Source organism: Proteus sp. MB838 (assembly GCF_054767435.1).
The window spans coordinates 1-46,845 of record NZ_BAABMO010000033.1 but is presented as its reverse complement, the minus strand read 5'-3'; the positions used below and the strand labels follow the sequence as shown (position 1 = coordinate 46,845).

Annotated in this window: 39 protein-coding genes and 1 tRNA gene; 17 read left to right on the top strand and 23 right to left on the bottom strand. The window is 38.5% G+C overall.

What is annotated here, in order from left to right; translation table 11 throughout:
• Window positions 1-582: 582 nt before the first annotated feature.
• From ruvB to aspS, 6 genes are all read right to left on the bottom strand, one after another.
• Window positions 583-1,593 (bottom strand): Holliday junction branch migration DNA helicase RuvB, encoded by a 1,011-nt coding sequence (gene ruvB, locus ACYUCW_RS13975; RefSeq protein ID WP_004242732.1) that lies wholly within the window; start codon window positions 1,591-1,593, stop codon window positions 583-585.
• 12 nt (window positions 1,594-1,605) lie between these two features.
• Window positions 1,606-2,229 (bottom strand): Holliday junction branch migration protein RuvA, encoded by a 624-nt coding sequence (gene ruvA, locus ACYUCW_RS13970; RefSeq protein ID WP_163748534.1) that lies wholly within the window; start codon window positions 2,227-2,229, stop codon window positions 1,606-1,608.
• 102 nt (window positions 2,230-2,331) lie between these two features.
• The gene (gene ruvC, locus ACYUCW_RS13965) at window positions 2,332-2,853 is read right to left on the bottom strand and encodes a crossover junction endodeoxyribonuclease RuvC (RefSeq protein ID WP_004242730.1); all 522 of its coding nucleotides are present in this window, start codon (window positions 2,851-2,853) and stop codon (window positions 2,332-2,334) included.
• A gap of 124 nt (window positions 2,854-2,977) precedes the next feature.
• Window positions 2,978-3,733, bottom strand: a complete 756-nt coding sequence (locus ACYUCW_RS13960; protein ID WP_004242729.1) for a YebC/PmpR family DNA-binding transcriptional regulator — start codon at window positions 3,731-3,733, stop codon at window positions 2,978-2,980.
• Window positions 3,734-3,761: 28 nt separating this feature from the next.
• The gene (gene nudB, locus ACYUCW_RS13955; protein ID WP_004247981.1) at window positions 3,762-4,196 is read right to left on the bottom strand and encodes a dihydroneopterin triphosphate diphosphatase; all 435 of its coding nucleotides are present in this window, start codon (window positions 4,194-4,196) and stop codon (window positions 3,762-3,764) included.
• Window positions 4,197-4,199: 3 nt separating this feature from the next.
• On the bottom strand, window positions 4,200-5,984 hold the full coding sequence (gene aspS / locus ACYUCW_RS13950; RefSeq protein WP_004251370.1) for an aspartate--tRNA ligase: 1,785 nt from the start codon (window positions 5,982-5,984) through the stop codon (window positions 4,200-4,202).
• Between the two features lie 267 nt (window positions 5,985-6,251).
• Between aspS and ACYUCW_RS13945 the strand changes: the two genes are divergently transcribed.
• From ACYUCW_RS13945 to ACYUCW_RS13925, 5 genes are all read left to right on the top strand, one after another.
• Window positions 6,252-6,650 carry an MAPEG family protein gene (locus ACYUCW_RS13945; protein ID WP_004242719.1) on the top strand — a complete coding sequence of 133 codons (399 nt, stop codon included), beginning with the start codon at window positions 6,252-6,254 and terminating at the stop codon, window positions 6,648-6,650.
• A 184-nt stretch (window positions 6,651-6,834) separates the two neighbouring features.
• The gene (cmoA, locus tag ACYUCW_RS13940; protein WP_004242718.1) at window positions 6,835-7,584 is read left to right on the top strand and encodes a carboxy-S-adenosyl-L-methionine synthase CmoA; all 750 of its coding nucleotides are present in this window, start codon (window positions 6,835-6,837) and stop codon (window positions 7,582-7,584) included.
• Between the two features lie 2 nt (window positions 7,585-7,586).
• Window positions 7,587-8,561, top strand: coding sequence for a tRNA 5-methoxyuridine(34)/uridine 5-oxyacetic acid(34) synthase CmoB (gene cmoB / locus ACYUCW_RS13935; RefSeq protein ID WP_004242717.1), 975 nt, complete (start codon window positions 7,587-7,589; stop codon window positions 8,559-8,561).
• A 336-nt stretch (window positions 8,562-8,897) separates the two neighbouring features.
• Window positions 8,898-10,460 carry an ATP-binding cassette domain-containing protein gene (locus tag ACYUCW_RS13930; protein ID WP_161742512.1) on the top strand — a complete coding sequence of 521 codons (1,563 nt, stop codon included), beginning with the start codon at window positions 8,898-8,900 and terminating at the stop codon, window positions 10,458-10,460.
• A 353-nt stretch (window positions 10,461-10,813) separates the two neighbouring features.
• Window positions 10,814-12,403, top strand: coding sequence for a phosphodiester glycosidase family protein (locus ACYUCW_RS13925; RefSeq protein WP_004242712.1), 1,590 nt, complete (start codon window positions 10,814-10,816; stop codon window positions 12,401-12,403).
• Window positions 12,404-12,458: 55 nt separating this feature from the next.
• Here the strand turns inward: ACYUCW_RS13925 and cutC are convergent, their stop codons facing one another.
• Both cutC and ACYUCW_RS13915 read right to left on the bottom strand, forming a co-directional pair.
• Entirely contained in the window at window positions 12,459-13,211 is a 753-nt protein-coding gene (gene cutC / locus ACYUCW_RS13920) for a copper homeostasis protein CutC (protein WP_004242710.1), read from the bottom strand.
• Window positions 13,212-13,377: 166 nt separating this feature from the next.
• Window positions 13,378-13,932: a VOC family protein gene (locus ACYUCW_RS13915; protein ID WP_063215633.1), complete on the bottom strand. Its 555-nt coding sequence runs from the start codon at window positions 13,930-13,932 to the stop codon at window positions 13,378-13,380.
• A gap of 172 nt (window positions 13,933-14,104) precedes the next feature.
• Here ACYUCW_RS13915 and argS point away from each other — a divergent pair, with 172 nt between their 5' ends.
• On the top strand, window positions 14,105-15,835 hold the full coding sequence (gene argS / locus ACYUCW_RS13910) for an arginine--tRNA ligase (RefSeq protein ID WP_460408820.1): 1,731 nt from the start codon (window positions 14,105-14,107) through the stop codon (window positions 15,833-15,835).
• A gap of 148 nt (window positions 15,836-15,983) precedes the next feature.
• Here the strand turns inward: argS and ACYUCW_RS13905 are convergent, their stop codons facing one another.
• From ACYUCW_RS13905 to rimJ, 3 genes are all read right to left on the bottom strand, one after another.
• A complete protein-coding gene (locus ACYUCW_RS13905; RefSeq protein WP_004247976.1) occupies window positions 15,984-16,256 on the bottom strand; it encodes a hypothetical protein in 273 nt (90 codons plus the stop codon).
• 1,039 nt (window positions 16,257-17,295) lie between these two features.
• Entirely contained in the window at window positions 17,296-18,831 is a 1,536-nt protein-coding gene (gene murJ, locus ACYUCW_RS13900) for a murein biosynthesis integral membrane protein MurJ (protein ID WP_049203849.1), read from the bottom strand.
• 170 nt (window positions 18,832-19,001) lie between these two features.
• Window positions 19,002-19,583: a ribosomal protein S5-alanine N-acetyltransferase gene (gene rimJ, locus ACYUCW_RS13895; RefSeq protein ID WP_460408818.1), complete on the bottom strand. Its 582-nt coding sequence runs from the start codon at window positions 19,581-19,583 to the stop codon at window positions 19,002-19,004.
• Window positions 19,584-19,777: 194 nt separating this feature from the next.
• On the opposite strand from rimJ, the gene mdtH reads away from it, so the two are divergent.
• Both mdtH and ACYUCW_RS13885 read left to right on the top strand, forming a co-directional pair.
• Complete coding sequence (mdtH, locus tag ACYUCW_RS13890) at window positions 19,778-20,980, top strand: multidrug efflux MFS transporter MdtH (protein WP_163748535.1); 1,203 nt, start codon at window positions 19,778-19,780, stop codon at window positions 20,978-20,980.
• Between the two features lie 41 nt (window positions 20,981-21,021).
• Window positions 21,022-21,576, top strand: a complete 555-nt coding sequence (locus ACYUCW_RS13885) for a lipoprotein (RefSeq protein WP_063215634.1) — start codon at window positions 21,022-21,024, stop codon at window positions 21,574-21,576.
• 237 nt (window positions 21,577-21,813) lie between these two features.
• Here the strand turns inward: ACYUCW_RS13885 and ACYUCW_RS13880 are convergent, their stop codons facing one another.
• From ACYUCW_RS13880 to ghrA, 4 genes are all read right to left on the bottom strand, one after another.
• Entirely contained in the window at window positions 21,814-22,371 is a 558-nt protein-coding gene (locus ACYUCW_RS13880; protein ID WP_004247971.1) for a TorD/DmsD family molecular chaperone, read from the bottom strand.
• 223 nt (window positions 22,372-22,594) lie between these two features.
• On the bottom strand, window positions 22,595-23,203 hold the full coding sequence (locus ACYUCW_RS13875; RefSeq protein ID WP_036918240.1) for a 2OG-Fe(II) oxygenase: 609 nt from the start codon (window positions 23,201-23,203) through the stop codon (window positions 22,595-22,597).
• A 244-nt stretch (window positions 23,204-23,447) separates the two neighbouring features.
• On the bottom strand, window positions 23,448-26,309 hold the full coding sequence (locus ACYUCW_RS13870; RefSeq protein ID WP_036918238.1) for a hypothetical protein: 2,862 nt from the start codon (window positions 26,307-26,309) through the stop codon (window positions 23,448-23,450).
• A 190-nt stretch (window positions 26,310-26,499) separates the two neighbouring features.
• Window positions 26,500-27,441, bottom strand: a complete 942-nt coding sequence (gene ghrA / locus ACYUCW_RS13865; protein ID WP_036971640.1) for a glyoxylate/hydroxypyruvate reductase GhrA — start codon at window positions 27,439-27,441, stop codon at window positions 26,500-26,502.
• A gap of 303 nt (window positions 27,442-27,744) precedes the next feature.
• On the opposite strand from ghrA, the gene ACYUCW_RS13860 reads away from it, so the two are divergent.
• Window positions 27,745-27,832, top strand: a tRNA-Ser gene (locus tag ACYUCW_RS13860).
• A gap of 571 nt (window positions 27,833-28,403) precedes the next feature.
• The gene (gene dauA, locus ACYUCW_RS13855) at window positions 28,404-30,104 is read left to right on the top strand and encodes a C4-dicarboxylic acid transporter DauA (RefSeq protein WP_004242694.1); all 1,701 of its coding nucleotides are present in this window, start codon (window positions 28,404-28,406) and stop codon (window positions 30,102-30,104) included.
• A gap of 167 nt (window positions 30,105-30,271) precedes the next feature.
• On the opposite strand, the gene ACYUCW_RS13850 is transcribed toward dauA, so the two are convergent.
• From ACYUCW_RS13850 to hemA, 7 genes are all read right to left on the bottom strand, one after another.
• A complete protein-coding gene (locus tag ACYUCW_RS13850; protein WP_004242693.1) occupies window positions 30,272-30,550 on the bottom strand; it encodes a type II toxin-antitoxin system TacA family antitoxin in 279 nt (92 codons plus the stop codon).
• A gap of 78 nt (window positions 30,551-30,628) precedes the next feature.
• The gene (mnmL, locus tag ACYUCW_RS13845; RefSeq protein WP_017628160.1) at window positions 30,629-31,558 is read right to left on the bottom strand and encodes a tRNA modification radical SAM protein MnmL/YtqA; all 930 of its coding nucleotides are present in this window, start codon (window positions 31,556-31,558) and stop codon (window positions 30,629-30,631) included.
• A gap of 7 nt (window positions 31,559-31,565) precedes the next feature.
• Entirely contained in the window at window positions 31,566-32,420 is an 855-nt protein-coding gene (kdsA, locus tag ACYUCW_RS13840) for a 3-deoxy-8-phosphooctulonate synthase (protein ID WP_004242689.1), read from the bottom strand.
• Between the two features lie 57 nt (window positions 32,421-32,477).
• Complete coding sequence (gene sirB1 / locus ACYUCW_RS13835) at window positions 32,478-33,293, bottom strand: invasion regulator SirB1 (RefSeq protein ID WP_004242688.1); 816 nt, start codon at window positions 33,291-33,293, stop codon at window positions 32,478-32,480.
• Entirely contained in the window at window positions 33,271-34,119 is an 849-nt protein-coding gene (gene prmC, locus ACYUCW_RS13830) for a peptide chain release factor N(5)-glutamine methyltransferase (protein ID WP_004247962.1), read from the bottom strand. The genes sirB1 and prmC overlap by 23 nt, the downstream gene beginning before the upstream one ends.
• Entirely contained in the window at window positions 34,119-35,201 is a 1,083-nt protein-coding gene (gene prfA / locus ACYUCW_RS13825) for a peptide chain release factor 1 (protein WP_004242680.1), read from the bottom strand. The genes prmC and prfA overlap by 1 nt, the downstream gene beginning before the upstream one ends.
• Before the next feature lie 28 nt (window positions 35,202-35,229).
• The gene (hemA, locus tag ACYUCW_RS13820; RefSeq protein ID WP_004242677.1) at window positions 35,230-36,492 is read right to left on the bottom strand and encodes a glutamyl-tRNA reductase; all 1,263 of its coding nucleotides are present in this window, start codon (window positions 36,490-36,492) and stop codon (window positions 35,230-35,232) included.
• A 239-nt stretch (window positions 36,493-36,731) separates the two neighbouring features.
• Between hemA and lolB the strand changes: the two genes are divergently transcribed.
• From lolB to prs, 3 genes are all read left to right on the top strand, one after another.
• Window positions 36,732-37,370, top strand: coding sequence for a lipoprotein insertase outer membrane protein LolB (gene lolB, locus ACYUCW_RS13815; protein WP_004242669.1), 639 nt, complete (start codon window positions 36,732-36,734; stop codon window positions 37,368-37,370).
• Window positions 37,367-38,242, top strand: a complete 876-nt coding sequence (gene ispE, locus ACYUCW_RS13810; RefSeq protein ID WP_004247961.1) for a 4-(cytidine 5'-diphospho)-2-C-methyl-D-erythritol kinase — start codon at window positions 37,367-37,369, stop codon at window positions 38,240-38,242. The genes lolB and ispE overlap by 4 nt, the downstream gene beginning before the upstream one ends.
• 88 nt (window positions 38,243-38,330) lie before the next feature.
• Complete coding sequence (gene prs, locus ACYUCW_RS13805; protein ID WP_004242665.1) at window positions 38,331-39,278, top strand: ribose-phosphate diphosphokinase; 948 nt, start codon at window positions 38,331-38,333, stop codon at window positions 39,276-39,278.
• A gap of 237 nt (window positions 39,279-39,515) precedes the next feature.
• On the opposite strand, the gene ychH is transcribed toward prs, so the two are convergent.
• Window positions 39,516-39,794 (bottom strand): stress-induced protein YchH, encoded by a 279-nt coding sequence (gene ychH, locus ACYUCW_RS13800; protein WP_004242663.1) that lies wholly within the window; start codon window positions 39,792-39,794, stop codon window positions 39,516-39,518.
• A 344-nt stretch (window positions 39,795-40,138) separates the two neighbouring features.
• Between ychH and pth the strand changes: the two genes are divergently transcribed.
• The 4 genes from pth to ACYUCW_RS13780 form a co-directional block, all read left to right on the top strand.
• Window positions 40,139-40,723 carry an aminoacyl-tRNA hydrolase gene (gene pth, locus ACYUCW_RS13795; protein WP_004242660.1) on the top strand — a complete coding sequence of 195 codons (585 nt, stop codon included), beginning with the start codon at window positions 40,139-40,141 and terminating at the stop codon, window positions 40,721-40,723.
• Between the two features lie 191 nt (window positions 40,724-40,914).
• The gene (ychF, locus tag ACYUCW_RS13790; protein WP_004242658.1) at window positions 40,915-42,006 is read left to right on the top strand and encodes a redox-regulated ATPase YchF; all 1,092 of its coding nucleotides are present in this window, start codon (window positions 40,915-40,917) and stop codon (window positions 42,004-42,006) included.
• 515 nt (window positions 42,007-42,521) lie between these two features.
• A complete protein-coding gene (locus tag ACYUCW_RS13785; protein WP_017628162.1) occupies window positions 42,522-42,953 on the top strand; it encodes a DcrB-related protein in 432 nt (143 codons plus the stop codon).
• A partial coding sequence (locus tag ACYUCW_RS13780; protein WP_460408809.1) for an RHS repeat-associated core domain-containing protein occupies window positions 42,905-46,845 on the top strand: 3,941 nt, incomplete at its 3' end. The genes ACYUCW_RS13785 and ACYUCW_RS13780, both read left to right, overlap by 49 nt.

The following is a 46,845-nucleotide window of genomic DNA, read 5'->3' as shown; positions in this document are numbered from 1 at the left end:
AAAGTGTTTATCAGCATAAAATATGATGAATAAATAGACAAATTGCTCGCAACCCAAGAAACACTATGTACATAAAAATATATTTTGTAACGGAAATGTTAAATCAAAAATAGCGCATATAATCCATTGATTTTAAAGTATTAAAAATCAATCACATTGAATTATACTGTCCTTTTTCCATGAGTAGTCCAAATTGGTCAATATATTTAGCTGCTAAGCTTAATTTAATTAAAATATCATGCTAATTAAGCCACTATTTTTATTTAACACACTCAATATGCGTATATTTCGGTCTTATTTTTACGTACCAATACTCATTTTATGGGCGTTAATAATAAATAAATTCAATGAACGAGTAGGAAAAATAACGATTGATAGATAGCGAAGTTTTAATTTAATCGTCTGAGTTTCTATTGTTATTATGTTAACGATAGTTATAAATTAAAAAATTATTTTTATATAATAAGGTGTAAATATAGAGATGAGATATATTGAGAATGAGAATAGAGGAAGGCAAAATAATTGAATGATTGGGCGAAATTAAACACCATCGCCCAATGATATCCAAAGCACTTTATCAGATCACGGTGCTTCCATAATGCGATTAAAGTGACGATAAGCATGATTTGTGGCTACCCGACCACGGGGGGTGCGTTGAATAAAACCTTGCTGAATTAAATAAGGCTCTAATACATCTTCGATAGTTTCACGCTCTTCACCAATAGCTGCCGCAAGATTATCAAGCCCTACGGGGCCACCCATAAATTTATCAATAATGGCAAAGAGTAGTTTTCGGTCAAGATAGTCAAAACCGGCAGCATCAACATTAAGCATATCGAGTGCTTTAGACGCGATATCTTCATCAATTTCACCATTACCTTTGACTTGAGCAAAGTCTCTTACTCGGCGTAATAAGCGGTTAGTAATACGCGGTGTACCTCGTGAACGCATAGCAATTTGTCGCGCTCCTTCTGCGGTTATTTCTAACCCCATAAAGCTGGCACTACGTGCAACAATATGCTGTAAGTCATCGACATTATAGAATTCAAGGCGTTGTACAATACCAAAACGATCACGTAATGGAGAGGTTAACGATCCCGCTCGGGTCGTCGCCCCAACTAAAGTAAATGGCGGTAAGTCGATTTTAATGGAGCGTGCTGCCGGCCCTTCACCAATCATAATATCAAGTTGATAATCTTCCATTGCCGGATAGAGTATTTCTTCAACAACGGGCGAGAGTCGATGAATTTCATCAATAAACAGTACATCATGAGGCTCAAGATTGGTTAGCATAGCGGCAAGATCGCCGGCTTTCTCTAATACAGGCCCTGAGGTTGTACGTAAATTAACACCCATCTCATTGGCAATAATATTAGCCAGCGTGGTTTTACCAAGCCCCGGCGGACCAAAGATAAGTAAGTGATCTAAGGCATCATGACGTAGTTTAGCCGCCTGAATAAAGATTTCCATCTGTTCACGAACTTGTGGTTGTCCCACATATTCAGCAAGCAGCTTAGGACGAATAGCCCTATCGATAATTTCTTCTTCAGGTTGTTGTATATCTGCTGAAATCAGGCGATCTGCTTCAATCACAATCAATTACTCCTAAATCGCTGCGCGTAATGCTTCTTTGATAAGTGTTTCACTATCAGCACCCGCCGTTGCTACCCGACTAATCATCTTGGCAGCTTCTTGTGGTTTATAACCTAAGGCAATTAAGGCAGCGGAAGCTTCTGCTTCAATATCTGCAGCAGATGGCGCTTTCGATGATGCACTGGCTGGTAGCTCAATATCGCCGTTTTGTTCAAATAGATCGCCATTAAGCCCTTTGAAGCGATCTTTCATTTCAACCACTAATCGTTCTGCGGTTTTTTTACCGACTCCCGGTAATTTAACTAATGAGGAGATGGATTCATTTTCAATTACGGTGACAAATTGGCGTGCAGACATTCCTGATAAAATAGCCAGTGCTAGCTTAGGCCCTACACCATTGACTTTTATCAATTCACGAAACAGTGCCCGTTCTTGTTTTTGATTAAAACCATACAGTAATTGAGCATCTTCACGAACAATAAATTGTGTGTAGATAATCGCCTCTTGACCAATATCAGGTAACTCATAAAAACAGGTCATAGGCATATTTATTTCATAACCCACCCCATTACCCGCTTCGATCAGCACCACTGGTGGCTGTTTTTCAAGAATAACGCCTCTAATACGTCCTATCACCCTAACGCCTCCGCAAAAATATTGACGCCAAATTTATAACATAAAAAAAGCTGGACGTATATCCAGCCTGCGAAAAACTCATCTGTTTTACCAACAGATAGCCTATCTTAACCTTCCTCGCGTTAAAACAAGACGCGGATCACCTACACGCAATAAGTTTTGATTAAAGTGGCAGTGTGTAATCGCAATCGCTAGCGCATCGGCAGCATCTGCCTGTGGCGCTGCAGATAGTTTTAAGATTGAGCGTACCATATGTTGTACTTGGCTTTTATCGGCTCCCCCTGTCCCTACCACACTCTGTTTTACTTGACGTGCCGCATATTCAAATACGGGAAGATCATTATTGACTGCCGCTAAAATCGCCACACCTCTTGCTTGGCCTAATTTTAATGCCGAGTCTGCATTTTTTGCCATAAAGACTTGTTCAACAGAAAATACATCGGGTGAAAATTGAGTGATGATTTCACTGACTCCCGCATAAATGCGTTTCAGTCGGCTTGGTAGATCAGGAACCTGTGTACGAATACATCCGCTTCCTAAATAGATAAGTTGTCGCCCTTGTTGGCGAATTACGCCATATCCCGTGACACGAGAGCCAGGGTCAATACCTAAAATAATAGCCATAACAATTCCTATGGCGGATAAGGTCGATGGCGAGAGAAAAGAGCAAATACGCTTGCTCTGCTCTTCTCTTCGCACTATTCAACGCAGTGTAAAACACCACTATTGGCCGTTATCGTGATACCAATTACAGAATATCTTCCAGTTGTTTTGCAACTTCATCAGAGATATCACCGTTGTGATACACTTCTTGCACATCGTCGCTATCTTCTAGCATATCGATAAGGCGCATTAATTTTGGTGCGGTATCAATATCAAGCTCTGCTTTTGTTGATGGGATCATGGAAACTTCCGCTGATTCAGCGACAAAACCCGCAGCATCCATGGCATCTTTTACTTCACCGAAAGCTTCAGGGGTTGTGTAAACGTCAATAGCACCATCATCATAAGTTTCAACGTCTTCTGCACCCGCTTCTAGTGCGGCTTCCATGACGGCATCTTCATCAACACCCGGTGCATAAGAGATAACACCTTTTTTGGTAAAGAGATAAGATACCGAACCGTCCGTTCCTAAGTTACCACCTGTTTTGGTGAAGGCATGGCGAACATCGGAAACAGTACGGTTACGATTATCACTTAAACATTCAACCATAACAGCAGTACCACCAGGGCCGTAGCCTTCATAAATGATGGTTTCCATATTATCGTTTTCATCATTTCCCGCACCGCGAGCAATTGCGCGGTTTAGTGTGTCACGAGTCATGTTGTTAGATAATGCTTTATCAACTGCCGCACGTAGACGTGGGTTAGTTGCAGGATCACCACCACCTAAACGTGCTGCTGTAACTAATTCACGAATAATTTTAGTGAAAATCTTACCGCGTTTCGCATCTTGCGCTGCTTTACGGTGTTTAGTATTGGCCCATTTACTATGACCTGCCATGAAAATATCTCCAAACGTGGTCTAATAATTAAATAACAAATTCTTCAATCGCTTGCTGATTGCTGGCTGACTTAGTTAATTTTGCCGCCAGTGGCGCATCTAACCATTGGTATTGCGTATGCTCAGTCAGTTCAATTTCCCGTTCAGAGGGAAGTGCTAACATAAACCAATGTTCCTGACAATGTGTCACATTAGGCGCATAACGATGGCGAAAGTGTGCGAATATCTCAAAAATAATTGAACGGTGGCAATCCACCAGCTCAAGATTTTCTTTTATGATATCAATTCCTACTTCTTCCTGCACTTCTCGTAATGCGGCCTGATAAGGTGTTTCGCCCTCTTCAAGGCTCCCTGTCACAGATTGCCAGAAATCAGGATCATCTCGACGCTTCAGCATAAGCACCCGCTTAGTCTGTTTGGCATAGATAACAACTAAAACACATACTGGGTGCTTATATTTCATCATTTACTCGTTATCTGTGCTAACTTCTTTTTCTGTCACTTGAATAGCCAGCTCTTTTAACGCGTCTTCATTTGCAAAACTTGGTGCATTGGTCATTAAGCAAGCCGCTGCCGTGGTTTTCGGGAACGCGATAACATCACGGATATTATCTGTTCCTGTTAATAACATCACTAAGCGGTCTAAACCAAATGCTAACCCGGCATGCGGTGGTGTACCAAATTTTAGCGCATCTAATAAGAAACCGAATTTCTCACGTTGCTCATCCGGAGTAATACCTAAAATGCTAAATACCGCTTGTTGCATTTCATTACGATGGATACGCACTGAGCCACCACCAACTTCATAACCGTTAATGACCATATCATAGGCATTAGCTACAGCGCCTACAGGATGTGCGGTTAGCTCTGCCGGTGTGAGATCTTTTGGTGAAGTAAATGGATGGTGCATTGCACTTAGGCTGCCGGTATCTTCATCTTCTTCAAACATTGGGAAATCAATAACCCACAGTGGTTTCCATGCGTTAAGATCAGTTAGTTCCAGATCACGACCGACTTTCAGGCGCAACGCTCCCATAGCATCACTCATGGTACCTTGACGACCCGCACCAAAGAAAATTAAGTCGCCATCTGTTGCATTTGTTGTCGCTAAGATGCTGTTAACCACATCATTAGTCAGGAATTTAGCAATGGGGCTTTGTACCCCTTCGATACCTTTTGCCTTTTCGTTGACTTTCATCCACGCTAGGCCTTTGGCACCATAAATACTGACAAATTGAGTATATTCGTCGATATTTTTACGAGTTAACGATGCACCACCCGGTACACGTAACGCGATAACACGACATTTTTCATCATTAGCAGCTTGTGCAAAGACGCTAAACTCAACATTTTTCACTAAATCAGCAATATCGATGAGTTCCATTGGGTTACGTAGGTCTGGTTTATCAGAGCCGTAACGACGCATAGCCTCAGCAAAGGTCATGACAGGGAATGCCCCTAAATCAACATTCAGGATATCTAACCACAATGCGTGGATCATGCGCTCCATCACTTCACGCACTTGTTCTGCGGTCATGAAAGAGGTTTCAACATCGATTTGGGTAAATTCAGGTTGGCGATCAGCACGTAAATCTTCATCACGGAAACATTTTACGATTTGATAATAGCGATCAAAACCAGACATCATTAACAGCTGTTTGAAAAGCTGTGGTGATTGAGGTAATGCGTAGAATTTACCTTTATGAACACGACTTGGTACTAAATAGTCACGCGCACCTTCTGGCGTTGCTTTAGTTAGCATTGGCGTTTCTACATCAAGGAACCCTTCACCATCCATAAAGCGACGAACAAAACTTGTGATTTTCGCACGAGTTTTTAGGCGTTGTGACATTTCAGGGCGACGTAAATCTAAATAACGATAAGTTAAACGACGCTCTTCTGTATTCGTTTGGTTGCTATCTAAAGGTAGCGCTTCAGAACGGTTAAAAATAGACAGCGATTCTGCCGCTAGTTCAATTTCACCTGTTGCCATATTTTTATTAACTTGGCTATCAGGGCGAGCACGTACTGTTCCTGTGACTTGAATACAAAATTCATTACGCAGTTCTGAAGCCTGTGAAAATGCCTCTTTCTGCTCTGGGTCAAAAAAGACCTGAACGATACCTTCACGATCTCGCATATCAATAAAGATAAGTCCACCTAAGTCACGGCGGCGGTTAACCCAACCACAAAGAGTCACTTTTTGGCCCACATGGGCGCTATTCAACTGCCCACAATAATTAGTACGCATACAATATCCTTTTACTCAGCTTGTTGTGCTTTCTGCTGCGGAAATTTTGGCAATAGTCTTTTTCGAGTAGTGTCAAAAAAAAGGCAGACATTATAACGAAAATTCTTCCCGACGATAAGAGTATAGACCTAGATTATATGATACATCTTTTCAAGGATTTGCTAATCCCCAAATAATTAATTAATAATAATTATTTATAGCGACATAAATCGCTTTGAGGTTTATCATTAAATTCGCCGTTTTTTTAGTTTTGGCAATGGAGAAAAGATGGTTAGCTCGCTTTATATCGTATTGGGCGCACTATTATTGATTAAATTGTCCCTAAATGTTGTAAAACTTAGAACACAATATCGAGTTGCATACGGTGATGGTGGTTTTTATGAGTTACAAACCGCTATTCGCGTCCATGGTAATGCAGTGGAATACATCCCTATTTCTATGATCTTATTACTTATCATGGAAATGAATGGCGCCTTTGTTTGGATGGTACATATTTGTGGCTCCATTTTAATAGCCGGTCGTCTTCTTCACTCTTACGGGTTGAAACACCGCGAGATACGCTGGCGTCGCTCTGGTATGGCCGCAACCTATTTATCAATGGTCTTAATGATCCTTGCTAATATTTACTTCCTTCCTTGGATACAAATTTTTTCCTTCTACTATTAATACCACAAGGAAAATATGATCATCCATGATCACAATAGACATCCTTGCTGTTGAGTCTAATAACGGCAAGGTATCGAAAAGGTTTACCTGTTTTTCTAATTTATTTCTAAATAATGCAACTTTGTGAGCAACGTCGCTTCTGGTAGAATACCCGCTTCTTTTATTCTTTAAGTCTATTTTAGTTATGTCTAATTCAAAATCAGCACCACAAGACAACTTATTTGCGACACCTATTGCTAATCTTGGTGACTGGCGCTTTGATGAAAAAGTCGCTGAAGTGTTTCCTGATATGATCAAACGCTCAGTGCCCGGTTACTCCAATATTATTTCCATGATAGGCATGTTAGCGGGTCGTTTTGTCACCCCTCACAGCCAAGTTTATGACTTAGGATGTTCGTTAGGTGCTGCTACCCTTTCCATGCGTCGTAATATCGATGTAGCGGGATGTAAAATTATTGGTGTTGATAATTCACCTGCGATGGTTGAGCGTTGTCAACGTCATATTGATGCTTATAAAGCAGCAACACCCGTTGAAATTATTGAAGGCGATATCCTTGATATTGACATTAATAATGCCTCAATGGTTGTCCTTAATTTCACCTTACAATTTTTAGCCCCTGATAATCGCCAAAGATTATTAAATCGAATTTACCAAGGGTTAAATCCTGGTGGGGTTTTAGTGTTATCAGAAAAATTCAGTTTTCAAGATAAACAAATTGGTGAATTACTGTTTAATATGCACCACGACTTTAAACGTGCTAATGGCTACAGTGAATTAGAGATTAGTCAAAAACGTAGTATGTTAGAAAATGTGATGCTCACTGATCCTGTTGAAACACATAAATCACGCTTACATCAAGCAGGCTTTCCTCATGCTGAAGTTTGGTTCCAATGTTTTAATTTTGGCTCTCTGTTAGCCATTAAAGGCGAATAATCATGATAAATTTTAGCTCATTTTATCAACATATTGCGCAAGATGAACGGTTATTTCATTGGCTTGATACGCTGCCGGCACAATTATCAGAATGGCGCGCCCATGCTTTACATGGCCATTTTGCTTCATGGGAAAGAATGCTGGAAAACTTACCTGAGATTACTCCCACTGAACTTAATTTAAAGCAAGGTGTTATCGCCAATAAAACCCCAGCATTAAGTACCGGTGAACAACTTGGTTTAACGAATATTCTAAAAGCGTTAATGCCATGGCGCAAAGGCCCTTTTTCTCTTTATGGTGTCAATATTGATACTGAATGGCGTTCAGATTGGAAATGGGATCGCGTATTGCCCCATCTTTCGCCTCTTAAAGGCCGATTAGTTTTAGATGTTGGTTGTGGCAGTGGTTATCATATGTGGCGGATGCTTGGTGAAGGGGCTGATTTTGTTGTCGGTATCGATCCCACTCAGCTCTTTTTATGCCAATTTGAAGCAGTCAGAAAATTATTAGGTAACGATCAACGTGCCCATTTAATCCCTGTCGGCATTGAACAAATGCCAGAACTAAATGCTTTTGATACGGTATTTTCAATGGGGGTTCTTTACCACCGTCGTTCACCACTTGATCATCTTTGGCAATTGAAAAATCAGCTCGTTTCTGGTGGTGAATTAGTATTAGAGAGTCTTGTGATTGATGGTGATGAGTTCCAATGTTTAATTCCTGGTGAGCGTTATGCACAGATGCGTAATGTGTACTTTATACCGTCAGCCAAAATGCTTAAAGTATGGTTAGAAAAATGCGGTTTTAAAGATGTACGCATTGTTGATGAAAATGTCACATCACTCGAAGAACAACGTAAAACGGATTGGATGGTGACTGATTCATTAGAAGCATTCTTAGATCCTCTCGATCACACCAAAACCGTTGAAGGCTATCCAGCGCCTAAACGGGCAATTTTAATTGCGACTAAACCTTAATTAACCACGAGTCATTTCTATAAAAAGGGTATTTATCAATAATACCCTTTTTATAACCTGTTGGTTTTATTTTCTGTTTATATAAAATCCCCGTGTCTATAAACAATAAATTTTATATGAGTATTGATTAAGGTTTTTTTGTCATTATAATTCTTCATGATTTTATCTTTTTTCTCTCCAAGAGGTACTTCCCTACAATGAACTAAATTCTGCCAGAAAATTCTCTCAATACCGTTTTGGTATCCATTTTCTGTTACTGGCAGACACTCGTTTATTGCTCTATAAACTCAATTAAGATCATTGCTGTCTGCCACCTATTTTTTAGGAGGCTTAATTATGACGATCGCCTGTCAATTTTCTCAGCTTAATATTGAATTCAATCAAGAAGCGCTTTTCCCACCGCTGACTCATTCACTGGCTTGCCAAAGAAATGCTTTAATTGGTCAGAACGGTAAAGGAAAATCGGTGCTGTTAAAATTGTTAGCACAAAAACTATTGCCTTCATCAGGCCATATCATGTGGCGTATGCCTTTTATTCATGTCGATCAGCTTACTCGCCTAACAGGTAACACCATTGCTGATGCTTTAGGTATAGATACTTTTTTTCAAGCATTTAAGCGGGTTGATAACGGCAGTGCTTCATTAGAAGATTTTGAGTTACTTGAAGATAAGTGGCATTTGCCCATGACTTGGCAAAATTTACTTCATTCAGCACAACTGCCGGTTTCACTTGATACACCTATTCCCCACTTAAGTGGTGGTGAGCAAACGCGTTTAGCATTATGTCAGGCTTTTTTACATGACGATCATTTTCTATTATTAGATGAACCAGATAACCATCTCGATCATCAAGGTCAGCAATGGCTCGTTGAACAATTAATGCATCATAAATCAGGTGTATTATTTATTAGCCATAATCGACATTTATTATCTTATGCTGAAAATATATTTGAACTGAGTGAAAAAGGCTTACAAGAATATGGCGGTAATTATTCGCTTTATGAAACACAAAAAAATGCGCAAATAGCCTCAATCGAAGCTGCAAATGAGCGTATCAATAGTCAAATAAAACAGGAAAAACGCCAACAACATGTAACATTACAAAAAGCATTACAGCGACGTAAACAAGGTGAAAAGATAAGAAACAGCGGCTCTCAATCACTGTTACTTCTTGATATGCAAACCAATCGAGCTGAGAAAAAACAGTCATCAATAGCTAAACGACATCAGCGCGTTATGGATGATATGCAGTCACAAAAACAACAGTTAGAACAGGAGTTAACTCATATTCATCAGCAAAAATTAATATTAAACTATCAAGGCGATGGCCATCGGTTAAATGTATTTGCCACAGAGATTGTTTTACCTTTTGGCAAGCAAACTCCCTACTCCTTTTCCGCTTATGGTGGTGAACATTGGCATATACAAGGTAAAAATGGCAGCGGTAAGTCAACCTTATTAAAATGTTTAATGGGCAAGCTATCCCCGTTATCCGGCGAATATCGTCTCAACCCAAATTATTGCTATCTTGATCAACATTTAACTTTATTAGATAAATCATTACCCGTTGCTGAAGCGTTATATCAATACCAGCCATTAATGACCATTGAGCAGTGGCGCACAAAACTGGGCATGTTACGTATTCGAGGTAACAAGTCTTTATTTCCTTTAGAAACACTCAGTGGCGGTGAGCAATTAAAAGCAACACTATTAGCATTAATTTATAGTCCTCAACCCCCTGCCGTTTTATTATTAGATGAACCAGATAATTATTTAGATTTAGACTCTAAACAGTTATTGGAAAATTTATTATTTCAATATCAAGGAACATTATTATTAATCTCTCACGATGAAGATTTTGTTAAACAATGTGGTATAACAAATACATTATTACTCTAATAGCAACATACCAAACTAATTAGCTCCCACGTTAAAACAGTATAGACGCTAGAAACAATAAAAAACTTTAGCGTCTTTATTGCTAATAATCTTTTTGTTTTAATCTTAACGATAAACATTATTAGCAGTTTCTATTGTTTTATTTGATTTTTTGGATATTTATTTTTAACAGTCTGTTAATTATAAAACTTAACTTAATAAACACTATTTCAATAAAATTCTCCACTGTGAGGAATTTTATAATATAAAAAGCAGTAAAACATTTGCTAACTTTAATCTTTAACTTATTCATTATTAATGAAGATCTATTTTAATTTTTATCAAATTATTGTTAGCCAAATGGAGAAAACTTTATGTTAAAACATTATTTATTAGCCATTATTATAGGGTGCAGTATATTTCCTGCCTTCTCTGCCACTGTGCCATCAAAGCAAGATAATAGTCCCGCGCCAGCAGCAAAATGGAATTGCTGGGGAAGAAAAGAAGTGAATATGTCTAATCGAAATATCAATAATAAATCGGTCAGTTTAAAGTTAAGTACTGATATTTGTGATAGAAAAGATCTAAGACCATTATTTATCGATGTTTATCTACACAAGATATCCTTTAAAGGGGCGAAATACGATGGGATAACTATTGATATTATCGCCAATGCCACTCATAAATTAACAGGGAAAACACAAGAAATAAGATCAACAGAAAATATTAATAACATAGATGAACATGTGCAGAGATTGCAGTTTAGCGCAGTGCGTTCGGGAGATTATAACGTAGATATAAAACAGATATGGCTTATTTTTAGGGAGCATGGTAAAGCAGTAGGTTCATTTCAGATAACAGGGGATAATGCTCGTAATGGCGAGGCTTATATCGAATCTCATATCACCTATAATGCAATGCTTTCTCTCATTGAGAACGCAAAATCAGAAACATTAACAACAGGAAAACCAAGTCATATCGTTTTTGGTGGTCATTATGAAATACCAATGAATGCAGGCTCAGGAACCTATACATTAGCCAATAACGGCAATCTACTGATTATTCCTAGGATCCATGAAAAAGAAAAATACCTTATTCCTCATCTATTAGGTGATACTCATCAAGGCGAGGCAGCCCGCTGCGAAGGTAATACAAATGCTAAAACACAGGATGGCACTTCACAGACAGCGGAGCTTTATACCCCAGAACAGGCATGGAACAAACTAGATAAACCGTTAGTGGCTTTAAATGCAAACTATTTTGATGTTCGTCCTCAACTCAATAACACCACTTGGCAGAGTAATCTTTGCTCAGTGCCATTAGGGATATATTACGATAATATCGCGCAAGGGCCCACTCATGGTACTCATAACGAGCCCAATCAGTTTTTTGCAGGGCCTAATTACTTTATCAATAACAATAATGAACAAATCGCATTAGATGCACTGTTTTGGGTGTTAGATCAAACATCTAGGATAGATATCTACTATAGCAAAAAAGTATCTGATCCTGCGATTGAACTGTATGCTAATGAACTCTCTTTATCAGGATATCACTTTATTGCTATATCAGGATCCGGTTTACCTGTTCGCGGATTAACACCGCTTCCTACCCCTGATTCTGGCGATTCAGAGACAACCCGACTCGCAATGGGTGCCGATGATAACAATAGCCTTATTTATATTTTCCAAGGTGGCAGTTATAGAGAGGGAATAAGCCGCAATGATCTGCATCATTTATATTATGGCCTTAGCATTGCGCAATCTATGGAGTTAGATGGCGGTGGCTCAGCTGCGCTGGCTTTAAAGGCAGATGAATTCACAGTAAGAGGTGATACAAGGCCTGATTCATCTTGTAACGAAGCAGGTTTGTGGTGCTCTTTGATAACACAACCTGACGGAAAACATCGCCCCGTTCCATCTTGGATTGGTCTGGCTATTAATAATCTAGCTATTGGTCAATAAATTTAATAAAGGGAGTGAAACACTATCACTCCCTTTCGATTTATAAAAGATTATATTAATTAACAGATGTTGTATAAATACTCATAATATCCTTCATTGCCCCCACCACATCTTCATCCACACAATAATGGGTAAATTCATCCACTTCGCTGTCTGAACTCATGGTGACCCCCGCTTTACGATAATTCATTGTCGAGGGTGCTTGTTTGCCCGCTGAGCTATGGATCTCTTGTAATCCCGAGTCTAAAAATTTCTGAATATTACTTAAACGAACTCCCGCCCCCGCCATGATAATCGGCCCTTGGGTTTTTTCATTCAGTGTTCTTAATAGAGGTAAGCCTAATTCAGCATTAGCTTGCTGACCTGAAGTTAAAATACGAGCAACACCTAATTGAGTCAGCTGATCTAACGCTAGCAATGGATTAATACACATATCAAAAGCGCGATGAAACGTAATGGCTAAAGGCCCTGCTAATTCCATCAAAATCGCCATTTTAGGTAAATCAATGTGACCTTCTTCATTTAATATACCAACCACAGCACCGGAAAAACCCATATCACGGATCATACTGATATCGTTTTTCATCGCAGCAAAATCGGCTTGGCTATAACAAAAATCACCACCACGCGGACGAATAATAGGATGAACGGGGATACGAACGAGATCTATGACTTGTTTTAATATTCCATAACTCGGTGTTACACCCCCTTCTGACGGGCTTGTACACAGCTCAATTCTATCAGCCCCCGAACGTTCTGCGATCAGTGCGCATTCTGCACCAAAGCAGCAAATCTCCAGTTTTGCCATACCACCCCTCTCTATCCTTAATACAGAAAGCAATTAGAAAATAACGATATTTCTCAGCAACTACTATCAGTAATTGTTAATAATAGTTGTCGAATATCGTTACTCATTCAATTCCAATATCAGAATTTTGTGCTGATACAAGCAATTTATTTTCTAAAAATGTTGTTCAACACTCACTTTCTACAATTTTCAGTAAGGAATATGGGTGATACTTTATGGTAACGATACCATCGGTTATGGCAACGGTTGGATTAGGTAAACGTTCTTTTTCAGCTTTAGGTTCACTTATTTTAATTTTAATCCCTTCAGGTAAAGGATGGGGTAATAATGTCATCACCTTTTCAACTAATTTTTCAGGAGCAACATTTATTACCTGTTCAATATGTTCCCAACCTTGATATTGGTATTTTTTATCTGTTGGATAAGGTAACTCAACAATAGATATTTGCTGGCCTAACAGTGTTAAAGGTGAGGCTAGCTTAAAGAGATAAATAGGTCGCCCATTAATCATATTATCTGAAATACACTCGCCACATTGACTTAAGCCATTACGCCACTGTTCTGCTAACGCCAAATCGTGACAACGTAACGATATATGATCGGTTTGATAAGCATCAAGGTCGAGGGATAGTTTATTCGCCAGTAGAGCTAAATTTTTTGCAAATAGAGGAAGCTCTTGCGTTAAGTTATTTAAGAAAGGAATTGCGGAAAAAAGCACCATGATAAGTAACCTAAGAGAAAAAACAGAGAAAAACCCTTAAAGATAAGGCGCAGATAGTAGCATGTTCTAGCTAGAATATGTTATAAATTCAAGGTTAAATTCATATTCTTTATAAAAACCTGTCTGGCTAATGTCGTCAGGTTTTATTTTCTCAATAATTTAAGGTAACCCGGTGAATATTCAGGCTTTTCTTTCAGAAAAAATCAGTATGGCGATGAGCGCTGCTGGCGCCCCTGCTGATAGCGAACCACTTGTCCGTCAGTCAGCTAAAGTGCAATTTGGTGACTATCAGGCGAATGGTGTCATGGGAGCGGCAAAAAAAATGGGTATCCCACCCCGACAACTCGCAGAAAAAATTCTGGAACACCTTGATATCACAGATATTGCAGATAAAGTTGAAATAGCAGGCCCTGGTTTTATCAATATCTTCTTATCACCCATTTGGGTTGCACAACAAGCCGAATTCGCATTAGCGGATGAGCACCTTAATATTACCAAGGTAACCCCTGAAACGATTGTGATTGACTACTCATCACCTAACGTTGCAAAGCAAATGCATGTGGGTCACTTGCGTTCAACCATTATTGGTGATGCCAGCGCACGTACTCTCTCTTTTTTAGGTCATAATGTTATTCGCGCTAATCACCTTGGTGATTGGGGTACGCAATTCGGTATGCTGATTGCTTATTTAGAGAAAAAGCAAAATGAAAATGCCGCAGATATGGCATTAGCGGATCTCGAAGAGTTTTACCGTGAAGCTAAGAAATGTTATGACGAAGATGAAGTATTCGCTGAACGTGCCCGTAATTATGTCGTTAGACTACAAGGTGGTGATGAATACTGCCGTACTATGTGGCGTAAGCTTGTCGATATCACAATGCAACAAAATCAGCTAACTTATCAACGTCTTAATGTCACTTTAACCGAAGATGATATTATGGGTGAAAGTCTTTATAACCCAATGTTGCCGGGTATTGTTGCTGATCTTAAAGCAAAAGGTCTTGCTGTTGAAAGTGAAGGCGCTACTGTTGTTTTCCTTGATGAATATAAAAACAAGGAAGGCGAACCAATGGGAGTCATTATCCAGAAAAAAGATGGTGGTTACCTTTATACAACAACGGATATTGCCTGTGCTAAATATCGCCATGAACAATTACATGCAAACCGCGTATTATATTACATCGACTCACGTCAACATCAGCATTTAATGCAAGCTTGGACTATTGTCCGTAAAGCAGGCTATATTCCTGATAGTATGTCACTCGAACACCATATGTTTGGCATGATGTTAGGTAAAGATGGGCGTCCATTTAAAACGCGCTCGGGTGGCACAGTACGTTTAACTGACTTACTCGATGAGGCTCATGAAAGAGCATTAACATTAATTCGCGAAAAAAATCCTGATATGGATGAAGAGGAATTAAATAATATTGCTCGTGTAGTGGGCATTGGTGCTGTTAAATACGCAGATTTATCAAAAAACAGAACCACCGATTATATTTTCGATTGGGATCTGATGTTAAGTTTTGAAGGTAATACTGCACCTTATATGCAATATGCCTATACTCGTGTTGCCTCTATCTTTAAACGTGCAGAAATAGATGAAAGCGCATTAACCCAGCCTATCTCATTAACACAGCCTCATGAAAAACAACTGGCACTACGTTTAGTACAGTTTGACGAGACTATCACGCAGGTTGCACGTGAAGGTACACCTCATGTGATGTGTGCATACTTATATGATTTAGCGCAGTCCTTCTCAGGTTTTTACGAGAACTGCCCTATTCTATCGGCCGAAGATGACAATGTACGCCAAAGCCGTCTTAAGCTAGCACGTTTAACAGCAAGAACCTTAAAGCAAGGCTTAGAGACTTTAGGTATTGAAACTGTCGATAGAATGTAATTAAGCCATTATATTTATCTAAAAAAACCGATGGTGAAATCACCATCGGTTTTTCATTATAGAAATTTAATAGATAGAAACTTAATAGCGAGTTGATTAACCGTTACTATCTTAACTAACAATAAACCATGCCTTGATGCTAATATCACTAGTCTTCATTAGCCGTGATCACATCCTCACAGAGAAGACCAGAAACATCTTTAACATCAATCCAGCCATCAACACTGTCTATTGGCTTATCTGGGCTGTATAAGCGCTGATCAACATCTTTTGCCGTAAAGCTGACTTGTTCATTAGTTTTATTAAATACGCCGACACAGTTAACGGGTGTCAGTTGAGAGGTTTTGATTTTTCCATCTGCAGTGCAACCAGCAAGAAATAATGTGGCTAATGACACCGAAAGGATAATGGCCTTTTTCATAATCGCTCCTAAAACACACTTTATTTTTTAGTGTGATAAAATACTCGTTAAATGATTATTTAGTAGTTTTTATTCTACATATTCAACGGTTATAACGCTTGATAGCTTAGTTAATTATAATAAATTAGATAGAAAATAATTTGCGTTATAGAGCTATTAATAGAAAAAATAAAGAAAGGTATTCAAGAATAAGAAAAGAGAGGGAAAAACAGAAAACAAAGACGGGAGAAATGAAAAAACCACTATCAGGTTTTAGACCTAAAATGAGTAGTTATAACTACTTACCAATCACAGATCCAAAATAAATTTCATTATTAACACAATCTACTGTTCACTGCTTATCCCTAGCAATCGCATTATCTATCCGAAGCGCAGACAAAATAGATATGATTGCTTTCAGTAGTACTGAACGATAACAAGCAAATAACTTTACAGTCACTGTTAATCTACCTGAATGAAAAAATAATAATATGTCTCAAATCAAAGAATTCAAATGTTTTAAAATATAGCTCAACATTTTGAAATATTCGTAATATCTCATCATTTAGTAAGAAATATTTAACAGATGTGTCAATTTTTAAACCTAAACAACACAAGAGAGTTTATCTAAAAAAAGATAATTTGTCAAAGCGTAAGTTGCTAGAAAATAGCGTCTATTTTTTTACTTTATGTAAAATATTACTTAAAGTACACAATTTGTCTAAACCCATCACCTTTAAAATATGTTAAGTTTTTCTTATTAATTAACGGTTAAATATAGGCTAATATAGGCAAAAAATGGAAAATTTATTTATTTGACAGAAAAAAAATTAATAAAAAAATAAATGTTTATCTCTTGTTTTCCTTCACGACTATTCGCTAGAAAATTTAATCATGTATTTTATTGCGTAAATTACATGGTATAAATGTGATCTAGATAACAATATTTTTTGTCTAAAATAAGAGAAAAACACTAACTATAGGTGATGTTAAATAGTGGTAATAAATAGACAACGCCCCACTTTGTTACACTCAGTGGGGCGCCAGTTTGACAATAAAATTATAATGCTCGTAGAGAAAAATGTTTCGGTCTAAATCCAACAGCATATAAAGTGACAAAATAACTTGCGGCACCTGCCACAACAACAAGTAATAAACGTAAAATACGCATTAGCATATTCCCTTGTTGCCAATCAGGCATCACCCATAGCATGCCGACTAATACAGCACTCATCACAGCTAACGCAATAGCAAGTTTTAATAAAAAGATAGGCCAACCCGCTAATGGTTGATAAATTTCTTGTTTACGGATTTGCCAAAATAGCATTCCTGCATTAAAACAAGCGGCTAATCCAATCGAAAGAGCCAGTCCCACATGCTTTAAACTCCCAACAAAAGCAAGGTTCATTAATTGAGTCAAAATAAGCGTTGCAATGGCAATTTTAACCGGGGTTTTAATATCTTGGCGAGAATAAAAGCCCGGTGCTAATATTTTTATAATAATTAACCCCATTAACCCAATGCAATACGCCACTAATGCTTGTTGAGTCATTAGCGCATCGTGCCCATTAAAATTACCATATTGAAATAACGAAATGGTTAAAGGGCCTGATAATAAAGCTAAACCCAAGGTACAAGGTAAAGCCAATAAAAAACAAAGCCTTAATCCCCAATCCATTAATTTCTGATATTCTTGTGTGTTGCCGCTGGCAAAACTTTTAGATAATGAAGGTAATAGAATTGTTCCTAATGCCACCCCTAACACACCAGTAGGAAGCTCCATTAGGCGATCGGCGTAATACATCCAAGAGACTGAGCCAGACACCAAGAATGAGGCAAAAATAGTATTGATGATCAGCGAAATTTGGCTGACAGAAACCCCTAAAATAGCGGGTCCCATCAATTTAATAACACGCCACACTCCGCTATTTTTAAACGAGATCCGCGGTAATACCAACATCCCTATTTTTTTCAGATGCGGAAGTTGATACCCCAACTGTAAAATTCCTCCTGCTAAAACAGCCCAAGCAAGCGCCATAATAGGTGGATCACAATAAGGAGCAACAACGAGAGCAAAAAAGATCATACTCACGTTTAACAACGTAGGTGCAAAAGCTGGAACAGAAAAGCGATTCCAAGTATTTAAAATAGACCCTGTTAATGATGCTAATGAAATTAATAAAATATAGGGAAAGGTGATTTTCAATAGATCCGTTGTGAGTTGGAATTTATCCGCTGAATCAGCAAAACCGGGTGCCGTAATATAAATAACCCACGGTGCGGCAACTATCCCTATTACTGTGACAATCGCTAAGATCAACGTCAGCATTCCCGATACATAAGCAATAAAAGTACGAGTTGCCTCTTCTCCCTGTTGACTTTTATACTCCGCTAAAATAGGAACAAATGCCTGTGAAAATGCGCCTTCGGCAAAAATGCGTCGCAATAGATTAGGTAGTTTAAATGCAACAAAAAAGGCATCGGTTGCCATACCTGCACCAAAAATACGCGCAATAATCGCATCACGAATAAAGCCCAGTACTCGTGAAAACATCGTCATCGAACTCACTGCAGCCAGTGATTTAAGTAAATTCATAGTTCATTCTAGTGTTTGTTGTGGTAAGGAATAAAAAGAAAGAGACTATACTCCGTCTCTCACACTGAAAAATCAATCATCAACTTGCTAGGAATACACTTAACTGTTTTTTTGATCAAAAAATAGTTCACCTTAGTCAAAAAACTCAATATTTTAATGTATATTCGCCATTATCCTTTGGGAAAAGGACGAGTTGTTAATGCGGTAAGTACATGATCACGCCATTCTTGATTTATCTGCAGATAATTTTTAGCGTAACCTTCTCGTTCAAAGCCATGTTTAGCCAATAAATTACCACTGCGTAAATTATGAGGCATATAATTTGCCATAATACGATGCATTCCTTGTTGACGTTGCATAAAGCGTAATGTTTCATGCAATGCTTCTGACATATAGCCTTGCCCTTGCCACTTCTCACCGACGGAATAACCTAAAAAGCAGGCATTAAAAGCACCACGCATGACATTGCTGTAATTAGCAACCCCTATGACTTCATCTTCTTTTGGCGTCAATAATAGAAAATGAAAAGCACTCTCTTGGCGGTGCAATTCATTTATATAAAGTAAGCGGTGCTCCCACCCTGAAGGTAAATAGTGCGATTTATCTCTTACTGACTCCCAAGGGATCAAGAAATGGCGGTTTAGTGTATAGTAATTAGCTAACTTCTCTGCATCTCTTTCATAAGCTAAGCGAACGATCATTCTTTTCGTTTCAAAACGAACTTTAGGGATCCCACTACGATAACCAAACATATCAGTCCTGTTGTATTTTTGATTAATCTTATTCTGAAGTAATCCTACTATTTCTAGCATTATCATCAATAAAAAAATATCATCTATAATAAGCTATCAATTAATAAAATTAACAGACAGAATAGATAAACAAAGCTCTGTCTTTGCCCTCCCTTTTATTTATTTTAAATCATTTGTTTAACTTATGGTGAATAATGGCACTGGTAACACAAGCTCGCACCTTAGGGAAATACTTTCTCCTCCTTGACAATATGCTGGTTGTTTTAGGATTTTTTGTCGTATTCCCTTTAATATCAATTCGGTTTGTTGAGCAATTAGGCTGGGCGGGTGTGATTGTCGGCTTTGCCCTTGGGTTAAGACAACTTGTACAGCAAGGCTTAGGCATTTTTGGCGGTGCCATCGCCGACCGATTTGGTGCTAAGCCGATGATTATTACCGGTATGCTATTACGTGCTCTTGGCTTTGCATTAATGGCTTTAGCGGATGAACCTTGGATCCTTTGGTTATCTTGTATTTTATCTGCACTCGGTGGCACTTTATTTGATCCGCCAAGAACTGCCCTCGTGATAAAATTAACTCGCCCTTATGAACGGGGTCGGTTTTATTCTTTATTATTAATGCAAGATAGTGCGGGTGCCGTTATTGGGGCTTTAATTGGCAGTTGGTTACTCCTTTATGATTTCCATTTAGTTTGTTGGGTTGGCGCTGGCGTATTCGTTCTTGCGGCTATTTTTAATGCTTGGTTACTACCTGCCTATCGTATATCAACCACGAGAACACCGATAAAAGAAGGGCTAAAACGCGTTATTCTTGATAAACGTTTTGTTCAGTATGTTCTTACTCTTACGGGATACTTTGTACTGTCGGTACAAGTTATGCTGATGTTTCCGATTGTTGTTAATGAAATTGCCGGCACCCCTAGCGCAGTAAAATGGATGTATGCGATTGAAGCTTTATTATCATTAACACTGCTTTACCCTATTGCCCGTTGGAGTGAAAAACATTTTCGCCTAGAACAACGCTTAATGGCAGGATTATTTCTGATGAGTATCAGTATGTTTCCTGTGGGGATCACCCACTCATTACATGCCATATTTCTTATTATCACCCTATTTTACCTAGGCACTATTACCGCAGAGCCTGCTCGAGAAACATTAAGTGCCTCTTTAGCAGATCCTCGTACTCGGGGCAGTTATATGGGTTTTAGTCGATTAGGGTTAGCTTTTGGTGGCGCGATTGGCTATACCGGAGGGGGATGGATGTATGATATTGGCAAACAACTTGAACTGCCTGAACTACCTTGGTTTTTATTAGGCACAATAGGGTTTATCACCCTTTACGCACTACATCGACAATTTAATCGTAAAAAAATTGAAACAGCCATGCTTACCCCATAGAGATCAGGTACACTTAGCGTGTTTACCATCAAGGAGTGTGTATGAAAGCTATTTTTTTGACTGCTTTATTTGTATTAACTAGTTTAGTGACTGGCTGTGATCAAATCAGACAATTTGATGTCAGTGAAAAAGTAATTAATGACTATCTGAGTCAAAAATCGGGATTACAAAAACACATTGGGGAAGACGGTGTTGTTTCTGCCGATATCACATTAAGTGATTTAGCGATCAAAATTGGTCGTACTGAGCCTGGAAAAGTGAGCTTTTCTGGTAGTGCTTCTCTTAAAATTGATTCTTTGTTTGGCAAAACTGGCGCGAATGTGAATTTAACTTTATCAGGCCAGCCCTTTTATCAAGCAGAGCTTGGGGCGATATATATCAAGTCAATGAAAATTGATAGCTATAAAGTGTCTCCTGAAAAAATGGAGCCAGTTGTAATGGCATTAAAACCTTACTTAGATACGACTATTGCGACTTATTTTGATAATCAGCCTGTTTATGTGCTCAACCCTGAAAAAAATAGTGCAGAAGCGGCTGCCTTTAAATTAGCAAAAGGGATTGAAGTTAAACCGGGTAAGTTTGTGATCCAACTTTAATCACAAAATGGTTAATTAAATATTTTTATCGTAATAAGGGCATTGGTTTTTATAAATATAAATAATTATAATATATATTGAATATTAATCATGATGATGATTCATAGGATTAATACTGATATGAATTAATTATTTTCTAGCCATAACATGCGCAATAAGCGGAACGGCACCCAAATAAGATAGCTATTCTAGGGTGCCGTTCAAAACATCAACATTTTTATTATAGGATTTGATTATTTATTTTTCGTCTTCTTCATCTGATAATTCTTCTCGTAATGCAGAAAGTGCCCCACGCGTAATTGCTGCTAAAGTACGATAAAAATTTGTTTTAGCATGCGCTTCAACCTTACCTAAAAAAGTTCCCGCCCAAGGTAATAGATAGTTATCAAATAGCTGTGTTTGTGCTAATACTTCATCTTGTGCGGCATTATCTTCAAGCCAAGAAGCGGCAAGTAACAACGCACCAAAGCTATCTGTCGCTGATCCGGTGACAGGCATACCTCGAGTGACTAAGAATTGACGAATATCTTGCTCTTTTATATCACCGTAATCATGTGCATAAAGAGATACTGCGGGTATTGGGTCAGCAAAAAGCGATTGGTAGTCAGCTTCTACTGCCGCTAAATCAGCTACGCTACTTTTTAACGTTTTGAATAGTTCATCTTGCTCTAATGGCCATAATTGGCTTAGTTTATCTTCCGCTATCATGGTTATGATCGGTGCTAAAATAGCATCACTCGGTGCACGTTGAAATAATGTACCTAATAGACGGCAGACAATCGAAAATTCATTCATTCTATTTTTACCCCATAAAGTTTGGTTTTATTGTCCTGTTAACCACCAGAAAATCAACAATTTTCTTTATTCTCTTTTCACTCTATTCCATTAATTACACATTATTTTCAGTCATTAATAACAGAAAAAGCGCGCTCTTATCATTAAGCTATATAGCCTAATATAAGAAACGCGCCTAATCCCATGTTATTTCTATTACGACAATAACACTTTATTGCATCATTTAGCTGGCGATATCGAGAAAATTATCTCTGACACCATTAACTCGAAACCACCCTGCAATACTGATCCTTTCTTTATGAGTAGGTAATACTTCATGTGGAAATTGTTCTGAAAGAAAAACCACTAAACGACCACCTTGAGGGGCGACTGTCGCTAATTGATTATCATCCAGATCATAGATAACTAGCTCTCCACCATCTTGTTGTGTCCATTCATCATTAAGATATAACACTGTCGTTAAACGTCTTGTGACATTTTCTTTAAATGCATCAAGATGTTTTTTATAGAAAGCACCTTTTTCATAACAAGCGAAATGCGCTTCATATTCAAACAGCCCTAAAAAGAACTCACGATTAACTGCTCGTTGAATGCTTTCCATTTGCATAAGATAATGTTGAACTGGCTCTCCCATTTGCGGCTCTAACCAACGAATTTTATCACTGCGTATCGTGGTTTCTGCTAATAGGTTTTCATGACGTCCTATACGTGCTTGTTGTGCATCATTACCAAAACAAGCACGCAATTGTTTAACCGCCTCAGGTGTAAGGAAATCATCCCATACACACCAACCTTTATCTGCAATTTGTTCAAGAAGACTTGCTATATTCATTAGTCATATTGTCTGATTAACAGGGGAAACTATCTTATAGCACCATATTAGGCCAAATGACAATCTAATAAACTTATCCTTTCGATTACATGAATTTATTAGAACTAAACTCTATAAAAAAGAAAAACACATTGAAATATAAGATATTATTCCATAGAGGGCTACTATAAAAAACTAAAAAGCATTGAATAATAATATATTGCGTTATACATCACCCCAAACAAAGATAAGAAAAATAAATGGTTTACTGAAAATAATAATTGGTAGTTATTTTATCCAATTGCTTTTCATATTCATCATATAAAAAATTAATTTCACCTTTAACTTGATGATGCATAATAGACTTTTTGCTTTCTAATCGTAAAAAAGCAAGAGGAAATGATTTTGCTTTATCAGCGAGTTCACTTATAGACATCACATCTATTGAATTAAGCTGATATACAATATTATTTAACTCTTGTTTCGCATTATTATAGAAATTATCTAATTTATCTTTTATATCATTAACTGTTAGATTTTCATCGGTTTTCACCTCATTGATAAGCTCTTCCAGTTGAGTTTCAAGCACTGTATAACGCGCTCTCCCCTCACTATTTAGCTGATATTTAGAAATAAAATATGGCGTAAATTTTTCATTCATATTATTTTTTTGCTGTGAAGAAAGTATTTTTTTCTTTTCTGTTAAATCAGCTAAGAATTGTTGTACTCTGTTATTATTGTGTACTAGATCTATTGAGTTATCTATTACATCACTCTTGAGAGAAAGATCATTCTCCATCAATTGTGGATTTAGTTTGTTTTTTAATTTCTTATTTGCATCCAACTGCAAATAAACATGATCAAGTTTATTTATACTTCTTTTAACATCGTATTGAACGGGGTATTTATCAAATAGCTTATTTATTTTAAGTACTCTTTTATAAAGTCCTTTTAAATTATTTTTATGTGCTTCAAATTCTTTTTTGTCTTGTTTTATTTTGCCATCATAAATTCTATGTTTAAATAGTGAATTAACTCTTTTTTCTAACATGACTTCAAAATTTTTCAATGATGTCAATGGATACCAGTGAATATTATGCGATGCTTTTGTCGCTGAAGGTGTAAATTTTAAATCTCGGTATAATTCAAAACTTCCACTAAAATACTCAACATCAACATTTTTTTCCAACTGTTTTGCTTTGGTCTCTCCATGACCAATAAATTTATTTATATTGTGAATGACATTTATTATTTTTAAAGAGAGATTAGCACCAACCGCATTTCTCGGTAAATTTAATTCTATATTTTCATTAGCAGAAACTCCCACATCAAAACTAGCTTCACTTCTAAGTTCAACACCTAATGACGCGTTTTGTGTTCTATTAAATTCCAGCGTTGCATTATCCTTAAGTTCACTCTCTGTAAGAGATACCCCTTGATTAATAAATTCGACTAAATCTTTTGGTTGAATTTTAAATGAAAAATTAGATTTTTTTTCATAATGATAATCGAGTATCACACTGGCCATTAACGGTGTAACAAAACCATAATCAATCGGCCCTTCTCTCCATTTTTGATCATAGCTAAAAACCCCAGCAGATAAGCCCGTAGCAATCCCCGCATCCATTTTATTTACAAATGAGAATACAACTTCATCTTGCTTATTTTTTGAGATTGTCAGAGCATGTGTTTTTGCATAATTAGCTAAAAGAAATGCATTTACATCAATGCTTTTAGGTAAATTAAATGCACTAATGCCAAAGAATGCACGGATATCATTATATTGGCTAATTGTAATACTCTCTTTATCATTTAATTGTTCTACTAAAGAATAAACAACCTCACCTTGAGATTTACCATTGTTAATTCCAGTAATATATTTATTAAGCAGATGATAATCATGTTTAATCGCTTTTTTTACATCATTTAGAGCATCTGTTTTAATTGTTCTCGGTAATGTAGCAGAATTAACTATAGCTTTTATAGTAGAAAACATCCCTCTAAAACCAGGATCAAGACTTTTCGCGATATCTTTTACCATTGCACCATATTTTTTTAATGCATATTGTTGTTTTGCTCTATCAAAGTGAACCCTTGCATTATCAATAGCCGACGAAAAAAAGGGAATATTTTTAGCACTAAAATTACCTATTTTTTGAGTAGAAAATGGCTGTCCTGAGTGATAGTTTTTATAGTTATTTTCTCCAACCATTGAATAAAAAGATAACGGTGGCTCTTGAGTTAAACGAGTGATTTCATAATGATAATCTTTTAATGCAAAAATATGCAGAGGATCAAAGTAATATATTTTTATTTTATTACCTTTATCAACCACAAGTTGGATTTTATTTAACACCGGTTTTATCGCTAATATTTTATCTTTTGATTTTAATGGCAATTTTATTTCATTTTTTTTACTCTTACCATCTACGTCATCCTCTTTAGGCATTAGCGTTGGTGGTAAGCCATATGTAAAAAGTTTATTATCTTGTAAATTTATAGTAATAGGCATCCCTTCTCTATTTATTTTTAATACATTTCCTTCTTCTTTCTCTATAATATTATTAATATTAGATAAATCATGTTTTAAACTATCTTCTATTTCATATTTTTCATATTCAATAATAAAATTAATATTAGTATTATCGGTGGCGTCATCGCTTAAATTATATTCACCTTCAATCTTTTTAAACTTTATTTTATAAAGTTCATTATTATTTCCTGAACTATCTCTCTTACTCCCAATTAAAAACCCATTATAATCGACATATAGTTCTTTAAATTTTATATCATCACCATGTTGAGAGTTGATATGAAATACATTATATTTAAAACCTCCATTAAAGTACTTTTGAATTAATCCGGTAAATAAATCATATGTTTTCCCTTTTATTAACATTAAGGTTCCATCATCATCAAGGGTAATTCCCATATTATTAAGTAGTGGACTATTTGTTGATCCAAGATAAACATAATTATTTACATTATTTAAGCTAAACTGTTTAATATTTGTATTATATACAGCAGGGGTATTAGACACATCGGAAATATAATTTGTTGATTTATAATTATTAAAAACACCAACCTCTGTTAACTTATTAACATATGTCATTATTTTATCAATCATAAACACCTCAACATTTCAAGCAGATGAGGTATCATCGATAAGACATATTATAAGAGATATCTTTTATAGCCTATTTTTTATTATATTATCTAAAATTTAGAAAAAGTTCTTTTTTTGAAAGTTTAGGAAAAAAAATAGACAATAAAATAAAATTTATTGTCTATTTATATATATATTATATCTATATTATTTAATAGCCACTTTTCATATCCACAACACCAAAAGGTGTTTCGCCCTTTTCAATACGTTGAATATTTTCAACAATTGTATCCATTGCAATATCTGGAATAGTAAAAGCAGCAATATGCGGTGTAATAGAGATACGAGGATGAGTCCAAAACGGATGCATACCCGGTAATGGCTCTTGGCTAAATACATCTAAAGAGGCATCAGCAATATAACCTTGATCGATAGCTTCTAGCAGATCTTGATCAACAAGATGTGCTCCCCTTGCCAAATTAATTAAATAAGAAGAAGGTTTAAGCTGTTCAAAAAGCGAGAAATTTAAAATACCATGAGTTTGTGGTGTATAAGGTAATAGATTGATTAACAACTGACACTCTTTAACAAAATCGCTCAGTTGAGCGTTACCATAAAAACTCTCTACCTGATTAATTTGCTTTTTACTACGACTCCAGCAACGCACGTTAAAACCAAGTTCAGCAAGCTTAGTCGCTACACTTGCGCCTAATGCACCTGCACCCAAAACACCAATAACAAAATTATCATAAGTATGTGCGGGGAGTTGTTTCCATAAGCGTTGTGATTGTTGACGTTTATAATCATCCATACGGCGAAAATAATACATCACTTTAGCAATGGCATACTCTTGCATTTGCAAACCCATACCCGTGTCTTCTAAGCGCATTACCGGAACCCCAGCGGGTAATGTGCCTGGTTTTTGTTGCTCTTGCTTTAAAATGGCATCAACACCCGCACCAAGGGCAAAAATACCTTTTAATTGGTTACGGCTTGCTAACATTTCATAGGGAGGAAGCCAGACCATTGCATAATCAGCAGGCTTATCATCACCATGCTCCCAAACACGAATATGCGCGTCAGGAAGTCGTGCTTTCATTCCACTTATCCATGTATTTGCATCAAAAAAAGGATGATAAAAAATAATATTCATTTTTGCCTTCCTCCAGCATTTTTACCATAGGGTGCGAGGGTTATGCTTTTATTTCAAGTCTGTTTGAAAAAGTTGTTAAGAAAAATGTTGATAATGTTAACCAGCTAACGAAATTTAGCTAAAAAATGGATGTTACATCTCAAAAGAGATCACATTATTTGCTTAAGCCTTGTTCATATTGTTTTTTATTTGACTGGTTGGCACAAAAGTTAAGGAAAAAACGCATTTAGCTGTTGACGCTTATCACTCTTTTCCCTATAGTAGCGCCCCGTTGAGCATGAATGCCATGTTTAACCACAATACGGTGAGATGTCCGAGAGGCTGAAGGAGCACGCCTGGAAAGTGTGTATACGGCAACGTATCGAGGGTTCGAATCCCTCTCTCACCGCCATCTTCTAAGAAAGCGCCTAGTTAAAAAACTAGGCGTTTTTTTGTCTTGCTGTCCTTAATCTATACAGCATCTATACAGCGACAAAGTTCTGCTTGCTACCAGTACTAAAATTGTAATAATAAATTTATTGTGATTGTTTTTATATACGTTGCTATTAACTGATTCTAGATACTTAATTAATCTATTTAATAAAAATGCTCTTTTTCATATACATTAATTAGCTTTATTTATAGAATTGTTTTTTCCTTTATTTTATAAAATACTTTTTAGCTATTTTTATACATTACTATTTTTAATGACAATTATTCTAAAATAAAACGCTTTATATAATTTATAGAATAACGTCAAACTTCTTTTTCATGAAAGTAACAGAATAAATACAATACGTTACATAACGTTATCTCTTTTGCTTAAGTTTTTCAATTAATTGCTTTAATTTTCGCTAAGTATTAAGATAGTGTTTAATAATTTGATATATCACATTATTATTAGCAAATAAAAGCGATATCCTTTCTGCTCTTTTTTATCGCCTTTATTCGGCATTTGACTTCTTATTTTGGTTTAAGCCTAAATGAAAACGCATAAAGTTAACCGGGTTCGCCCCTTTAGTGCATTTATTGATGCATGTGTAAAAGAGCCTTACTCTTTTGCCCGTTTATTAAAAGATATTATTGCAGGGATCACCGTCGGCATTATCGCAATACCACTGGCAATGGCATTGGCTATTGGTAGCGGTGTTCCCCCGCAATACGGTCTTTATACCGCAGCTATTGCCGGTATTATTATCGCTGTAACAGGTGGCTCTCGCTACAGTGTTTCAGGGCCTACTGCCGCCTTTGTGGTGATACTTTATCCTGTTTCACAACAATTTGGTTTAAGTGGGCTATTAATTGCCACTTTGATGTCTGGGATTATTTTAGTGGTTATGGGGTTAGCTCGTTTTGGTAAGCTCATTGAATATATTCCCGTTTCTGTCACATTAGGATTTACTTCGGGGATTGCCATCACTATCGCCACCATGCAGATCAAAGATTTCTTTGGCTTAGAAATGTCGCATGTCCCAGAAACCTATATTGATAAAGTAATTGCTCTAGGTGCCGCTCTACCGACAATCCATCTTGGAGATACATTAATAGGTGCAACCACTCTCTTAGTATTAATTTATTGGCCTAAATTGAATTTACGCCTTCCCGGCCATTTACCAGCATTAATTGCCGGTACGGCTGTTATGGGGATAGTTAATTTATTTGGCCATGATGTTGCCACCATTGGTTCACAATTTAGCTATCTATTGCCTGATGGTTCAACAGGACAAGGTATTCCGCCGATCCTGCCACAATTTGTGCTACCGTGGAATTTACCCAGTAGTGGTGAGTCTATTGCATTAAATTGGAGCACGGTCAGTGCGTTATTACCCGCCGCTTTTTCAATGGCAATGTTAGGTGCGATTGAATCACTCCTCTGTGCTGTGGTGCTTGATGGTATGACGGGGAAAAAACATCACTCTAATGGTGAGTTAGTCGGTCAAGGTATTGGTAATATTGTAGCACCTTTCTTTGGTGGGATCACCGCAACTGCGGCTATTGCCCGCTCAGCGGCAAACGTACGTGCCGGTGCAACGTCCCCTGTATCTGCGATTGTGCACTCTTTATTAGTTTTAGTAACTTTACTGGTTTTAGCGCCTTTTCTCTCTTATTTACCATTAGCAGCAATGTCTGCATTGTTATTAATTGTTGCATGGAATATGAGTGAAGCTCGTAAAGTTATCGATCTTATTCGTCATGCACCAAAAGACGATATTATCGTTTTAGTATTATGTTTATCGCTTACCGTGCTGTTTGATATGGTTATTGCGATCACTATCGGCATTGTATTAGCCTCTTTATTATTTATGCGTCGTATTGCTAATATGACTAAAATAACAGAATCAACTTATACTGATGATGATAAACAATTATTAGTTGTGCGTGTTAATGGTCCGCTATTCTTTGCTGCCGCCGAGCGTATTTTTAATGAATTACGTGAACGTAGTAAAGGATATAAAACTCTTATTATGCAGTGGGATGCTGTACCTGTATTAGATGCTGGGGGATTACATGCTTTCCAACACTTTGTGGCGGATGTGCAACATGATACTCATATTATTGTTTGTGATATTCCCTTCCAGCCATTAAAGACATTAGCAAGAGCACGAGTAACGCCAATTGATGGCACACTTAATTTTTATCCTTCGCTACAAAAAGCGCTGGATGATATGGAATTAATTCAGTAGTTTTTTAATTATTAATTATAAAAATCTTTAAGCCCTTAATTTACACTATTTAATTAAGGGCTTAATTATTAAGTTATTATTTATATTTTATTTGCCATTGAAAGTGCAGATAAATGGTTTTAAAGGAAATTAATAAAGAAAGAGGGGATTTAATCAATTTGGTATTGTCATGCATTGACCGGTAGAGCAAAAGCCGCTGCAAGTAGTTTAGCATTAGGCTTTGGTGGATTATCTAAAAGTTCCATAACACGTAATGTGTCTTTTCCTGATAATTTTAAACGCTCATTATTTTCAATAACTTGCCGAGCTACAGGTACAATGTTACGAAGTACAAACTCTGTTAAGTTTGTATTTTCCAAACTAGCAGCACGAACCAGCAGTGATTTATCTTCTGTAGTGATACGAATTGACACTCGTTCACTGTTTTCTACTAGTGCTTGAGCCATAGCAACCTCCTTTGTACAGCTTCAAAGCTGTACAGTATGATTAAAAAAGTTACAAGTGATTTTATGTTGAGTGGATAATTATTTACAATTAGCCACAAAAGGGTTATTTATCCCACTACCTTGTACGCCTTTTTCTAATAAGTATTGATAGAGTGCATTCATACCCAACCAGTGATTTTCACACCATTCAGGGGCTAATAAAGTAGGTTTTCTGGCACTGGCACAAACACGATGATAAATAACTTCTGCAGGAGTATGACGGATTATTTCACCAGCAGTATAAACATATTGTTGTTGTGTTAATGCACGAATACGCCCTGCTTTCCATGCTTTGGCTATCGTACTCCCCTCAACTATGTGTAAAGGGTGTAATTTTAGTCCATCAACACCGGTTTCTACTACCTGCTCTAAGGTTTGCATATTTAACTGATGATCTTCACGAGGTAAACCGATAATAAGATGCGTACACACTTTTAAACCTCGTCGACGCGCTTCTTTTGTGGTTGCTTGATAACATTGAAAATCATGACCACGATTAATATGCTTTAATGTCTTATTATGTGCAGTTTGTAATCCTAACTCTAACCATACTTCATAACCTTGTTCGCAATAGCCTTGCAGTAGATCTAACACACTGACGGGCACACAATCAGGGCGTGTTCCCACACATAATCCAACCATATTGGCTTGTAATAATGCACTTTCATACATTTTTCGTAGATGTTCTACTTCTGCATAGGTACTAGTATAGGCTTGAAAATAAGCTAAATAACGGCGAGCACGGGTAATATGCTTAGCTTGGTAGGCGATTTGCTCTTCAATAGAGTGATATTGCGTTTGCTCATCAGCAAAAGAAGAGACATTGCAAAATGTACACCCTCCTCGTCCTAATGTGCCATCTCGATTAGGACAACTAAAACCACCATGAAGGGTTATTTTGTGGATTTTTTCATGATAACGGCGCTGGAGATCAGCGCCGAACATATTCACTACAGTGTGTAGTTGCATAACAATTTTATTTACTGGTATCTAACTCAGGGAAGCTTTTTACCAGAGAGTCAATCGCTTTAATTTGAGCTAAGAAAGGTTCTAATTTAGCTAATGGTAAAGCTGATGGGCCATCACAGCGGGCATGATCAGGATCGGGATGAGCTTCAAGAAATAACCCTGCCAGACCCACTGCCATACCTGCACGCGCTAACTCAGCGACTTGTCCACGACGACCACCAGAAGCCGCACCGAATGGATCACGGCATTGTAGTGAGTGGGTAACATCAAAAATCACTGGAGCCCCTTCTGAGGCTTGCATCATGACATGAAAACCTAGCATATCGACCACTAAATTATCGTAACCAAAATTACTACCACGGTCACATAAAATCACTTGGTCGTTACCGCCTTCTTTAAATTTCTCGACGATATTTCCCATTTGACCAGGGCTAACAAACTGTGGCTTTTTCACGTTAATTACCGCACCGGTTTTGGCCATTGCCTCAACCAAATCGGTTTGACGCGCTAAGAATGCCGGTAGCTGAATAACATCAACGACTTCAGATACAGGCTGAGCTTGTGAAGGTTCATGAACATCCGTGATAATTTTTACCCCAAAAGTCTCTTTTAGCTCTTGGAAAATTTTCATTCCTTCATCAAGACCCGGTCCACGATAAGAGTGGATAGATGAGCGGTTTGCTTTATCAAAAGAGGCCTTAAATACATAAGGAATATCTAATTTTTGAGTAACCGTGACGTAATGCTCACAAATACGCATGGCTAAATCGCGCGATTCCAATACATTCATGCCACCAAAGAGCACAAAGGGTAAATTATTTGCTACCTTGATATCACCAATACTCACCACTTTATGTTGCATATCTATTCCTATCTTATTTTGCCATGTACCGTTATATACCCAGTACGGGATTAAATTTTAATGTAAAACAACAGGATGCTGTTCTATTGAATGAATTTGAATTTTAATCATCTCTGAAATGGGATCTTCCGGACACTGTTCAACAAAGTAGTTAAGGTCAGACAATGCCACATGATTACACTCTAATTGAGCATAAATCAGCCCACGATCACGTATTTCATAGGGATCTTCTGGATCAAACAATAATACCGTTTCACTGGTCTTAAGTGCCTGCTCCATCTTCTTTTCTTCCATTAAAGAGACTTTGAGTGTATCTAATAACTTGCGAATAATAGAACTGTGTTCTGACTCTTCTAGATCGGATGCTGATAGCTCAGATGTACTGCCTACATTACCTTTTAGCCAAACGTCTAAAGTATGACGAGAAAGATATTCACCATTAATGGGATTTAAGAAAAGTGGTTTTTCATCCGGAATATCTATTCTGATAATTAACTGTGTAGGAAAAATAACTGGCGCTAACGGTAAATTTATTGCCTGTGCAATATAAATTAAAATGGAACCTAATGACACAGGTGAACCAATATGAGTGGCCAATACTTTATCTAACCATAACGTATCAGAAAGACAATATTTGCCACTTGCACCACTGAAATGCCATTGTTTATAAAATAGCTTCAGCAGTGCATCAATTCTCTCTTGTATACTGGCTTGGTGGGGAATTTCCGCTTCTGCTTGCTCCACCAGCTGTGCCAATTGATAGCCAACTGAAGTGACCGGAAAATCTGGGCGAATTGCCTGAGAGATAAGGATCATACCCTTAACCAAAGGGGCTTTGTTAAATTCGTAATCAGCTATGGTTTCTATCATCATTCCAACGACCTACTGTCACTCGCTCATTACCGCCGTAATCACGGAAAGTTTCCACGCAGCAGTAACCCTTATCAATAAAAATATTACGTACTCTTTCACCTTGCTGCCAACCATGCTCTATTAATACCCAACCGTTATTAGCTAAAAACTGACGGGCATTTGTAATAATAAGCTCAATATCAGCAAAACCATGATCTGCCGCGACCAATGCGGTTAATGGCTCAAAGCGAACGTCTCCTTGAGAAAGATGTTCATCTTCTTCATCAATATAAGGAGGATTGCTGATTATCATATCAAATTGATAACCAGAGAGTGAACTAAACCAGCAACTTTCCATAAATTCTACGTTGCTAAGTGCCAAATGTTGTGCATTTTCTGTCGCTAATGCTACCGCTTCTGGTTGAAAATCAACACCAAGGACACGACAGTCAGAACGTTCCGAAGCTATCGCTAAAGCAATAGCCCCTGTCCCCGTACCTAAATCTAAAATTCGACTTGCTTGTGCAGAGAGTTTCTCTAATGCTTTTTCAACTAGACATTCGGTATCAGGCCGAGGGATAAGTGTTGCAGGAGAGACTTTTAAAGGTAGTGACCAAAATTCTCTCTCTCCTACTAAATAAGCGATAGGCTCGCCCTTTATACGTCGAGCAAGGAGGGATGACAATTGCACTAGCTCATCTTCTAAAAGTACAGTTTCACTAAAAGCAATCAAATAAGTACGAGCACGTTTTGTTACGTGCCCTAATAGAATTTCTGCGTCCCGCTTTGGGCTGTCACTATCAATTAATTGCAAGGCTGCTTGATGCAGCCATTGTTTATAATTCATTAATCTTGCTCAGATAAAGCGGATAGCTGATCGGCTTGATATTCAGTGACAATAGGTTGAATAAGTGCATCTAGTTTACCTTCCATCACCTCATCTAACCGGTAAAGCGTAAGGTTTATGCGATGATCCGTCACGCGACCTTGTGGGAAATTATAAGTTCTAATACGATCAGAACGATCTCCTGAACCTAATAAGTTACGGCGTTCAGATGCTTCGGCTTCTTGACGTTTTTGTACTTCGGCAGCACGAATACGCGCACCTAATACTGACATTGCTTTCGCTTTGTTTTTATGTTGAGAACGCTCATCCTGACACTCTACCACAATGCCTGTCGGGATATGCGTAATACGGATGGCCGAATCCGTGGTATTTACGTGCTGACCACCCGCCCCTGATGAGCGAAAAGTATCAATACGTAAATCACTTGGGCTAATTTCAGGTAATTCCGCTTCTGGCACTTCAGGCAATACCGCAACTGTACAAGCAGAAGTATGAATGCGTCCTTGAGATTCTGTTTCAGGCACGCGTTGTACACGATGTCCGCCTGATTCAAATTTCAGTACCCCATAAGCACCATCACCAATCACTTTGGCAATGATCTCTTTATAACCGCCATGTTCGCCTTCGTTTGCATTCATCACTTCAATACGCCAACGACGTGCTTCGGCATAACGGCTATACATACGGAATAGGTCACCGGCGAAAAGTGCGGCTTCATCACCACCCGTTCCGGCACGAATTTCAAGGAAACAGTTGAACTCATCATCAGGATCTTTAGGTAATAACAGTACTTGAAGTTGCTGTTCTAGCTCCTCATTGACGCTTTGTGCTTCTTTTAGCTCTTCTTGAGCCATCTCTTTCATTTCAGGATCATCAAGCATCATTTCTGCCGCTTCCATATCATCTTGCACTTTTCGCCATTGACGATAACAAGATGTGACATCCGTTAATTGAGCATACTCTTTTGAAAGCGCACGAAAACGCTCCTGAGAGGCAATAACATCAGCTTCTGCTAGAAGTGCTTGAATTTCTTCATAACGCTCTTGTAGAGCTTCCAACTTAGCGACAATAGAAGGCTTCATTCGTAGATTAAGATCCTGTTAGATAAAGTTAATTATGGGTAATACCCAAACTTTCACGTAAGAGATTCAGGCGTTCAATATCACCATCACTGGCAGCCTGTTGAAGAGATTTGGTTGGTGTATGAATAAGGCGATTCATCAACTGATGAGAAAGCTGTTGGATCACTTTTTCTGCATCAGCGCCATTTTGTATCAATGCAATCGCTTTTTCTGCCATTTCTGCACGTAACATTTCTGCACTATCGCGATATTCTCTAATCGCCCCGACAGCACCTTGAGCACGTAACCAATCCATAAATTGGCCACTCTCTTGTTGCACGATATGTTCAGCTTCAATGGCTGCGGCTTGGCGCTGTTCACGGTTATGCTGAATGATAGCTTCTAAATCATCAACACTATAAAGATAAACGTTACTCAGTTTTTCAATATCTTGTTCAATATCACGAGGCACAGCAATATCAACAAGTAGCATTGGTTGATTACGACGTTTCTTTAACGCCCTTTCTACCATGCCTTTGCCAATAATAGGCAACGGACTTGCTGTTGAACTGATCACAATATCCGCTTGAGAAAGTGACTCATCAATATCAGATAAAGTGATAACCTCAGCGTCAACTTCATTCGCTAAACGTTGCGCTCGCTCTTTGGTGCGATTAGCAATAATGATTTTTTTGACTTGATGTTCACGTAAATGACGCGCCACTAATTCAATCGTTTCACCCGCACCGACCAATAAGATAGTCAATGATGATAATGACTCAAAGATTTGGCGCGCTAAAGTACAGGCAGCAAAAGCGACAGAAACAGCATTAGCACCAATTTGGGTCTCTGTTCTCACTCTTTTCGCAACTGAAAAGGATTTCTGAAACAGACGTTCCAGCTCTGAAGAGAGCGAGTGATAATTTTGAGAATCGGCAAACGCTTTTTTGACTTGCCCTAAAATTTGCGGTTCACCTAATACCAAAGAATCTAAACCACTAGCAACGCGCATCAGGTGGCTCACTGCTTGATTATCTTGATGCCAATAAACACTATTTTTAAGCTCATGAGGCTCAATTTGGTGATACTGACATAACCAACTGATCAGTTGTTCATGGCTATTTTCTTTATCTTCTAGACTCAGATAAAGCTCAGTACGGTTACAAGTAGACAGCACTACACCACCTCTTACAGCAGGTTGCTGTAACAAGTTATTTAAGGCGTCACCCATGGTATCAGGAGAAAAAGAGACTTTCTCACGTAACGCTACGGGGGCTGTTTTGTGATTAATACCTAATGCTAATAACGTCATATCTTATAATTGAGTTATGAATAAATACCGACTCGCGACTTGACTTAGTATAAACCTAAAACAGCGCATTTAGTATGGACTCTTCATTGCCGCCATTCTACTTGATGAACTCTTTCAATAAAAGTGCTTACTTGTATGATAGGCAAATTCAATCGACTATTTAACGAAATATCGTTATATCTTCGCGTTTATGATACGCTTTTTTGCAACAAAGAACGAATGTAAGGAATATCTCAGCTATGCGCTCACGCATTTTTCCAACCAAATCACTTTTGCGTCTCCTTCCGCTAGCTGCGCTGCTACTAAGTGCATGTAATTTAAATAATATACAAACACAAGGTTCAGCGTCAGATAACGATGTTCAATGGCAATCGCGTCAACAAGCATTAAATAAGATTTCACAATATGAGACACGTGGCGCCTTCGCTTACATTGAAGGCACCTATAAAACTTACGCACGTTTCTATTGGCAAGATAAAGATACCGATCGCTATCGCTTACTTTTAACCAATCCATTGGGGACGACAGAGCTAGACTTAAATGTGATGCCTGGTGTGATTGAAGTGACTGATAATGGTGGTAAAAAGTATTATAGTGACAATCCAACTGAAATGATTTATCAGCTCACCGGTATGGTGATCCCTTTAAAAAATTTACGCGCTTGGTTAATTGGTTTACCGGGTGATGCCACGGATTTTGAACTCGATGCAAATCATCTTTTAAAATCAGTTACATGGCCAACCCCAGAAGGTGATTGGGTGGTAACCTACCAATCCTATGACACCGCAATAACACCGAACTTGCCACAGCGCCTTGAATTAAAACAAGGTGAACGCACGATAAAATTAAAAATGGATAACTGGGATATACAGCAATGACACTAAGTTGGCCCTCTCCTGCCAAATTAAATCTTTTTCTCTACATTACCGGGAAACGCCCCGATGGTTACCATAATCTACAAACCTTATTTCAATTTTTAGATTATGGCGATACGCTAACTTTTACGCCCCGTAATGATACGCAGTTAACCATCTTAACCCCCGTTGAAGGGGTTGCAGATGAAGATAATCTGATTATTAAAGCAGCCAAATTATTACGTCAATACTGTCATCAGCACCATATTCCCCTACGCTATCAAGGGGCAGATATTAGTATTGATAAAAAACTGCCCATGGGAGGAGGTTTAGGGGGAGGCTCTTCCAATGCTGCGACAACACTCATAGCCCTTAATTACCATTGGCAAGCAGGCCTAAGCGATGAAACATTAGCCACACTCGGCGTGACGTTAGGCGCAGATGTGCCGGTATTTGTTAAAGGGCATGCCGCTTTTGCTGAGGGTGTTGGTGAAATATTAACCCCGGCATCACCCAAAGAGTGTTGGTATTTAGTTGCTCACCCCGGAATTTCTATCCCAACCCCGACAATCTTCACAGATCCAGAATTAAAACGTAATTCGCCTATTCGCTCTCTGGGCGCATTATTACAGGCTCCGTTTGCAAATGACTGTGAAATGATCGCAAGAAAACGTTTTCGTGAGGTTGAATATCTGCTTTCGTGGCTGTTAGAATATGCACCGTCACGCTTAACTGGGACAGGTGCTTGTGTATTCGGTGAGTTTGAATCGCAAGAGGCCGCTAGTGAAGTGTTAATTAACGCCCCTGAGTGGGTGCACGGATTTGTGGCGCAAGGCGTTAACATTTCCCCTGTGCATTTATTCCGCTCAAGGATACCTGTGTTATTGCACCCGTAACTATGATGTTTACAAACCCTATGTTGATAAACACGTTCTTTACAGGTCAACAATATCTCTCTCTGGACGCAAGCCTGAGGTTTTTCTCGTGCCCGATATGAAGCTTTTTGCTGGTAACGCAACCCCGGAACTGGCTCAACGTGTTGCCAATCGACTCTATACTAGCTTAGGAGACGCTGCTGTAGGTCGTTTTAGCGACGGTGAAGTCAGTGTGCAAATCAACGAAAACGTACGTGGTGGTGATGTTTTTATCATTCAATCAACCTGCGCACCAACTAATGATAACTTAATGGAATTAGTGGTCATGGTTGATGCATTACGTCGAGCTTCCGCTGGTCGTATCACTGCTGTTATTCCTTACTTCGGCTATGCCCGTCAGGATCGCCGTGTTCGTTCAGCCCGTGTTCCTATCACGGCTAAAGTTGTTGCGGATTTCTTATCTAGTGTAGGCGTAGACCGTGTTTTAACCTGCGACTTACATGCAGAACAAATCCAAGGGTTCTTTGATGTACCGGTTGACAATGTCTTCGGCAGCCCGATCCTTTTAGAAGATATGCTTCAAAAAGAATTGGACAACCCTATTGTTGTTTCTCCAGATATTGGCGGTGTTGTTCGCGCTCGAGCTATCGCTAAACTTCTGAATGATACTGATATGGCAATTATTGATAAACGTCGCCCTCGTGCTAACGTTTCTCAAGTTATGCATATTATCGGTGACGTTGCTAATCGCGACTGTATCCTTGTTGACGATATGATCGATACAGGTGGTACATTATGTAAAGCAGCAGAAGCGCTGAAAGAACGTGGTGCTAAACGTGTATTTGCTTACGCGACTCACCCTATTTTCTCTGGTAATGCTGTTGAGAACATCAGAAGCTCTGTTATTGATGAAGTGGTTGTCTGCGATACAATTCCATTGTCAGCAGAAATCAAAGCATTAAATAAAGTCCGCTCATTGACCTTGTCTGGTATGTTGGCTGAAGCCATTCGTCGTATCAGTAATGAAGAGTCAATTTCTGCGATGTTCGAACATTAATTTGTCGATTTAATATCGTACTTTGAGATAATTAAACCCGCTATAGCCTATGTTATAGCGGGTTTTTTGTTATCTTTTTAAGATAAAATATTTAAACAATAAAAAACCCGCGCTCACTTTATCAGCGGGTCTTTAGATATGTATTATCTGCATATTAACGACAATGAGTTACTTATTATCTATTCTTACTCTATTATGAATTATGATTTTATCTATATTTTATTGATGCCCACACTGTTATGGATAACGATGATTATCATGGCGACGATAACGTTCGTCATGATTACGCAACCACCAATATCTTTCTGCAACGGTTTCTCTACCACCAATACGAGCCCCTGCTAACCAAACAAGTGCACCAATAAAGATCCCCATTAGCGAAGCATCAGATAAAATATCAGGTAGCCCTAATGGAAAAATATGGCTAAGAAGATTATAACCAAGACTACCGAGCATAAGCACCATACCGATAGCCATCAATAAATTGCCAACGGCAAAAGCATGTTTATATTTCATGTTGCACCTCCAAGCGCGTCGTCAGACGATTCAACACCAAAATACATCGAATAACCTTTTATTCATTGTAGTTATTATAGCCATAAAGACTAAAAAGGTATTGTCGCAGTGATCACATGCTCTGAAAATTATTGACAATTCTTTGCAAAAAATGTGTTTTATTGCTTTTGTAAATCATTTATCGGTGCTAATACGCCTGTTTCGCTCTTTTTGCCCTATAAATAATAAGTATTCTCTCCTAGAAAGATTTCAACAAAATAATCATGACAATCTATTTTGTGCTTCTTGACAGAGAAAGGTAAACTAGATGCTTTCTTTTAAGACGATAACAGTGAAAGGCAATTGTGAGTAAAATTAAACTTATCGTCGGGTTAGCCAACCCCGGTGCTGATTATGCCCAGACTCGCCATAATGCGGGTGCTTGGTATGTTGATTTATTGGCTCAACGTCATCAACAATCTCTAAAAGAAGAGAGCAAATTCTTCGGCTATACCGCTCGTATTAATTTAAATGGTAATGATGTTCGTTTATTAGTCCCTACCACTTTTATGAATTTAAGTGGTAAAGCGGTATTAGCGATGGCAAATTTTTATCGTATTCAACCCGATGAAATATTGGTTGCACATGATGAACTGGATTTACCACCGGGTGTGGTAAAAATGAAATTGGGTGGCGGTAATGGTGGCCATAACGGACTAAAAGATATTCAGAGTAAATTTAGCAATAACCCCAATTTTTATCGATTACGTATTGGGATTGGTCATCCCGGTGATAAAAACAAAGTGGTCGGTTTTGTGTTAGGTAAACCACCAACAAGTGAGCAAAAACTTATTGATGATGCAATTGATGAAGCCCTTGCTTGTACAGATATTCTGATGCGTGATGGTTACGAAAAAGCCATTAATCGTTTACATAGCTTTAAAGCTTAACCCCTATCAATAAAGCTATTGGTGTATCAAATAAGTTAACTGGGCAATGCCATGCCCTTTTCTTTTGCGCAATTAATCCCTGATGATTTAATCAAACAGGGATTTGTTCTATAATAGCGCCAATTTTTTTAACAGCACACAACAGGAGCTCCCCCTTTCCTGTTGTTTTTTATGTGACAAGGTGAACGTTTATGGGATTTAAATGTGGTATCGTCGGTCTGCCTAACGTAGGGAAATCTACACTGTTTAATGCCTTAACTAAGGCAGGTATTGAGGCAGCCAACTTCCCATTCTGTACTATTGAGCCAAATACAGGTGTTGTACCCATGCCTGATCCTCGCTTAGATAAGTTAGCAGAAATTGTAAAACCACAACGAGTGTTACCCACAACAATGGAGTTTGTTGATATTGCAGGTTTGGTTAAAGGCGCATCTAAAGGTGAAGGCTTAGGTAACCAATTCCTTACCAATATCCGCGAAACTGAAGCTATCGGCCATGTCGTGCGTTGTTTTGAAAATGACAATATTGTGCATGTGGCGGGTAAAGTCGATCCTGCTGAAGATATTGAAACAATTAATACCGAATTAGCGCTTTCTGATTTAGATACCTGTGAACGAGCAATGCATCGTAATCAGAAAAAAGCCAAAGGTGGTGATAAAGTTGCTAAAGCAGAGATGGAAGTTTTAGAGAAATGTTTACCGCACTTAGAAAAAGCCGGTATGTTGCGTGCATTAGATTTAAGTGATGAAGAAAAAGCGATTATCCGTTATTTAAGCTTTTTAACCCTGAAACCAACCATGTATATTGCCAACGTCAATGAAGATGGTTTCGAAAATAATCCTTATCTTGATACGGTACGTAAAATCGCTGAAGCCGAAGGCTCTGTTGTTGTTCCTGTTTGTGCTGCTATCGAAGCAGATATTGCAGAGCTAGACGATGAAGAGCGCGAAGAGTTTATGCAAGATTTAGGCATCGAAGAGCCGGGCTTAAACCGTGTTATCCGTGCAGGTTATGCGTTACTCGATTTACAAACTTACTTTACCGCTGGTGTAAAAGAAGTCCGTGCTTGGACAATCCCTGTAGGTGCAACTGCCCCACAAGCTGCAGGTAAGATCCATACTGACTTTGAAAAAGGTTTTATCCGCGCCCAAACCATCTCATATAATGACTTTATCACTTATGGTGGTGAACAAGGTGCGAAAGAAGCCGGTAAAATGCGTGCGGAAGGTAAAGATTATATCGTGCAAGATGGCGATGTGATGAACTTCTTGTTTAATGTGTAATAAATAGCTTTATCATTATTTAGTATTATTCGGTTTTCTTCACGTTTAAATACTAACAAAAGCAGCATAAACTCTACGAGACTTATCGAAAGTTTATGCTGTTTTATTTTATAATAAATAACTTTAATATAATTGAATATCTAATTTATACATTAAATTTGCATTCCACTCATTTAATGTGTTTTTACTTAAAAATAAAATAGATTATATATTGATAATCAAAAAATAATAAAATGCGTATATTTCAATAAAAACAATTTATTACATTTTAATCCTTATAATTTCCCATTAAATAGTTTCATTGCAATCCTTAATTAATATAATTTTAATCTTCTCATTTGTGACACAACCCTTCTTTTTAAATTATTTTCTATGATAGAAGAAAAAATGAATTTTCCTTATTTTAATTTAACGTTATATTGATTTAACTAAGATCTTAACTTATTACATACTACTTCGTATTATTCTCAATAATGGCATTATTTACAATGAGAAGGTTATTAAAAGGAATTTAAATGAATAATGAATCGCGTTGTGTTTTTTCTGAAGGCAGTGTGCTATTACCTGATGGCTACAAAGAACAAACTATCAATATTCTGATTTCACCTACTGGTCATGCGGTCAATATCTCACGAGATGATAAAGCAAAAGACCTATCCTTTGAAGAGTATATTCTTAATCAAAAAGCACTGTTACAACGTTCATTAAAAGAGTGGCAACTCTTAGAAGAAAAACCCTCCATGCTGGGGCAAGATCTGATCCAAGGATATTTAATCAGCTCTCGCTATCGCCCCAACAAAAAACAACAAGTTTATCAAATACAGGCCGTTTATCCCCTTACTGATACTCAAGTTCTTATATTTACCATGTCCTCCCCACACGCTTTTAATGATACACAATGGACATGGATGAACACCTTGCTATCGAGTTTTCAACCAAGGGGATAATCACTATGTTAGAGGCGGCAAGGGTTGGAGATATTATCGGTCACTCAAAATCCATGTGGGGGATGCTCGTTGGTACTATATTAGGCGCTGCTATCGCCATCGGTGGCGCCATGATTTCTGGTGTATTAATGGGTGCGGGTATTGCTGCAAGCTGCATTGGTATTGGCGTGCTTGCCATTGGTGCTTCCATCGCCGTCGGTTACGGAACTACCCTATTAGCCGACTGGGTTCGGGATAAATGTGTTGAAACAGGTTCAAAATCTTTAAGCCCCTGTGGGGAAATCCTTGACGGCTCCAAAAATGTTCGTATTAACGGCAAGCCTGCCGCAATGTCCACCCGTAGCAACGTCAAATGTGATAAAGAAAACAGTGAACGCCAAATCGCTCAAGGCTCCGGTAGTGTCTATATCAACGGTTTTCCAGCCTCTCGGGTCGGTGATAAAACCACCTGTGACGCCACTATTATGGAAGGCTCCCCTAATGTCCGGATTGGTGGTGGTACACAAGCAACCGAAGATATTGAACCTGAAATTCCCTCTTGGGTTACCACCGCATCCGATCTCACGATGTTGTTTGCCGGTTTCCTAAGTTTTGGTTCAGCGGCAGCCAAAGGCCCCGGCGCAGTAGCGAAGTTGTGGAGCAAATTACCGGGTAGTGCCAAAATAAGTCGCTTTGCTTGTCGTTATGGCAAGATTTTTACTGGGCTTAGTCTCGCTATTCCGGCCATTGGCATCTTAACCCGCCCTGTTGAAGTGATTGGTGGACAAAAAATCCTCAATGACGAAGATGAATTGGATTTTAGCTATGAGGCGGAATTACCACTTTATTGGCAACGCAATTACTTAAGTAGCTATTGCTATGAGGGTGCACTCGGTCGAGGTTGGAGTTTCTTTTGGGAAAGCCAGCTAATTAAAAGCGAAGATGGCTTTGTTTGGCAAAATCTATCCGGTGATATCCTTCCATTTCCTGACATTCCACTCGGACACCGTAACTTTAACGAAGCTGCTCAAGGCTGGATCATCCACCATGAGGATGACAGTTGGACGTTTCAAGATTCTGGTGAGCTACGCTATCATTATCCCCCTTTTGATGACAAAGGTTATAGTCGTTTAAGTCATATCGTTGATAATGTGGGAAACGAGCAGCGCTTCCATTACAACGAGCACCACCAACTGATCCATATTACGGGATGTGGTGATCTCAATATCGAGTGTGAATATCAATCTTTTCAACTTGCTGAAAAGACCGTATCGCGTCTTACTGCAGTCTATCAAGTAAACCCCCATCAGATACGCCGTCGTCTATGTGCTTATTTTTACAACGAAAGTGCCCAATTAATACGTGTTGAGCAACAGACAAATCACCCTTATCGCCAATTTGGGTGGACTGATGCCGGTGTTATGGCGTGGCATAGCGATAAATATGGCTTACGCAGTGAATACCGCTGGGCACTTTCAGAAGATAATCTTTGGCGAGTGATTGAAAACAAAACCAGCGAAGGCGAAAGCTATCGTCTTGAATATGATGATATCAACCTCACACGAACCGCTTATTGGCACGATGGTTCAACCTCATTTTGGCAACTTAATCATGATCACCAAATTATTCATTATATCGACCGTACAGGCATTAAAACGGCGCTAATTTGGGATGAGTTTGGATTACCTTGCGGTTGTCGCAATGCGTTGGGTCATACACATATTAGTGAATGGGACGCATTGGGCCGACTACTCAGCATAACGGATGGTAATGGTAACCAAACGCGTTGGCAATATCAGAATGAACGCGAGCGCCTTATCACTGTATTTTGGCCGGATAACACAGAGTCGCGTTTAGCGTATGACAGTTTTGGGCGACTGATTAAGGAAGTTTCTCCCCTTCATCAGATCACCGAATACCGCTATGACTTTAAAACCACATTGCGCCCCACTATACGCATTGATGCCAAGCAAGGACGCAGTGAGCTTCTCTGGAACAAACGTGGGCAATTACTGCGCCATACTGATTGCTCAGGCAAACAACATATTTGGTGTTATGATGATGAAGGCCGTGTTGTTTCTCAAACCAGCGCTTTACAGGAAGCCACCGAGTACCAGTACAATGAGGCGGGACACCTCACTCGCATCATATTGCCCGATAATTCTACCGTGCAACTGGCATGGAATGCAGCAGGATTACTTACTCATCATCAACGCAATGACAATACCCCGCGTCAATGGCAATACAACGCCTTTGGTCGTGTCACCACAGAAATTGATAAACTCGCTCGGCATATCTACTACCATTACAATGCACAAGGTGCATTAATTTCAATTGAAAATGCCAATGGCGGGCGTTATCTCCTCAATCGTGATGCCGAAGATCGGTTAGTCGAAGAAATACGTCCTGATGAGACGCTACTCCAATACACCTATAACGTCGCTGGACGACTGGTTGAAGAAGCTCACTTAGGCGACCGAGTCTTCACATCTGCACCACGCACAATATTACTCGACTATGATGCGGCGGGTAACCTTGTCAAACGTGAGACCTTAACTGATCGCTATCAATATCAATGGGATAGTATGAACCGCCTATTGGTCGCCAGCAAACAACCTAATCAACGTGGTCTTGAAATGGGTTTGCAAGCGAATCAAGTCCACTTTACCTACGATGCACTTGGCCGCATTATTCGTGAACAAACAGGCGACGATATCGTCGAATTTAATTATGATGAACTCAATAACCTAAGCCGTCTGACGTTACCTCAAGGTGACAGCCTCAACTGGCTCTATTATGGCTCTGGGCATGCCACGGCTATCAACCACCTTGTTGATAGTCGCTCTCAGTTAATTACTGAATTTGAACGTGACGACCTACACCGTGAAATCAGTCGAACTCAAGGAGAGCTCACCCAATATCGGCAATACGATAAACTGGGGCGAACCATTAGCACTTTCAGCTCGCGTGATAAGCAACATCCATTAAATGGTATTACTTTATGGCGTAAGTGGTTTTATGATCCCCAAGATAATCTTGGTGCCATGGAAGACACCTATCGAGGTTGGGTAGAATACCTGTATGACTCAGAGCAACGTTTAAAAAAAGTCGCCAGTAGTGAAAACCTTGATGCTATGCTGTTTTACGATCGCGCGGATAATCTACTCGAACGCCCACAATCCGAAATGGATGCTGAACACTCCCCTACTTTAGCGCTGAGTCCTCAAGGAGATAAATTACGTCAATTTCAAGGGTGGCACTATCAGTATGATGCCTATGGTAATGTTATTGCTCGCCGTTACCGTAACCAATCACCACAAACCTATGCTTATGATGGTGATAATCGTCTGGTTATCGCTCATAATCAAGGCATAAAAGCCCAATACCACTACGATGCTCTGGGCCGTCGTATTCACAAAACCGTTGAAAACCGAGAAAGTGGCCAAGTTAAACGACAAGAGACGCATTTTATTTGGCAAGGGCTACGGTTACTGCAAGAGCAGGATCTCAATACTGGTAAACACCAAACTTATTGCTACGAAGAGCACGGCAGTTATACCCCTCTTGCCATTATCGTGAAACAATCCAGTGGTTTTCATTATTACTGGCACCACTGCGATATTAACAGCGCCCCACTTGAAGTCACCAATGCACAAGGCAATACGCTATGGTCAGGGAAATATGAACGCTTTGGTTTTGTTCGCAATAGCCCATTAAGTTTCTACTCTGACCCTGAACGTGTGATGGCGTCCTTTGAGCAAAATCTACGCTATGCCGGACAATATTTTGACAATGAAACGGGGCTGCACTTTAATACCTTCCGATTCTACGACCCACAGATAGGCCGTTTTATCATGCCTGACCCAATTGGGTTATTGGGTGGGATTAATCTGTATCAATATGCGCCGAATCC

Coding starts and splice junctions, on each gene's coding strand:
- ruvC (WP_004242730.1), bottom strand. CDS start 2,853: ATGGCTATTATTTTAGGTATTGACCCTGGCTCTCGTGTCACGGGATAT.
- ACYUCW_RS13960 (WP_004242729.1), bottom strand. CDS start 3,733: ATGGCAGGTCATAGTAAATGGGCCAATACTAAACACCGTAAAGCAGCG.
- nudB (WP_004247981.1), bottom strand. CDS start 4,196: ATGAAATATAAGCACCCAGTATGTGTTTTAGTTGTTATCTATGCCAAA.
- aspS (WP_004251370.1), bottom strand. CDS start 5,984: ATGCGTACTAATTATTGTGGGCAGTTGAATAGCGCCCATGTGGGCCAA.
- ACYUCW_RS13945 (WP_004242719.1), top strand. CDS start 6,252: ATGGTTAGCTCGCTTTATATCGTATTGGGCGCACTATTATTGATTAAA.
- cmoA (WP_004242718.1), top strand. CDS start 6,835: ATGTCTAATTCAAAATCAGCACCACAAGACAACTTATTTGCGACACCT.
- cmoB (WP_004242717.1), top strand. CDS start 7,587: ATGATAAATTTTAGCTCATTTTATCAACATATTGCGCAAGATGAACGG.
- ACYUCW_RS13930 (WP_161742512.1), top strand. CDS start 8,898: ATGACGATCGCCTGTCAATTTTCTCAGCTTAATATTGAATTCAATCAA.
- ACYUCW_RS13925 (WP_004242712.1), top strand. CDS start 10,814: ATGTTAAAACATTATTTATTAGCCATTATTATAGGGTGCAGTATATTT.
- cutC (WP_004242710.1), bottom strand. CDS start 13,211: ATGGCAAAACTGGAGATTTGCTGCTTTGGTGCAGAATGCGCACTGATC.
- ACYUCW_RS13915 (WP_063215633.1), bottom strand. CDS start 13,932: ATGGTGCTTTTTTCCGCAATTCCTTTCTTAAATAACTTAACGCAAGAG.
- ACYUCW_RS13905 (WP_004247976.1), bottom strand. CDS start 16,256: ATGAAAAAGGCCATTATCCTTTCGGTGTCATTAGCCACATTATTTCTT.
- murJ (WP_049203849.1), bottom strand. CDS start 18,831: ATGAATTTACTTAAATCACTGGCTGCAGTGAGTTCGATGACGATGTTT.
- rimJ (WP_460408818.1), bottom strand. CDS start 19,583: ATGTTTGGTTATCGTAGTGGGATCCCTAAAGTTCGTTTTGAAACGAAA.
- mdtH (WP_163748535.1), top strand. CDS start 19,778: ATGGCACTGGTAACACAAGCTCGCACCTTAGGGAAATACTTTCTCCTC.
- ACYUCW_RS13885 (WP_063215634.1), top strand. CDS start 21,022: ATGAAAGCTATTTTTTTGACTGCTTTATTTGTATTAACTAGTTTAGTG.
- ACYUCW_RS13880 (WP_004247971.1), bottom strand. CDS start 22,371: ATGAATGAATTTTCGATTGTCTGCCGTCTATTAGGTACATTATTTCAA.
- ACYUCW_RS13875 (WP_036918240.1), bottom strand. CDS start 23,203: ATGAATATAGCAAGTCTTCTTGAACAAATTGCAGATAAAGGTTGGTGT.
- ACYUCW_RS13870 (WP_036918238.1), bottom strand. CDS start 26,309: ATGATTGATAAAATAATGACATATGTTAATAAGTTAACAGAGGTTGGT.
- ghrA (WP_036971640.1), bottom strand. CDS start 27,441: ATGAATATTATTTTTTATCATCCTTTTTTTGATGCAAATACATGGATA.
- dauA (WP_004242694.1), top strand. CDS start 28,404: ATGAAAACGCATAAAGTTAACCGGGTTCGCCCCTTTAGTGCATTTATT.
- ACYUCW_RS13850 (WP_004242693.1), bottom strand. CDS start 30,550: ATGGCTCAAGCACTAGTAGAAAACAGTGAACGAGTGTCAATTCGTATC.
- mnmL (WP_017628160.1), bottom strand. CDS start 31,558: ATGCAACTACACACTGTAGTGAATATGTTCGGCGCTGATCTCCAGCGC.
- kdsA (WP_004242689.1), bottom strand. CDS start 32,420: ATGCAACATAAAGTGGTGAGTATTGGTGATATCAAGGTAGCAAATAAT.
- sirB1 (WP_004242688.1), bottom strand. CDS start 33,293: ATGATGATAGAAACCATAGCTGATTACGAATTTAACAAAGCCCCTTTG.
- prmC (WP_004247962.1), bottom strand. CDS start 34,119: ATGAATTATAAACAATGGCTGCATCAAGCAGCCTTGCAATTAATTGAT.
- prfA (WP_004242680.1), bottom strand. CDS start 35,201: ATGAAGCCTTCTATTGTCGCTAAGTTGGAAGCTCTACAAGAGCGTTAT.
- hemA (WP_004242677.1), bottom strand. CDS start 36,492: ATGACGTTATTAGCATTAGGTATTAATCACAAAACAGCCCCCGTAGCG.
- lolB (WP_004242669.1), top strand. CDS start 36,732: ATGCGCTCACGCATTTTTCCAACCAAATCACTTTTGCGTCTCCTTCCG.
- ispE (WP_004247961.1), top strand. CDS start 37,367: ATGACACTAAGTTGGCCCTCTCCTGCCAAATTAAATCTTTTTCTCTAC.
- ychH (WP_004242663.1), bottom strand. CDS start 39,794: ATGAAATATAAACATGCTTTTGCCGTTGGCAATTTATTGATGGCTATC.
- ychF (WP_004242658.1), top strand. CDS start 40,915: ATGGGATTTAAATGTGGTATCGTCGGTCTGCCTAACGTAGGGAAATCT.
- ACYUCW_RS13785 (WP_017628162.1), top strand. CDS start 42,522: ATGAATAATGAATCGCGTTGTGTTTTTTCTGAAGGCAGTGTGCTATTA.